The organism is Amycolatopsis sp. NBRC 101858, from assembly GCF_030269325.1.
GTDB lineage: Bacteria > Actinomycetota > Actinomycetes > Mycobacteriales > Pseudonocardiaceae > Amycolatopsis > Amycolatopsis ponsaeliensis.
In genome coordinates this window covers 1-56,450 of record NZ_BSTD01000009.1, presented here as the reverse complement: position 1 = coordinate 56,450, position 56,450 = coordinate 1, and the positions used below count along the sequence as shown (strand labels likewise).

The following is a 56,450-nucleotide window of genomic DNA, read 5'->3' as shown; positions in this document are numbered from 1 at the left end:
TCGACGATGCCGCCGGAGATCGTCTTCGCGACCTCCACCGAGAGGAACGCGCCGACGAGGTTCAGCACGGCGGACACGGCGACCGCGACCCGCGGTTTCAGGGCCCCGGTGGCGATGGACGTGGCCATGGCGTTGGCCGTGTCGTGGAAGCCGTTGGTGAAGTCGAAGGCCAATGCCGCGACGATCACCACCAGCACGATGAGCGAGAAGTCCATGGCGGCCCTCTTCCGATGCCGGAGACGGTTCGATAGCAACGCTACTGATCAACAGGACGCCCTCCGATCCCTGTCGTGTGACGGCTCCCTGAACTTCCGATGAACCGAGGTGAGGACAGCCCTACCCCGGACCCGGTGGTCTGGCCCAGTGCCCTCGCCCGGTTCGCCTGCGACCGTCGATGCCGGACGAAAGGGGCAACGATGAACAAGCTGGGGTGGGCGGTCGTCGCGACGGTGGCGTCGGCCGTGGTGTTCTTCTTCGGCACTGGCTTGGATCCGGTGCCCGAGCTCGCGTGGCTGGCCCCGCTGCCGATCCTGCTGCTCGCTCCCCGCGTCCCCGCCGCGGCCGCGCTCGGCTGCGCGTTCGCCGCCTACCTCGCGGGCAGCGCCGGCAGCTGGAGCTACTTCTGGCACTCGCTGGCCGTCCCGCGCCCCGCGGCGATCGCGATCCTCGGCGGCAGCGCGCTGCTGTTCGCGTTGTCCGCCGGGCTGTTCCGGCTGCTGGTCCGCCGCAACCACGGCTTTCTGGCCGCACTCGCCGCACCGGCGCTGTGGACCGTCGCGCTTTACGGCGTCTCCCTCCTCAACCCGACCGGGCTCATGGGCACCTTGATGACGACCCAGGCCGACCGGCCGGACGTGCTGCGGATCGCTGCGGTCACCGGTGGCTGGGGCGTGGAGTTCCTGGTGCTGTTCGTGCCGGCCGCCGTCGCCGCGGCGCTCGCCCCCGGCGTCCGCGCCCGGTCCCGCCTGACCGGGCTGGTCGCCGTGGCCGCCGCGCTGGGCGCGCTCGTCTTCTGGAGCGTGCCGGCGGCCTCCGGGCCGTCGACGCGGATCGCCCTGGTCGCGCCGGACAAGAGCCGCTGGGCGGTCGACGTCGCCACCCCGGACGGCCAGGCGCTCATCCAGTCCTATGTGGACCAGATCCGCCGGCTGCCGGACGGCGTCCAGGCGGTCGTGCTCCAGGAAGCCGCGTTCGCGGTGGACCAGACCAGCCGGCCCCGGCTCGTCGACGCCTTCGCGGACATCGCCCGGGTCCGCGGCCTCGACGTCGTCACCGGCGTCCTCGACACCACCCCCGAAGGCCGGTTCAACGCCGCGCTCGCCGTGCCGCCGTCCGGCGCCCCGGTCGAATACCGCAAGTGGCACAACGGGGATTCGAAGAACATCGCGGACGGGACCGAACTCGCACGCCTCGCCGGGATCGGGCTCATGGTGTGCATGGACGTCAACTTCGCCGACCCGAGCGGCGACTACGGCGAAGCCGGCACGGGCCTGGTCCTCATCCCGGCGTCCGACGAGAACGTCGACGGCTGGGTGCACAGCCGCACCGCCCTGATCCGCGGCGTCGAGAACGGCTTCTCGGTGGCCTGGAGCGCGGCGCACGGCACGCCGATGCTCGCGGACGCCTCTGGCCACGTCCTGGCCGACGCCCACACCGGCGGCAGCCCGTTCACGGTGGTCGTCGCCGATGTCCCGACCGGACCCGGAAAGACCTTCTACGCGCGCTTCGGCGACTGGTTCGCCTGGCTCTGCGGCCTGGTCGCGGTGGCCGGGATCGTCGTCGGGGCGCGCAAGCCGTCGTTGTCACCCATCACAACGAACACCGGCCAACTCTGAGCGTTTTCCCAGCTCGCCTCCAGCCGTCTGTGACGCAGCATGATCTGCATCACGTACTGACGGGTAACTGGAGGCAACGGAATGCGGGTCACCAACGGCGGTGTCAAGCGAACCCTGGCCGTGCTCGCCGCGGCGCTCACCTTCGGCGCGGTCGCGCCGGCGGTCGCGGAAGCGGCACCGAGCAGCGGCTGGAACGACTGGAGCTGCCGTCCGTCGGCCGCGCACCCGGAGCCTGTCGTGCTCGTGCACGGCCTCGGCGCGAACGACACCGTCAACTGGTTCTTCCACGCGCCGAAGATCGCCGCCCAGGGCTACTGCGTCTTCTCGCTGACCTACGGCACCGGCATCCTCGGCCCCGGCGTCGGCGGGCTCGCGTCGATGCGCGACAGCGCCGCGCAGCTCGGCCGGTTCGTCGACCGGGTGCGCGCCACGACCGGCGCGGCGCAGGCCGACATCGTCGGCCACTCCGAGGGCAGCACGATGCCCGCGTACTACCTGAAGTACGGCGGCGGCGCGGCGAAGATCGCGCACTTCGTCGGCTTCGGCGCGAACTACCGCGGCACCACGCTCGGCGGCCTCGACAAGCTGGCGAAAGCACTCCTGACGACCGTTCCGGGCCTGGGCCTGATCCTGAAGACGGCGTGCGGCGCGTGCACGGAATACCTGGCGCCGTCGGCGTTCCTGGACGACCTCGCCCGCGGCGGCGTGCACGTGGCCGGGCCGGCCTACACGAGCATCGTGAGCAGGTACGACGAGGTCGTGACGCCGTACACGAGCGGCATCCTCAACGAGCCGGGCACGACGGACATCGTGCTGCAGGACTTCTGCCCGTCGGACGCGTCGGGCCACCTGAGCCAGGCGATCGACCCGAACGTCACCGGCCTGATCCTGCACGCGCTCGACGCGTCCTACTCGCCGAAGTGCACGCCGTTCACGCTCCCGTTGTGAGCGGGTTCTGCCCGAGGAACCGGCGTCCGTTCTCGGCGGACTCCCGCACCGCGGCGAACCCGTAATCCACCATCGCGGACTCGTAGGCGGCCACGGCCTCGAGCAGCGGAGCCCCGGCCAGCGCGGACGCCAGCGCCGCACCGTCGCGCAACGCGGTGTTGGCGCCCGCGCCGCCGGCCGGGCTCATCGCGTGGATCGCGTCGCCGACGAGCGTCACCCGCGACGGTTCCCACGGCTCGATCGGCACGCTCGTCCGGATCGGCTGCGGGAACGTCGCCGGGACGTCCCAGTGCCCGACCATCGCCCCGGCCAGCGGGTGCCAGCTCTCGACCAGCCCGAGGGCCACCTTCTGCAGGTCACCCGGCGTCATCGCGGCGAGGTCCGCCTCGGTGTGGCCGACGACCTCCCAGCGAGCGCCGACCGAACACGTCATGTACGGCTCGGTGTCGCGCAGCCGCAGGTCCGGCACCAGGCGGGCGCACGCGTCGGCCACCGGTTCCGGGTAGTCGACCGGCGCGAACCCGGCCATCGTCCGGTCCGGGCCGACCATCATCGAGAACACCGCGAACATCTCCGGTTCGAACAGCGCCCGGGTCGCCGGGGTGAGCGGGATGCGGCCGTAAAGGTGCACGAGCCCGGCGTCGACGACCTGGGCGTGCGGCAGGTACTGCTGCCGCACCAGGGAGTTGATCCCGTCCGCTCCCACCAGGAGGCTGCCGCGCGCGGAGGTCCCGTCGGCGAAATGCGCTGTCACGCCGTCTTCGTCGGTTTCGTGGTGCGTGAATCGCTTGCCGTACGAGACTTCCTGGCCGTGCAGCAGGATCTGCCGCAGGGTGAAGCGGTTGATGTTGAGGTGGGTTCCTTCGTCTTCCAGCCGCGTGACCAGCCGAAGCCGGTCGTCGTAGACGTCGGTGTGCGGCAACGCCCGGCCCGCGGTGGCACGGAAGAGTTCGTGCAGCTCCGGTTGCAGCACCGCACGCAACGCCGCGTCGCCGACGCCACTGATGTGCAGCCGGTAGCCCTGCTTGCGGGCACCGGCCGACTCGTCGCGTTCGTAGACCTGGCACGGGATCCCGGCTCGGCGCAGGCCCTGCGCCAAGCTCAAGCCACCCAGGCCGGCACCGATGATGATCACAGACACAGCTGTCCCTTCGTCGCTTCCGAGGAAGGGACGCACAGGTAAGCCTGCCAGCGCCGCCCGGACTAACCCATACCGGACTGTGTCTTCGCGCGTCCTCGCTTTCGACGTTAGCGCACCCGATCGCCGGCGCGCCAGACCATTTTCGTCAGCGGCACCCCCGGCCGGTACGCCAGGTGCGTCACCGACGGCGCGTCGAGCACGTGGATGTCAGCCCGCGCACCCGGCCGCAGGAAGCCCACGTCCTCACGGCGCAACGCCTTCGCGCCACCGGCCGTGGCCGACCAGACCGCTTCCTCGATCGTCATGCGCATCTGCAGCACCGCCGTCGCGACGCAGAACGCCATCGACGTCGTGTACGAGCTGCCCGGGTTGGCGTTGCTGGCCAGCGCCACGGTCGCGCCCGCGTCGAGCAGCCGTCGCGCCGGGGCCAGGGCCTGGCGGGTCGACAAGTCGCACGCGGGCAGCAACGTCGCCACGGTGTCCGAAGTGGCCAAAGCCTCGACGTCGGAGTCCGCGAGGTAGGTGCAGTGGTCGACGCTCGCCGCGCCGAGCTCCACCGCCAGCCGCACGCCCGGCCCCTCGCCGAGCTGGTTGCCGTGCACGCGCAGGCCGAGCCCGCGCTCGGCGGCGGCCTTCAGCACCCGCGACGACTGGGCCTCGTCGAACGCGCCGGTCTCGCAGAACACGTCCGCCCAGCGGACGCTCCCCGCGACGGCGTCGAGCATCTCGCCGCACACCAGGTCCACATAGGACTCCGCGTCGGCGCCCGGCGGCACGAGGTGCGCGCCGAGGAACGTGACCTCGTCGGCCACTTCCCCGGCGATCCGGGCGCTCCGGGCCTCGTCGGCGACCGTGAGGCCGTAGCCGGTCTTGGTCTCCAGGCAGGTCGTCCCCTGCTGCGCCGCTTCGTCGACGTGGCGACGCAGGTTCGCGGCCAGCTGCTCGTCGGAGGCCTCCCGCGTCGCGCCGACCGTGGTCGCGATTCCGCCTGCCGTGTAGGGCTTTCCGGCCATCCTCGCTTCGAACTCGGCGGTGCGGTCGCCCGCGAAGACGAGGTGCGTGTGGCTGTCGACCCAGCCGGGCAGCACCGCGCGGCCGCCGACATCGACGTGCTCGTCGGCGTCCGGCGCGTTCGCCACCGGCCCGGCCCACACGACCTGAGTGCCGTCGAACACCAAGGCCGCGTCGGTCAGCCGGCCCAGCTCGGGGTCGTTCGTGGTGAGCTCGCCGATGCCCGTGATCAGGACTGCCACAGTGCCTCGATCTCCTTCGCCAGCAGGGTTTCCGGTCGTTCGATGAGCACGTGCGCGCCGTCCCGCACGACCTCGCGGCCCGCGACGACGACGTGCCGGACGTCGGCCGCGCCCGCCGCGAACAGAACCCCGGACGGCTCGATCCCGGCCGTCCGGACCGAGTCCAGGCCGACCGTGACGAAGTCCGCGCCCCGCCCCACGGCCAGCGCACCGGCCTCGGGCCAGCCGACGGCGGTGTGGTCGGTGCCCGCCTCGAGGAGTTCTTCGGCGGTGAACCGGCCGCGTTCCTCGCTGGCCAGCCGGTCGTCCAGCTCCAGCGCCCGCGTCTCCTCGAAGGCGTCGACGACGGCGTTGGAGTCACTGCCGATGCCCAGCCGGACACCGGCGTCCCGCAGCGCGCGGGCGGGGCCGATGCCGTCGCCGAGGTCGCGTTCGGTGGTCGGGCAGAAGCACGCGCGCGCCCCGCTCAGCCGCTCGATGTCCGACGTCGTCAGGTGGGTGGCGTGCACGGCGACGAGCCGCTCGGTCAGCACCCCGCGGTCGTCCAGCAGCTCGGTCGGCGTGCGACCGTAGGCGGCCAGGCACTGCTCGTTCTCGGCACGCTGTTCGGAGAGGTGGATGTGCACGACGCGCGCACTGTCCACAAGAGACAATTCGTCCGCCGGGACCGCCCGGACCGAGTGGATCGCCGCACCGACCCGGAACAGCTCGTCTTCCTCCAGGTCGCCGACGCGCGAGGCCCACGCCGACGCCGAACCGTCGGAGAACCGCCGCTGGACCTCGTCCGGCTCGACGCCGATGCCGCCCGCGAGGTAGCACGTGTCCAGCAGGGTCAGCCGGATCCCGGCGTCCGCCGCGGCCTGGCGCAGCGCCTCCCCCATCGCGTTCGGGTCGGCGTACGGCTTCCCGCCGGGTGCGTGGTGCAGGTAGTGGAACTCGCCGACGCTCGTGTACCCGCCGAGGACCATTTCGGCGTAGACCCCGCGCGCCAGCCGGTAGTACGTGTCGGGGTCCAGCCGCGCCGCCAGCGCGTACATCCGCTCGCGCCACGTCCAGAACGTGCCCCGCTCGTGGTGCGTCCGGCCGCGCAGGGCCCGGTGGAAGGCGTGCGAATGCCCGTTCGCGAAGCCCGGCAGGGTCAGTCCACTCAGGACTTCGCCGGCCCGCGGCGCGCCCGCCGTGACCGAAGTGATCCGGCCGTCCGCGACGTCGATCCGCACCCTGTCGGCGATCCCGCCGGGCAGCCACGCCTGTTCGCACCAATACGTCATCGGGTCAGCTCTTCCAGCACCGTGGCCAAGGCGCGTGCGCCGGCTTCGACGTCGTCCGCCTCGGCGAACTCCTCCGGCGAGTGGCTGATCCCGGTCGGGTTGCGCACGTAGAGCATCCCGGCCGGGACGAACCCGGCGAGGATCGCCGCGTCGTGCCCGGCGCCGGTCGGCAGCTCCGGCGGCCCGCCGAGCCAGCCGCCGAGGTCGCGGCGCAGGGCGTCGTCGAACACGACGTCGTCCGAATAGGACTCCCGGGTCACCTGGACCCGGCAGCCCTCCTCCGCCGCGGCGGCCGCCGCGGCCCGGCTGATCTCGCCGACCAGCCCGGGTGTGCCCGAGCCCGGCACCCGCGCGTCCAGCCACAGGTCCACAGTGGACGCTATGACGTTGGTGCCGCCGGGCGTCGGCACGAGCCTGCCGACGGTCGCCCGCGCGTCCGGCACGCCCGAAGCGAGCCGCCGGACGGCGGTGACGGTCGCGGCGGCGGGCAGCATCGGGTCGGCGCGGTCGGCCAGCAGCGTCGCGCCGGCGTGGTTCCCCTGCCCCTCGAAGGAGAACCGCCACCGGCCGTGCGCGATCACCGTGTTGCCGACGGCGACCGGCGCACCGAGGTCGATGAGCCCGCGCCCCTGCTCGACGTGCAGCTCGACGAACTTGCCGATCCGGTCGAGCCGCTCCGCGTCCGGCCCGATCCGGGCCGGGTCGAAGCCGGCCTTCGCGGCCGCTTCCGCGAACGTGATGCCGTCGGCGTCCCGCAGGCCGCGCGCCTTGTCGGCGTCGATGGTGCCGGTGAGCAGCCGCGAGCCGAGGCACGGGACGCCGAACCGGCCGCCTTCCTCCTCGGCGAACACCACGACGGCGAGCGGCTTGCGCGGCCGGAAACCCCGGACTCGCAAGGCTTCCACGGCGGCCAACGCGCTCGCGACCCCGAGCGGGCCGTCGAACGCACCACCGCCGGGCACCGAGTCGAGGTGGCTGCCGGTGACGACGGCGTTGCGCCCCGGCGGCCCCCACCAGGCCCAGATGTTGCCGTTGCGGTCGGTCTCGACGTCGAGTTCGAGGCCCAGCGCGCGCTCGACGAACCACGCGCGCAGGTCCTGTTCGGGCCCGTCGAAGGCGTGCCGCGAATAGCCGCCGCGCTTCGGGTCGCGCCCGACGTCGCCGATCTCCGCGAGCAGCCCGGAGGCCGTCACCCGTCCGCCCGCATGGGAACGCGCACGCCGCGCTCGTCCGCGACTTCGGCAGCGCGGTCGTAGCCGGCGTCGACGTGCCGGATGACGCCCATGCCCGGGTCGTTGGTGAGGACGCGCTCCAGCTTCTGCGCGGCCAGCGGCGTCCCGTCGGCGACACTCACCTGCCCGGCGTGGATCGACCGGCCCATGCCGACGCCGCCGCCGTGGTGGATCGACACCCAGCTCGCCCCGGACGACGTGTTGACCAGCGCGTTCAGCAACGGCCAGTCGGCGATCGCGTCGGAACCGTCGGCCATGCCCTCGGTCTCGCGGTACGGCGAGGCGACGCTGCCGGAGTCGAGGTGGTCGCGGCCGATGACGACCGGCGCCTTCAGCTCGCCGCTGGCCACCATCTCGTTGAACCGCAGGCCGGCCAGGTGCCGCTCGCCGTAGCCGAGCCAGCAGATCCGGGCCGGCAGCCCCTGGAAGGCCACGCGTTCCCCCGCGAGCCGGATCCAGCGGGCGAGGGATTCGTTCTCCGGGAACAGTTCCAGCATCGCGCGGTCCGTCGCGGCGATGTCCTCCGGGTCGCCCGAGAGCGCGGCCCAGCGGAACGGGCCGTTGCCTTCGCAGAACAGCGGGCGGATGTAGGCGGGCACGAAGCCGGGGAAGTCGAAGGCGCGCTCGCAGCCGCCGAGCTTCGCCTCGCCGCGCAGCGAGTTGCCGTAGTCGAACACCTCGGCGCCCTTGTCGAGGAAGCCGAGCATGGCGTCGACGTGGTCGGCCATCGACTCGCGCGAGCGGTCGGTGAACTCGTCGGGCTTCTTGGCCGCGTAGTCGTGCCAGTCCTCGACGCTGACGCCCTTGGGCAGGTACGACAGCGGGTCGTGCGCGGACGTCTGGTCGGTGACGATGTCGACCTCGACGTCACGGCGCAGCAGCTCCGGCAGCACCTCGGCGGCGTTGCCGACGACGGCGACCGACAGCGGCCGCTTCTCCTGCTTCGCCTTGGTGACGCGGGCGATCGCGTCGTCGAGGTTGTCGGCGACCTCGTCGAGGTAGCGCGTCTCGACGCGGCGGTGCGCGCGCTGCGGGTCGCACTCGATGACGAGCGCGACACCGTCGTTCATGGTGACGGCGAGCGGCTGCGCGCCGCCCATGCCACCGAGGCCGGCGGTGACCGTCAAGGTCCCGCGCAGCGATCCGCCGAACTTCTTCTTCGCGACGGCGGCGAACGTCTCGTACGTGCCCTGGAGGATGCCCTGGGTGCCGATGTAGATCCACGAACCCGCGGTCATCTGGCCGTACATCGTCAGGCCCTGCTGCTCGAGACGGCGGAACTCGGGCCAGGTGGCCCAGTCGCCGACCAGGTTCGAGTTCGCGATGAGCACGCGCGGCGCCCACTCGTGCGTGCGGAACACCCCGACCGGCTTGCCGGACTGGACGAGCAGCGTCTCGTCGACGTCCAAAGTGGTCAGTTCGCGGGTGATCGCGTCGAAGCTGGCCCAGTTGCGGGCGGCCTTGCCGGTGCCGCCGTAGACGACCAGGTCCTCGGGCCGCTCGGCGACGTCGGGGTCGAGGTTGTTGTGGAACATCCGCAGCGCGGCTTCGGTCTGCCACGACTTGGCGGTGAGCTGGGTGCCGCGGGCGGCACGGACTACGCGGGACATCAGACCTCCAGACGGGCGGCGTCGAGGACGGCGCCGGAGCGGACGAGTTCTTCGGCGGCCGCGATCTCGGGCGCCAGGTGCCGGTCGGGGCCGGGGCCCTCGACCTTGGTGCGGAGCAGGTCCCGGACGCGGCCGGTGACCGGGGACGGCTCGAGCGGCGCCCGGAAGTCGAGCGCGCGGGCGGCCGTCAGCAGCTCGATGGCCAGCACGGTGGTCAGGCCGTCGACGGCCTTGCGCAGCTTCCGCGCGGCCGACCAGCCCATGGACACGTGGTCCTCCTGCATGGCACTGCTCGGGATGGAGTCGACCGACGCGGGCACGGCGAGCCGCTTGAGCTCGCTGACGATCGCGGCCTGCGTGTACTGAGCGATCATGTGGCCCGAGTCGACGCCCGGGTCGTGCGCGAGGAACGGCGGCAGGCCGTGCGAGCGCGCTTTGTCGAGCATCCGGTCGGTGCGGCGCTCGGCGATGCTGGCGACGTCGGCGACCGGGATGGCCAGGAAGTCCAGCACGTACGCGACGGGCGCGCCGTGGAAGTTGCCGTTGGACTCGACGCGGCCGTCGGCCAGCACGACGGGATTGTCCACAGCGGACATCAGCTCGCGGTCGCCGACGAGCTCGGCGTGGGTGAGGCTGTCGCGCGCGGCGCCGTGGACCTGCGGGGTGCAGCGCAGCGAGTAGGCGTCCTGGACGCGGTTGCAGTCCGGGCCGCGGTGACTCTCGACGATCTTCGAGCCCTGCAGTGCCGCCCACATCCGCGCGGCGGACGTCGCCTGGCCGGGGTGCGGGCGCAGCGCCTGCAGGTCGGCGGCGAAGGCGCGGTCGGTGCCGAGCAGCGCCTCGACGCTCATCGCGGCGGTGAGGTCGGCGATGTCGAAGAGCCGGTGCAGGTCGGCGGCGGCGAGCAGGAGCATGCCGAGCATGCCGTCGGTGCCGTTGGTGAGGGCGAGGCCCTCCTTCTCGGCGAGGACGACCGGCTCGATGCCGGCGTGCTTGAGCGCTTCGCCCGCTGGTTTGGTGACGCCGTTGTGGACGACTTCGCCTTCGCCCATCATCGCGAGCGCGACGGCGGCCAGGGGTGCGAGGTCGCCGGAGCAGCCGAGTGAGCCGTACTCGTGGACGATCGGGGTGATCCCGGCGTTGAGCAGGGCCGCAAGCGTTTGCGCGGTGCCCGGCCGGACGCCGGTGTAGCCGCTGGCGAGGGTCCGCAGGCGCAGCAGCATCAGACCGCGGACGACCTCCGTCTCGACGGCGGGCCCGGCCCCGGCGGCGTGCGAGCGGATCAGGCTGCGCTGCAGCGCGGTCCGGCTCTCGACGGGGATGTGACGGGTGGCGAGGGCGCCGAAGCCGGTCGAGACGCCGTAGGTGGGCGTGACGGCGTGGGCGAGGTCCTCGATGTGCTGGCGGGTGGCGGCGAGGTTCTTCTCGGCGGCATCCGTGAGCCCGACCGGCGCGTGGCCGCGGACGACGTCGACGACCTGGGCGGCGGTCAGGGGTTCCGGGCCCAGGAGCACTTTTTCCGGCATGGGCTCATTGGACATCGTCCTTACCGCTGGTGGGATGCCTCAACGGGTGGTTCTGTCTGGTATCCCAGACTAGGCTCCCGGCATGGGCGACAGCAGCGAGGTGCCGGCGCTGCGCCGCGGCCTGGCGGTGCTGCGCCTGCTGGCGACGCGTCCCGGCCCGGTGACCGCGTCGGCGATCGCGCGCGAAGCGGGTCTCCCCCGCTCGACGACGTACCACCTGCTCAGCGAGCTGGAAGCGGCCGGTTTCGTCGTGCACCTGCCCGCGGAACGCCGGTACGGCCTGGGCATCGCGGCGTTCGAACTCGGCTCGGCCTACCTCCGCCACGACCCGCTCGAGCGCTTGGCCGGGCCGTTGCTGCGCAAGCTCGTCGACCGCGCCGGCCACACCGGGCACCTGGGCGTGCTGCACGGCAACGAGTCGCTGTACCTGATCAAGGAGCGCCCGGCCCGGCCGGAGACGCTGGTGACCGAGGTCGGCGTCCGGCTGCCGGCCCAGCTGACGGCGTCCGGCCGCGCGATCCTGCGGCACCTGCCGGCCCCGCACGTCCGGGCGCTGTTCCCGTCGGCGTCGGCGTTCGTGCTCCGCACCGGCCGCGGCCCCCGCACGCTCGCCGAGCTGCGCCGCACGTTGACGGCGGAGCGCAGGCTCGGCTGGTCGATCGAGGACGGCCACGTGACGGAGGGGTTCGCTTCAGTGGCGTCCCCGGTCTTCGACCACGGCGCCCGCCCCTTGGCGGCGATCAGCGTGACGCTGCGCCACCACTGCACGGCAGAGCCGTGCCCGGAGACCTGGCCGGACCTGGCGGCCGAGGTGGCGGCAACGGCCGCCGAGCTGACCAGCCGCATCGGCGGCCACCCGGGCTGACCCTCAAGATCCTGCCGCGTCCCGGATACCGGCACCCATCGCCCGCATCAGGTCCGGGGCTCGCAGTGCCTGGGCGTCGTTGGCCAGCCGGCCCAGCACATCGTCGTCCTCGGCCATCCGCAGCAGCACCCGCACTCCTGCCGCGTCGAGCAGTCCGGGCAGTTCCGATCCCAAGAGCCAGGCGCCGGCGAGTGCCGGATCGAAATCGTATCGGCCGAGCAGGTCCGAGTGCTCTTCGTACAGAAGTTCGAGGTACGACCCCGACGAGTACCAGGAGATCATCGTGGCAAGGTCGATCGCGTCGCGGGAGTTGGACGCGTGGCGTTCCCACCAGGTCAGCAGCTTGAGCAAGGCCAGTGCAGGCACTGCGGGGACCCGGACGGTGAGCCCACCGGGCAGCAGAACGGTTTCGGCCGACGCCACCGCCTCGCTCAGGCCTCGGACGTTCATCCGATGGTCGTCGGGCCAAAGGATGGTGCGGTCTTCCCGTTCGATGCCGCCGTAGGGCAGCACGTCGACTTCGACTCCCTCGACGAGGAACGAGTGCACGCTACGACCACGCCTTTCGAGCCTGCCGACGAGCCGTTCGAAGTCATCCCAGGTGCACACCTCGACGGCGATGTCGACGTCTCGCGTGGCCCGCTCGGGCGGCCGTCCGACCAGTCCGAGCGACAGGATCGTGCGCGCCGTCGCGCCGACCACCAAGTAGTCCACTCCGGCCGCGCGAGCCGCGACCTCCACCTGGGTCAGTGCCCGGGTGGCGAGGAGGATTTCAGGATTTTCCGAGGCGGATAAGTCGATCATCACTGGTCCGGATCCGGTCTCCGTGTTCACGCTGGCGGGGGTCGCCCGAGGCCAGCAGGTCGGCATAGATCAGCGGGGACGGCACGATCCAGGAATCGGGTTCGGCTACGTGCCAGAACCGCTTCCGGATGTGGACATTTCCCCTGTCCTCGGCTCTGGCCATGCGATGCCTCGCGATGAACCGGGCCGGAAGCTGTTCGGCGTAGAGCGTCAGCGTGGCCGGACGCAGGTGCGGGTCGATGAGGCCGGCTCCGGCCTCTCCTCCGACCTGGATTCCCTGCGAGCGCATCTCGGCTTCCGATGCCGGCCACCACGAAAGGTCGTCCACCGAGAATTCGCCAAGGGCGAGCGCTGCGTGCAGGGTGATGGAATATGCCTCCGCCCAGCGGTCGAGAAGTTCGCCGCCGCGCGCCATCCGACGCCCCTTCGCCCCTGAGTAGAGGTAGCCGGCCCTGCCGAGCTCGTCGATCACCGCCTTGACGGTCCCCAGCGAAACTCCGCTTGCCCCAGCAAGGACCCGATAGGGCTGGGCTGCCATTTCGGGCCAGCTGAGCAGGACGAACACGACACGCAGACCTGCCCGCCCGAAGGCGCCGGCGCCGCTCGGCGAGGTTCTCGAACGCGGAACCACCGGATTGCGCCGCCCACGGATGTCGATGAGGACATCTCCCCAGGCGAGGCGGGCATTGCCCGCGGTATCCACGTAATCGATCCCCTGGGCCCGAAGCCTCTCGGCGACCGGCTCGGTGACATGGGTCGTGACCAGCAACGGGGGGAGCCGCGCGGGCAGGGTGATGCTGGTGGCCGACTCAGGGGTCAGCCGGGCCCTGATCTCGACGCCATAGGTCCGGGCAGCTCCGGATCCCGTCGTGAGACGGAAAACGGCGTCGAGCCGATGCGCCTCCGCGGGCTCGACCTGATCCGCGGCGAGCACGTCACCGTGCAGCCCGAGCTCGCTCAATCGCTCGAGTGCGGCACTCGCCAAGGTCTCCTCGTTCAATGGGAGAGCATGTTCATTTGAATTGAACATGCTCTCATTCTGAACGCTCTTCTCTCGAACGTCAAACCTGATGCCGCATGGGGCCCGGCGACCCCACCACCCGGCCCCCTGCGGCTGGTGCGATCGGGGCAACTGTCACCGAACGGCTCGATTCCACTCCGCTGGGTTATTACCGTGGCTGAACAGCGGTCTTGAGGGGCACCGGCGATGGATGACGCACGGTCGACGAGGGTGGGGTTCGGCGCGGTCCTCGCCGTCGCCGAGTTCCGGGCCATGTGGGCCGCCGAGCTGCTGTCCGTCTGCGGGGACCAGCTCGCCCGCGTCGCGCTCGCTGTCCTCGTCTACCAGCGCACCAGCTCGGCCGCCCTGACCGGCCTCACCTACGCCCTAACGTACGTGCCCTCGCTGCTCGGCGGGATCCTGCTCGCCGGGGCCGGCGACCGGTGGCCGCGCCGGGACGTCATGGTCGTGGCCGACCTCGCCCGCGCCGCGCTGGTCGGCGTCATCGCGATCCCCGGCGTCCCGTTGTGGGTGCTCTGCGTGCTGGTCGCGGTGATGACGGCGCTCGGCGGGCCGTTCAAGGCGGCCCAGCAGGCACTGCTGCCCTCGGTGCTCGAAGGCGAGCGCTACCTGGTCGGGATGGCCCTGCGGAACGTGACGATCCAGGGTGCGCAGCTGGCCGGGTTCGCCGGCGGCGGGCTGCTGATCGCCGCCCTCGCGCCGTCCGCGGCCTTGGCACTGGACGCCGTGACGTTCGTACTCTCGGCGATGTTCCTGGTCGCGGGCGTGCGGCGACGCGCGGCCGTCGCGCAGGCGATCCGGCCGGCCTGGCTGTCGACGACCTCGGCGGGGATCCGGCTGATCTGGCGCGACCCGGCGTTGCGGACGCTGGTGGCGCTGAACTGGCTGGCCGGGTTCTACGTCGTGCCGGAGGCGCTGGCCGCGCCGTACGCGGCCGGGATCGGCGCGGGCGCGGCGCTGGTGGGGCTGCTGATGGCGGCGGACCCGGCGGGCAGCGTGCTCGGCGGCGTCGTGTTCGGCAAGTGGGTCCCGGAGCATGTGCAGGTCCGCGTGCTCGGGTGGCTGGGGGTCGCCGCGGGGCTGCCGCTGGTCCTGTTCGTCTTCCGGCCGGGGCTGGTGCCGTCGGTGGTGCTGCTGGCGGCGTCCGGGCTGCTGGCCACGGGCTACAACATCCAGGGCACGGTGTCGTTCATGCGCCGGGTGCCGGACGAGCACCGCGCGCAGTGCGCCGGCGTGAACTCGGCGGGGCTGATCACCGTGCAGGGCGTCGGCGCGGCCGCGGCGGGTGCGCTGGCCGACGTGCTGGGCCCGGCGCACACCATCGCCGCGGCCGGGGCGGCGGGTGCCGCGGTGGCCGTGCCGATCGCGAGGGCGTGGCGCCGGGTCGGACTGGCGGAATCATGACCTCAGTTGTCGCGTCCGCGCATGGCGCGCCTCCCTTCGGCAACGAGGGCCGGACCGGTTCCGTCACCGGCCGGACACCATGAGTATGCAGACCGGCACCGGACCCCCGCGCGGCGTACCCCGCTTTCGTGACGTCCTCGTGGCACGGCGCTGGGCCCTGTGGCGCCAGGGTCCGCGGGTGGTCGTCTACTGCCTGCTGAGCGAAGCGGCGGCGATCGTCCTGACCCTGCGCCCGTTCCCGGTCGCCGTCGACCGCCGGACGCTGGCGATCCTGGTGGCGCTGCTGGTCCTGGGCGTCGTCCAGTCGGAGACGGGCCGCCGGGTGGAGCGCATCCGCCGCCGGGTGTCGGGGACACCGCACATCAACATGACGTCGGTGTGGACGTTCGCCGGCGTCCTGCTGCTGCCGCCGGTGCTGCTGGCGGTGCTGGTCTGCGGCCTGTACGCGCACCTGGCGGCCCGCAGCTGGTACCGCCTGCAGCGGGTGCCGGTGTCGAGGACGGTCAGCAACGCGGCCATCATCCTGCTCTCGTGCTACGCGGCCCAGGCGGTCATGCGGGTGTCGGGCTCGCCGGACGTGCGTTCGGCGTTCACGCACGGCTGGGCCGGGACGTTCGCGATCGCGGCGGCGGGAGCGACGTTCTTCGTGGTCAACGCGCTGCTGGTGCTCCCGGCTCGCCGCGAGATCGGCCGGACCCCGGAGGCGTTGTTCGGCACGTGGTCGGACAACGGCCTGGAGGCGGCGACGCTCTGCCTGGGCGCGCTGAACGCGGTGGCGTTGGCGATGCTGCCGGGCCTGGTGGTGCTGGTGCTCCCGCCGTTGCTGCTGTTGCACCGGACGGTGCTGGTGAAGCAGCTGGAGGTGGCGGCCCACCGCGACGAGAAGACGGGTCTGTACAACACGAGCGGCTGGCACGCACTGGCGGAGCGAACCCTGGCGGCCGCGGCCCGCCAGCACACGACGTTCGGCTTGCTGATGCTGGACCTGGACCACTTCAAGCAGGTCAACGACACGTACGGCCACCTGGCGGGCGACGCGGTGCTGCGCGCGGTGGCCGAGGCGATCATCGCGGCGGTCCGCGGCCGCGGCGACGCGGTGGGGCGTTTCGGCGGCGAAGAGTTCGTGGTGCTCTTGCCCGGCATCGCCCACCCCGACATCGGCGCGGTGGCCGAGCGCATCCGCCGCGCGATCGCGACCCTGAAGGTCCCGGCGGGCCAACTGTCGATCACGGGCCTGTCGACCTCGATCGGCATGTCGGTCTACCCGAAGGCGGGAACGTCCCTACAGCGCCTGCTCGACGCGGCGGACACTGCGCTCTACCACGCAAAAGCAACCGGCCGGAACAAGGTGGTCCACGTAGCGGACCTGGCCTGATCAGGCGATCTTGTGCCGCCGCCCGGCATCAAGGCCCAGCATGGCAAGAAGCTCGGCACATTCCCGCACATCGGAGGAGTGCCCGGCAACGGTGATGACGGCCCGATCATTCTGCTCAGCGAGCCGAACGGCCTCTTCGGCCCGAATAACGCCCATCCGGCTGTCTTCATCGTTGGCGGTCGAGCTGCCGTTGGAACGGGCCCAGGTCATCTGGCCACCTACTTCCGACTCCGCGGGTGCAGAGCCATGGTCGGGCCCCCAGCATGACACTCACAAAAATTTCACCCACAAGTGGGCCCCATCACAAGGTGTTGGACACGGGGTGTGGAGGGGTTCGGCGGGGGATCCGCCCGAGTGGGGTAGGTGGGAGGAGTCGCAGGTAGACGGACAGTTGATCGCGGGAGGGGTGGGGTGAGTTCCGCGTGACGCGGGCCGGGGTGAGGGTGGGTGGTCGGCTTGTGTGCCCGGGCGGTCGGCTTGCGTACCTGGACGGTCGGCTTGCGTGCCTGGACGGTCGGCTTGCGTACCTGGACGGTCGGCTCGCATGTCCGGATATCTGGCTCACGCACCTGGTGGGTTCCGTTGCCCCTCCGGCACCCCGAAGCCCTGATTGTGACTACGGCCGACAGCACCGCGTCAAGGCGGGAAAGATGCCTTGACCCGGCACTGCCGGCCGCGTTCTGGCTTCGGATCGGGGTGCGGGGAGGTCTGGGTCCTCGTCGGTGCGGGTTTGCGTTTTGGCTCGCCTGCGGAGCCGCGCGTCGGCGCCTGCAGCGCGCGCGGCGCGGCGGCTCGGGCTGCGGCGAAGGCGCCAGCCGAAGCCGGGAAGGGGGGCAAGGGGCGAAGCCCCAAAGGAGGGGGTCCGGGGGCGAAGCCCCGGAGAAAGAGGCGAAGCCGCACCAAGGGGGCGGGGTCCCGGGGCGAAGCCCGGGGCGGGGGTCCAGGGGGCGAAGCCCGCCTGGCGGGGGTCTGGGGGTTCGACCCCCAGAAGACACGAGCGAAACGAAGAGAAGGCCCAAGCCCCGAAGGGGCGAAGGCCTTCTCGTAGTGGAGGTGCCGGGAATTGAACCCGGGTCCTCTGGCGTATCAGCAGGGCTTCTCCGTGCGCAGTCCGCTACGTCTCTGCTTGGCCCCCTCGGTCACGCGAACAAGCCGAGGTGACGAGCCCAGCCACTGTTTGCTTCACGACAGTTCCCCGTGGCCGGGACTGCCGCTGAGCCTCCTAGCTGATGCCGGTACCCGGGCCGGAGGCGAACCCGGGCCGACAGAGACGCACTCGCTCAGGCGGCGAGGGCGTACTCGCGCTGACTGGAGTCGGCGCTTATTTGGTTGCGATGACGCTTAACGGTGGTCTCTCGCCTGCACCGGCACGCTTCTCCTGAATCAACGTCCAAAGTCGAAACCGTTCACCCCCTTGGTGGGAACACAACCTGTACATCATAACGCGTCGGGCCATCTCTTTACTCCAGGTGGGTAGGGCCAGCCCTACTGCGGGGATGCCCGCGCGCACCATGTCGCGGGCGGCCGGGAACGACGACGCTGGACTCCAGCAGAAGGGAGCCCGGTGATGGGTAGCGCGAGGCAAGGTCCGCCGTTCGGTGGTTCGGTGGTGTTCCTGCTGATGAACCTGCCGATGGGTGTGGTGGCGTTCGCGCTGCTGACGACGTTCGCCGCGGCCGGGGTGGGGACCGCGGTGGTGTGGGTGGGTGTGGGCCTGCTCGCGCTTCTCGTGCTGGCGGTGCGGGGGGCCGCCCGGATGGAGCGTGCGCGGGTCTACGCGCTGCTGGACCGGTACATCGATCTTCCTTATCTGCCGTTGCCCGTCGGCAAGCAGAGCCTGCGGTGGAAGGGGCGGCTGAAGGACCCGTCGACGTGGCGGGACCTCACCTACTTCTTCCTGCTCTTCCCGCTGGGCATCGTCGAGTTCGTACTGGTGACGACGTTCTGGTCGACGAGCCTGGCGCTGGCGGGGCTGCCGATCTACTTCCGGTGGCTACCGGACGGCGCGTACTACTTCCCGTCGTACGACGTGCGGTGGCTGGCCGTGGATTCGACGGTGGAAGCGCTACCGTGGGCAGCGCTGGGGGTGTTGTTCATCGCGTTGTCGGTGGCGCTGACCAAGGCGCTGGCGGGGATGCACGCCCGGGTGGCGAACGCGCTGCTGGGGACGACCGTGGCCCAGCGTCGTCGGATGGAGCGCTGGTGGGAAGACGCGGAAGAAAAGAACCTGGTGGCGGGATGACCGAGGCGCAGCAGCTGGAGCACCCGCGGCCGAACCCGGCTCGCACGATCGTCTACATGATCACGAGCTTCTTCTTCCGGATCCTGCAGTTCGTGCTGATCGTGACGGGGATCGCGGTGGGGGTCGGCACGGCGGTGGTGTGGGTCGGGTTCCCGATCCTGCTGGCGACGACGAGCTTCATCCGCTGGTCGGCGGACCGCGAGCGGGCGTGGATGGGGAAGATGCTGCGGGTGCCGCTGCCGCCGGTGGAGCGGCGCTCGCTGGAGGGCCTGCCGCTGCTGCGGCGCTGGATGGTGCGGCTGAGCGATCCGACGACGTGGCGTGACCTGGCGTACCTGATGGTGGCGTTCCCGCTGGCGTGCGCGGAGCTCGGGATCGCCATCGCGTCGATCGTGCTGCTGCCGATGGCGATCTGGGTGACGCCGTGGCTGGGCTGGCTGCACGGTGAGCTGGGCCTGGCGCTGCTCGGCCCGAACCGCGCGGAGCGGCTGGAGCAGAAGGCCGAGCACCTGCAGGCTTCGCGGGCGCGGGGTGTCGACGCGGCCGAAGCCGAGCGGCGCCGCATCGAGCGTGACCTGCACGACGGCGCGCAGCAGCGGCTGGTCGCGGTCGCGATGAGCCTCGGGCGGGCGAAGTCGAAGTTCGACCAGGACCCGAACCTGGTGCGGGACCTGATCGACGAGGCGCACTCGGACGCGAAGCTCGCCGTGTCGGAGCTGCGGGACCTGGCGCGCGGCATCTACCCGGCGGTGCTCGGTGACCGCGGGCTGGACGCGGCGTTGTCGGCGCAGGCGGCGAAGTCGCCGATCCCGGTGGACGTGACGGTGACCGTGGACCCGCGCCCGCCGGCCGCGGTGGAGACGACGGCCTACTTCATCGTCGGCGAGACGCTGACGAACATCGCGAAGCACTCCGGGGCGTCCGAAGCGGAAGTGAAGGTGTGGCGGACCGACGACCACGTCGTCGTCGAGATCACCGACAACGGTCACGGCGGCGCCGAGGTGCGTCCCGGCGGCGGGCTGGCCGGCCTGGCCGACCGCGCCGCGACGATCGACGGCGTGATCACGGTCGTCAGCCCGGTCGGCGGGCCGACGGTCATCCGGGCTGACCTCCCTTGCCAGTGGTGAATAGGCTGGACCCCGTTCATCCACGAGCTTGGGGGCCGGATGCGGGTAGTCATCGCCGAAGACGCCGTGCTGCTGCGGGCCGGGGTGACCCGCCTGCTCGCCGACGAGGGCATCGAGACGGCCGCGGCCGTCGACAACGGGGACGACCTGCTCGGCGCGATCAAGGAACATCGCCCTGACCTGGCGATCGTCGACGTCCGGATGCCCCCGACGTTCACCGACGAGGGCCTGCGCGCGGCCCTGGCGGCACGCAAGGAGATCCCGGGCCTGCCGGTGCTGGTGCTCTCGCAGTACGTCGAGGAGTCGTACGCGGTGGAGCTGCTCTCCGGCGGCGCGGGCGGAGTGGGCTACCTGCTGAAGGAGCGGGTGGCGGACGTCGACGAGTTCCTGGACGCGGTCCGCCGGGTTGCCAACGGCGGCACGGCGATCGACCCGGACGTGATCGCCCAGCTGATGGCCCGCGGCCGCCGCAACCCCCTGGACGCGCTGACCGCCCGCGAGTCCGAGGTGCTGGGACTGATGGCCCAGGGCCTGTCGAACACGGCGATCGCGAACTCCCTGGTGGTCTCCCACGGCGCGGTGGAGAAGCACATCGGCAACATCTTCTCGAAGCTCGGGTTGGAAGCCAGCGCGGAGGAACACCGTCGCGTTCGTGCGGTCCTGACCTACCTCGGTCGCTGAGCGGACGGACGGTGACCAAAAGTCCCGTAAAGTGGACATAGGGTCACCCGTTCCGCGGGCGGCACCCTCCACCCCGCTCACCTACCATGAGCGGACCCAGCGGAGAGGAGCACGCAGATGTCCGACGAGTCCCGCTGCGTCCGCTTCTTCGGCGGCCCGCTCGACGGCCGCGTCCAGGAGCTCGGGGACGCCGAGCCCGTGCCCGGCACCGTCATCCGGCACATCCACCTGCACGGCGGCCCGAAGATCGAGACCCGCTACGAGCTCGGCCTCACCGAGCACGGCTGGGAATACCGCGTCACGGCGACGCAGCACGAACCCGAGCCCGACGGCCTGAGGTAGGGAGAACCCCCGCATCGAGCGGGGGTGAACAGGACCCCGAAGACGCCGGTCAGCACCGCTGTTCCCGCAGGTCGAACGCGCCAGGCTTAGCGCATGCAGACAAGCCAGGGAGTCGCACGAGGCGGCCGGGACAGGTTTCTCGACGTCGTCCGGGCGGGGGCCATCCTCGCCGTCATCGCCCAGCACTGGGTCATGCCGGTGCTCTCCTACTCCGGCGGCACCCTCGCCACCGGCAACGCGCTCGCGACGCCCGGCTGGTGGGTCGTCACCTGGCTGTCGCAGGTCATGCCCCTGGTGTTCTTCGCCGGCGGCGCGGCCAACCTGATCTCCTTCCGGCGCGCGAAGTCGACGCGGATCTGGCTCGGCGCGCGGCTCAAGCGGCTGATGCTGCCGGTGCTGCCGCTCATGGCCGTCTGGCTCGTCATGCCGGACTTCCTGCGCGGCCTCGGCATCCCGCCGCAGCCACTGCAGGTCGCCAGTGCGATCGCCGCGCAGCTGCTGTGGTTCCTCGCGGTCTACGTCCTGGTCGTGCTCCTCACGCCGCTGATGGTCGCCGCGCACCGGCGCTGGAGCCTGAAGGTGCCGCTGGTCATGGGGGTCGCCGGCGTCCTCGTCGACGTCGCGCGCTTCAACGACCTCGGCTACATCGGTTACGCCAACGCGATCTTCGTCTGGGTCGCCGTCCACCAGCTCGGCTTCCACTACGTCGAAGGCCGCCTCGGCTCGCTCACCCGACGCGCCGCCCTGACGCTGTCGGCCGCCGGCTTCGGCATCACCGCGATGATGGTCGCCTTCGGCCCGTACCCGGCCAGCATGATCGGCATGCCGGGCGCGCCCGTGTCGAACATGAGCCCGCCGACCGTGCTGCTCGCCTTCCTCGCCGTCGGCCAGATCGGCCTGCTGCTCGCCTTCCGCCCGCAGCTCAACGCGCTCGCGGAACGGCCCGGCATCGGGAACGCGCTGAGCTGGCTCGGCGCGCGGTTCATGAGCGTCTACCTCTGGCACATGCCGGCGCTGATCGTGGTGGCGGGCGTGACGGTCTACGGCCTCGGCTACGAGACGCCCGCGCCGGGCACGCTGCTCTGGCTCGTCATGGCACCCGCGTGGTTCGCGGTGTGCGGAATGGTGCTGCTGGGCCTGCTGCGGCTCTTCGCGCACTTCGAGATGCAGAGCGACACCGCCGAAGTCACCGCGAGGGTGCCGCAGCTGGTCGTCGCCGGGCTGATGATCTCCGGCGGCCTGCTCGGCCTGGCCGCCCACGGGTTCGCGCCGCTCTCGGACGGGATCGCGCACGGCCCGGTGCCGTGGATCGTCCTCGCGACGGCCGGGTTCCTCCTGGCGGGCAAGCAGGTTCCGGTGGTCGACCTGCTGGGCCGCGCCGTGGCCGTCACGGAACGGGCCGCCGTCAGGCGGTGAGCAGCCGCAGCGGGGTGTCGTGCAGGACGGCCCGCAGGAACGGCTCCCCCAGGCGATCGTCGGCCGCCCAGCCGGCGATCGCCTGCAGCTGTGTCGCGTACGAGTACGGGATGTTCGGGAAGTCCGTGCCGAGCACGACGCGGTCGGCGACCTCGGCCAGCCGCGCCGTCCAGTCCGGCGGCAGCGGCGACATCTTCTCCGCGAACGGGACCCCGACCATCGTGGTGTCCAGGTGCACGCGCGGGTACTTCGCCAGCAGGTCGAACGCCGTCCCGAACTCGGGCATCGCCGCGTGCGCGAGCACCGCCGTCAGGTTCGGGTGCCGCGCCAGGACCTCTTCGAAGACCGACAACCCGGTGAAGTCACCCCGCAACGGACCGTGTCCACAGTGGACGACGACGGGGACGCCGGCGTCGGCCAGCGCGCCCCACACCGGCTTCAGCAGGTCGTCACGCGGGTCGTACGCGCCCACCTGCACGTGCGCCTTGAACACCTTGGCGCCGGCGCGCAGCGCACCGTCCACAGCGGACCCGGCGCCGGGTTCGGGGTAGAACGTCCCGGTCGGCACCGCTTCCGAAACTTTCGAAGCGAACTCGAGCGCCCATTCGGTCAGCCACTGCGCCATCCCCGGCTTGTGCGGGTAGACGAGCGGCGCGAAGCGCTGGACACCCAGCGAGCGCAGGGTTTCCAGCCGCTCCTGTTCGGACGTCCGGTAGTGCACCGGCCACTCGGTGCCGTAATGGGTCGAGGCCCGGTCGAAGTACGCCCAGACCTTGTCCATCACCGGTTTCGGCAGGAAGTGGACGTGCAGATCGACCAGGCCCGGCAGGCCCAGCGACGCCGTCCAAGTCGCGACGTCGGCATCGGAAGCCGGGCCCGCCGTCACTCCGTGAACCGGCCCTTCAGGGCACGGCCCATGGCCTTCCTGATGTCCCGCTCCGCGTCGCGCTTGGCGAGCGTCTGGCGCTTGTCGTAGGCCTTCTTGCCCTGCGCCAGCGCGATTTCGACCTTGACCTTGCCGTCCTTGAAGTACATCGACAGCGGCACCAGGGAGAGCCCGCTCTCCTTGGTCTTGCCGATGAGCTTCTCGATCTCACGCCGGTGCAGCAGCAGCTTCCGGGTCCGCCGGGGCATGTGGTTGGTCCACGTGCCCTGCGTGTACTCCGGGATGTGCACGTTGCGCAGCCACACTTCGCCGTCGTCGACCGTCGCGAACGCGTCCGCCAGCGACGCCTTGCCCTCGCGCAGGCTCTTCACCTCGGTGCCGACCAGCACGAGACCGCACTCGTAGGTGTCGAGGATGGAGTAATCGTGCCGCGCCTTGCGGTTCGACACGATCACCTTCTGGCCACGTTCCTTGGGCATACGACCACTCTACGTGATTCTCGAAACGACGAGCAGCTGGTTAAAACTAGTGCCGGACGTACAGCCGCAGCGTGACGTAACCGGTGATGGCGGAGATCACCACGGACACCGCCAGCAGGATCGGCGCCACCGGGAACAGCAGCTCCAGCGTGGTGATCTTCGGGAACACGTCCCCGGTGAACACCGAGTCGAGGAAGCCGGCCTTGGTGATGATCAGCATGATGATCCCGAGGACCGCACCGACCACGCCGGCGACCACCGCCTCCAAGAGGAACGGCAGCTGCGTGTACCACCGCGTCGCGCCGACGAGCCGCATGATGCCGACCTCGGTGCGCCGGGTGAACGCGGACACCTGGATCGTGTTGGCGATCAGCAGCAGCGCCGCGATGGCCATGATGAGCGCGGCACCGAAGGCCATGTTGCGGACACCGTTGAAGGCGTTGAAGACGCGGTCGAGGAACTTCTTCTGGTCGTCGACCTTCCGCACGCCCGGCTTGGTGCCGTACTCCTGCACGATCGACTCGCTGCGGTCCGGGTCCTTCAGCTTCACGTGCAGCGACGCGGGCAGCGACTCCGGCCCGGTCAGCTGGATGAGCTCCGGCTGGCTCTCGAAGATCTTCTTGAACCGGTCGAAGGCCTGGTCGCGGTTCTCGAACACGACCGACTCGACACCGTCGTTGCTCTGCAAGGACGAGCGCAGTGACTGGCACAGCGACTGCGTGCAGTTCTTGTCGGTCGCGCTGATGTCGTCGGTGAGGTAGACCGACACCTCGACGTCGGCGAGGAAGTTGGACTTCATCTTGTCGATCGTGCGCACGGCCAGGAGGCCGCCGCCGAGCATGGCGAGCGACACGGCCGTGGTCAGCATCATCGCGATGGTCATCGTGATGTTCCGGCGCAGGCCGGTGATTACCTCACTGAAGACGAAACTGGCACGCATGTCGGGGTCTGGTCCTTGAGGTCGGGGGCGTTGGCGGGGCGGGGAATGCCGGAGTCAGCGGCCGATGCCGTAGACGCCGCGGGCGTCGTCACGGATCACCCGGCCGAGCTGCAGCTCGACGACGCGGCGACGCATGGAGTCCACGATGCCGTGGTCGTGGGTCGCCATCAGGACGGTCGTGCCGGTGCGGTTGATCCGCTCCAGCAGCAGCATGATGTCCTGGCTGGTGTCGGGGTCCAGGTTCCCGGTCGGCTCGTCGGCGAGCAGCACCAGCGGCCGGTTCACGAACGCGCGCGCGATCGCGACGCGCTGCTGCTCACCACCGGAGAGCTCGTTGGGCAGCCGGTCCGCCTTGCCGTCGAGGCCGACGAGCTCCAGCACCTCGGGCACGACCTTCTTGATGGTCGGGGCGGGCTTGCCGATGACCTCGAGGGCGAACGCGACGTTCTCCGCGACGGTCTTGTTGGCCAGCAGGCGGAAGTCCTGGAAGACGCAGCCGATGGTCTGCCGCAGCCGGGGGACGCGGCGGCGGGCCAGCTTGGCGACGTCGAAGTTGGACACCATCACACGGCCCTTGCTCGGCGTCTCTTCGCGCAGCAGCAGCCGGAGGAAGGTCGACTTCCCCGATCCCGAGGGACCGATGAGGAAGACGAACTCACCTTTTTCGATGTTGACGGACACCCGCTCGAGCGCGGGCCGCGTCGAGGTCTTGTAGACCTTGGAAACCTCTTCGAGCCGGATCACGATTCGGCATACTACCCACCGGTCTCGTGAAGCCCCGGTTGCCCGGTCCACCCGGGTGGAGCAGCGGGTGTTTGCGCACGGTGAGCGGTCGCGCGGACACCCGCTGCGCCGATCAGGCGCCCGTCTGCTTCCGCCAGCGGATGCCGGCGTCGAGGAAACCGTCGATCTCGCCGTCGAGGACCGCGGTCGGGTTGCCGACCTCGAACTCGGTCCGCAGGTCCTTGACCATCTGGTACGGGTGCAGCACGTAGGAGCGCATCTGGTTGCCCCAGCTGGAGCCGCCGTCCTTGAGCGCGTCCATCTCGGCGCGCTCCTCTTCCTTCTTCCGCAGCATCAGCCGGGCCTGGAGGACCTTGAGCGCGGCGGCCTTGTTCTGCAGTTGCGACTTCTCGTTCTGGCAGGAGACGACGATGCCGGTCGGCAGGTGCGTGATGCGCACCGCGGAGTCGGTCGTGTTGACGCTCTGGCCACCGGGGCCCGACGAGCGGTAGACGTCGACGCGGATGTCCTTCTCCGCGATGTCGACGTGGTCGACCTCTTCGACCTCGGGCAGCACCTCGACGTGCGCGAACGACGTCTGGCGGCGGCTCTGGTTGTCGAACGGCGAGATCCGGACGAGCCGGTGGGTGCCCTGCTCGACCGAGAGGGTGCCGTAGACGTAGGGGGCGCTCACCTTGAACGTCGCCGACTTGATGCCCGCCTCTTCGGCGTAGGAGATGTCGTAGACGTCGGTCGGGTAGCCGTGGCGCTCGGCCCAGCGCAGGTACATGCGGAGCAGCATCTCGGCGAAGTCGGCCGCGTCGACGCCGCCGGCCTCGGAACGGATGGTGACGACGGCGTTGCGGTCGTCGTACTCGCCCGAGAGCAGCGTGCGGACCTCGAGGCCGTCGATGGCCTTCCCCAGGTCGGCCAGCTCGCCCTCGGCCTCGGCCATGCTGCTGGAGTCACCCTCGGCCTCGGAGAGCTCGTACAGCACGGCCAGGTCGTCGAGCCGCTGGCGCAGCTCGCTGACCCGGCGCAGCTCGCCCTGCCGGTGGGACAGCTGGCTCGTCACCTTCTGCGCCGCCTCCGGGTCGTCCCAGAGGTTGGGGCTCGAAGCCTGCTGTTCCAGGTCGGCCACCTGGGCACGCAGCGCATCCAGGTCCATCACCGACTCGATTTGCGTCAGCTTGCCGGTCAGGTCCCTCAGTGCCGCGTCGAACTCATCACTCACGTTTGTCAAGGTTACGGCAAAACCCACGACCGGTTGCGAGGACCGGTCGTGGGCGCGCGAACCTCAGGCCGCGGGGATGGCGTCGAGCAGCTTCAGCGCGGCCTTGGCCTGAGCCTGGGCGAACTCGGCGACGGCCTTCTCGTACGGCCCGTCGGCCGCCTTGGTGGCCGCCTTCGCGTCGTCGAGCTGCTGGCCGTAGCTCGTCCGGGCCGAGTCGAGCAGCACCTGGCGCTGCTTCGCGGTCAGCGACGCCGCGTGCACGAGCCGCAGGATGAGCGGACTGCGCAAGTGGTCGGGACCGGCCTCGGACGTCAGCCAGGCCTTGAAGGCCTTCTTGCCGGCGGCGGTGATCAGGTACTGCTGGCTGGAGCGCGGGCCCTGCTTGCCGAGCCGGACGAGACCTTCTTTGGACAGCGCCGGGAGCTCCCGGTACACCTGGCTGCGGGTGACGCTGAAGAAGGCGCCGAATCGCTCACCCGCTCCCGCGACGAGCTGCCCGCCGGTGGCGGGACCGTCGTGGAGCAGACCGAGCAGGGCGGCGGCTGTTGCATTCAATTCGGACACGTCCCCTAGATTCCCACTTATCGGCCGCTGTGTCCACAGTGGTCAGCAGATCTGTCCATTGTGGCTAGTGAGATCCCCTCGTTCGGCCCAATGCGACCAGGTCCACTGTGGACCCCGGACACGCTGTGCAACCACCGGGGCGGCACTTTGGTCCAACCAGCCGCACGCGAGCCGCTCCGACACGGCCAGGCAGGTGAGCCCGGCGGGCGATTCTCCTCGCTTGGCGGACTCCGGACACGCACCGCTACCGCAGGGAAACAGCGTTCACATCGTGGGATCCGCAGTGATTCGACAGTTTCGCGGAAAAGTCGGCGGTGAAACTCGTGCGAACATGACAAAAGAGGCACGTTCTCGAATTTCCGAGAACGTGCCTCTTGGTGGTAGCGGGGACAGGATTTGAACCTGCGACCTCTGGGTTATGAGCCCAGCGAGCTACCGAGCTGCTCCACCCCGCGCCGTTGTGGTACTTGAATAGATTACACGGGGTGGCCACCGGGTTTTCACCGGGGTACCCGAACCGGCTGACCAGGCGTTACGCCACTCCCAGCCACTGGCGTGCTCCACTGAGGACCATTTGCAGGCCGTCCTCGAACCGGGCATCCGCGTCGCCCAGCACCGCCTGACCGGCCGACTGGGCGTACCGCTCGTCGAACTCACCCGGCATCGGCCGGACGGCCTGCTCCTCGATCACGAAGCCGACGACGAAGCAGTAGACGGTGAAGATCCCGCGACTCGCCCGCGCCTCGTCCAGCCCGGCCTCGATGCTCCGGCGCAGCGGGTGCTCGCCGACCAGGCTCATGTCGCCGAGGTAGGTCCCGGCGAAGACCTTCCCGCCGTCGCGATAGGACAGCATCATCCGGCGCAGCGCCCGCGCGGCGTACGCGGCGGCCTCCCACTCCCCCAGCGAGTCCGGCGGCCGCCGGTCCTCGACCGAATCGGCGTACATCTGCGTCGCCATCTCGTCGAGCAGCTCCTGCTTGTTCTTCATGTGCCAGTAGAGCGCCGGCGCCTTGACCCCGAGGTCGGCGGCGATCAGCCGCAGCGTGAGCCCGTTGAGGCCGGCCTCGTTGAGCAGCTTCAACCCCGAACGCGCGATGTCCTGCCTGGTCAGGGCCATGTTCTCGGTTCTCCTCGCGGTGCCGGCTTGACAATTTAACGATGTTAAGGGCATCCTCGGATCGGGTCAATTTAACGTTGTTAAGGAGCTGGGGATGAACGAGCTGAACGCCGAGGTGGTCGTCGCGGGGGCGGGCCCGACCGGGCTGATGCTGGCGAACGAGCTGGCGCTGGCCGGGGTGGACGTCGTGGTTCTCGAACGCCTGCCCGTCCGCACCGGGCTGTCGAAGGCGCTGAACCTGCAGCCGCGAACGGCGGAGGTGCTGGACCTGCGGGGCCTGCTGGGCCGGGCGGAGCAGCGGTCGTTCGCGACTGTCGCGGACGGACACTTCGCGGTGATCCCGGTGAGCTACACCGGCTGGGACACGCGGCACCCGTACCAGGTGGGCATCCCGCAGGCGCAGGTCGAAGCGGCACTGGAGGAGCGGCTGGCCGAGCAGGGCGTGAAGGTGCTGCGCGGGCACGAGCTGACGAGCTTCGAGCAGGACGCCGCCGGCGTGACGGTCACGGCGGGCGGCCTGCGGGTGCGCGCGGCGTACCTGGTGGGCTGCGACGGCGGCCGCAGCGCGGTGCGCAAGGCGCTGAACCTGCCGTTCGAAGGGATCGAAGGCCGCGGCCACGGCGTCTCGGCGGACGTGCTGTTCCGGACGACGCCGCCGGGCGCGCCGACGCAGTGGCGGTCGATGGGGAACATGGTGACGTCGCTGAGTCCGGGCAAGTTCGTCGGCCTGATCCCGCTGGGCGAGCCGAACCTGTACCGCCTGAGCTACGGCGACCGCCTGAACCGCCCGGCCGACCTCCGCGCCGAGGTCCCGGAGGAGGAAGTCCGGGCGGCGGTCCGCGAACGTTTCGGTGAGGAAGCGGAGATCGAAGAGATCCGCTGGATCTCCCGGTTCTCCGACGACAGCCGCCTGGCGGCGAAGTACCGAGTGGGCCGGGTGCTCCTGGCGGGCGACGCGGCCCACACCCACTTCCCGGCCGGCGGCCAGGGCCTGAACCTGGGCGTCCAGGACGCGATGAACCTGGGCTGGAAGCTGGCCGCGGAACTGCGCGGCCGCGCCCCGGCCGGTCTCCTGGACACGTACGAAGCGGAGCGTCGCCCGGTGGCGAACGGGGTGCTGCAGAACGTGGCCGCCCAGAACGCCCTTATCCCGCTGACACCGGACCAGCTGGCGCTGCGAGCCCTGTTCCGCGACCTGACGGCGCTCCCGGAGGTCCAGCACAAGCTGTCGGGAATGGTCTCGGGCTTGGACATCCACTACGGAGCAACGGAAACCCACCCGGCGGCAGGCGCCCGCCTACCGGACTTCACGCTGGGGGAAGGCTTCGCGAGCGACTTGTTCCACAGTGGAAAGTTCGTCCTGCTGACGAAAACCCCGGCAACGGCCCCGCACCCGGAGGTAGTCGTAGCGGAGGTACCAGAACTCCCCTGGCCCGACCTGACGCAGGTGCTGGTCCGCCCGGACGGTTACGTGGCCTCGACGACGGGGTCCGTGACCGGCTGGCTCGCTTGACGCACGAAAAAGCGCGGTTGGCCAACTTCGCCAACCGCGCTTCCTCTTCCGTAGCGGGGACAGGATTTGAACCTGCGACCTCTGGGTTATGAGCCCAGCGAGCTACCGAGCTGCTCCACCCCGCGTCGTAGTACCTACCTTACGCCCTCGTTTCCGAGGGGTGCAAAGCAGGTACCCCGTAGGTAACGGACGTCACCCTCCCGGCTGCGAACTCGGCGGCGGAGTGCTGGTCCCCGGCGCCGCGGTCTTGGCCGCTTCGTATTCCTTCGCCGCAGCGTCCAGCGCCGCCAAGGCCGCACCCTGGTCGGTGAAGTTGCCCGACTGCTGAGCCGCCCGCAGCTTGGCGAGCGCGGACTGGATGTCCGTCACGGCCTTGTCCAGTGCCGCGTTGCCGCCACCGGTGTTGGGTGGCGTCGTGGTCGGCTGGTTCGGCGTCGTGGTCGGCGGTGTCGTCGTGGGCTGGCCCGCCTGGGGTGGCGTGGTCGTCGCCTCGCCGGTGCCGGCGCCGAAGATCTGGTCGAGGGCTTCCTGCAGCGTCGCGCCGTAGCCGACCTTCGGTCCGTACGACACGAGCACCCGGGCCAGCTGCGGATAGCTGTTCTGGTTGCGCTGCCGGATGTACACGGGCTCCACGTACAGGAAGCCCTGTGCGACCGGCAGCGTGATCAGGTTGCCGTAGATCGGGATGACGTTGGGGTTGTTGAAGAGCGTCCGGTCCTGCGCCACCCGTGGATCACTCTGGAACCGGTTCTGGACTTGGACCGGACCGTCGACCTGCGTGGCTCCGGTGGCCGCGCTGGGTAGCTGGAGGACGCGGATCTTCCCGTAGTCGTTGGCATCCGAGGAGACCGACATCCAGGACGCGAGGTACTGCCGCTGCAGACCGGTGAGCGAACTGGTCAGCTGGAACGTCGGTTTGCTCTGGCCCGGGGTGTCGGCGAGGACGTAGTAGCCGGGCTGGTTGGCGGCACCGGCCGCGGCCGGGTTGGAGCCGCCTTCGGCCGTCGGGTCCTGCGGGACGCTCCAGAACGCCTGCTGCGAGTAGAACTCCTGCGGGTTGCTGACGTGGTAGCGCGACAGCAGCTCACGCTGGATCTTGAAGAGGTCCTCGGGGTAGCGGAAGTGGGCCCGCAGGTCCGGGGAGATCTCGGAGCTCGGCTTCACCAGCCCGGGGAAGACCTTCTCCCACGCGTTGAGGACCGGTTCCTTGTCGTCGATCGAGTACAGGTTGACCGTGCCGTTGAAGGCGTCGACGGTGGCCTTGACCGAGTTGCGGATGTAGTTGATCGAGCTGTTGGCCTGGCGCGCGACGCCGTTGAGCGAGTCGTTGGTGGCCGCGCCGAGCTGCGTCTGCTGCGAGTACGGGAAGTTGTTGATCGTGGTGTAGCCGTCGATGATCCACTGGATCTTGCCGTCGACGACCGCCGGGTACGGGTCGCCGTCCAGGGTCAGCCACGGGGCGACCTTGCTGACGCGCTCGCGCGGGTCGCGGTTGTACATGATCTTGGAGTTGTCCGCGATGGCGTCGGAGAACAGGATGTTCCGTTCGCCGTACTCGGCCGCGAAGGCGAGGCGGTTGAACCAGTTGTCGATCGAGACGCCGCCGCTGCCCTTGTAGGTGTAGCGGTCGGTGGCGGTGTCGTACTCGCCGGGCGCGTTGCCGGAGGTGCCGCCGACGATGGCGTAGTCGGAGTCCGCGGCGGACAGTTCCCCGTAGTAGATCCGGGGTTCCTTGACCTCGATGCCCGGCTGGCCGGGGCCGGGCGAACCGGCGCCGCCGGGGTTCTGCGTGTCGCTGGTGGTGGCGATCGGGTAGCCGCCGTCGGAGTTGGCGTCCTTGACCGCGCGGTCGATCGTGTTGGCGGGCGCGGCCACGAAGCCGTTGCCGTGGGTGTAGACGAGGTGCTTGTTGATCCAGCTGGTCTGGTTGCCGGTGAGGCCCTCGGTCTTGATCTCCTTGGCCGCGACGATGTAGTCCTGCGTCACGCCGTTGACCGTGTAGCGATCGATGTCGAGCTTGGCCGGGAACCCGTAGAAGTTCTCACGCCCGACGCGCTGGGTGAAGGTGTCGGAAAGGATGTTCGGGTCCAGCAGCCGGATGTTCGACATCGTCCCGGTGTCGGCCTTGAGCTGGTCCGGCGTGGCCGACGAGCTGCCCGTGTAGGGCTGGTACTGGACGTCGGTGAGGCCGAAGGCGCGGCGCGTGGCGTCCATGTTGCGCTGGATGGACGTCGCTTCCTTCTCGTTCGCGTTGGGCTTCACCGAGAACTGGTCGAGGATCGCCGGCCACGCGACGCCGACGAGGATGCTCGACAGGATCAGCAGCACGAGGGCGATCGCCGGCAGCTGCAGGTTGCGCAGGAAGGCACCGGCGAAGAACGCGACCGCGCAGATCACCGAGATGCACAGCAGGATCAGCTTGGCCGGCAGCACCGCGTTCAGGTCGGTGTAGGTGGCACCGATGAACAGCGGCGCGCCGCGGTCGGACAACAGCAGGTTGTACCGGTCGAAGAAGTACTCGGCCGCCTTCAGCAGCACGAAGATGCCGACGGTGATGGCGAGCTGCGCGCGGGTCGGGCCGGCCAGCTGGCCGCCCTTGCCGGCCAGCCGGATGCCGCCGAAGACGTAGTGCGAGATGAGCGCGCCGAAGAAGGAGATGACGACGGTGATGAACAGCCAGCCGAGCAGCCAGTTGTAGAAGGGCAGGTCGAAGGCGTAGAAGCCGACGTCGTTGCCGAACTCGGGATCGGTCTGGCCGAACGAGGTGCCGTTGAGGAACAGCTGCACGACCTGCCAGTCGCCCTGGGCGGACAGCCCGGCGATGAGGCCGGTGAGCACCGGGATGCCGATGCCGAAGAGGCGGATGCGCGCGACGATCGCGGACCGGTAGCGGGCCAGCGGGTCGTCGGCGCCGGAGATCGGCACGAACACCGGGCGGGTCCGGTAGGCGATCATCAGGCTGATCGCGAGCGCGCCGCCGACGAGCAGCCCGACCGCGAAGAACAGGATGACGCGGGTGACCACCTGGGTCGTGAACACCGAACGCGCGCCGACCTCTCCGAACCAGAGCCAGTCGACGTACGTGTCGAGCAAGCGGGCTCCGAGCAGGAGCGCCAGCACGATCACCGCGGCGATGATGAGGAGGATCCGGCTCCGCCGGGACAGCTTCGGCAGGCTCACCGGGGGCCGAGTCGCCACGGTGCACGCTCCTGTCATTCGTCAGCACTTGAACAGGGGCGCACGCGCCCCCTGATCCCCTAACTCTACGGATGCCCGGGGAAGTTCCCGGGACCCGCCCAAACCGGACTCGCGGCGTGGCTCTGACACGATGTGCGCATGGAATCGCAGCCGGCCGGAGTGGCCGCTCTCGCCCGCGAGATCGAGGAGTTCATGGCCGCGGGCGGCTGGGACCAGCCGCCGCAGCTGTTCGCCCTGGTGCCGACGGCGGCACTGCTGGACGAGCAGCCGGAGCTGGCCGGCCAGCTCGACCGGGCGAACCCGCTGACGCCGGTGGCGCAGGAAGCCCTGCCCGACGGCGACCTCGCCGACGCGCTGGCCCGGATCGCGTGGCCCGATCTGGTGATCGGGTGCGCGCTCGCCCAGGAGATCATCGTGCTGCCGCCGGGTTCGGAGTCGGAACTGCCGGACGTCGCGGAGGCCGACGCCGACAGCCTGCGCCGCGCGGCCGCCGACCACCCGCGGCGGACCGAGGCCCGCCTGGTGGCCGCGGTCCTGCGCGAAGGCGAAGGCGCGTGCGTCATGCGGCTGCGCGGGATCGGCGGCGAAGAGCCGGTCGACGAGATCGTCGAGAGCCCCGACCTCGCCCCGAACCTCCTCGAGGCCCTCAAGGCGACGCTCCTCCCCTAGCAGGACGCCGTCGGGCGGCCCGCCTTCAGGTTGGCCAGCTGCGTGAGCGCGTCGTCCAGTGTGGACACCTTGATGAGGTTGAGCCCGTCGGGCGCGGTGGTCTTGGCCTCGGCGCAGTTGTGCTCGGGCACGAGGAAGTCGGTGGCGCCGGCCTCGCGCGCGCCGACGACCTTGAACGAGATCCCGCCGATCGGATCGACCTCGCCGGTCTCGGTGATCTCGCCGGTACCGGCGATGTGCCGGCCGCCCGCGATGTCGTCGCCCTTGAGCCGGTCGATGATCGCCAGGGTGAACATCAGCCCGGCGGACGGCCCGCCGACGTCCTGCAGGGAGATGTTGACGTTGAAGGGCACCTCGGCGCGGTCGGCCGCGGTGAGGCCGATGAAGCCCTCCTTGCGGTCGGGGCGCGCGGCGAGCGTGAGCGGCACCGTGCGCTCCGGTTGCCCGTCCGACTGGAAGGTGATCTGCACGGTCTGGCCGGGCAGGGTGCCGGCCAGCGCGGCCCGGACGTCGGCGGCTTCGACGATCTTCTTGCCGTTGACCGTGATCAGCTTGTCGCCGGGGGCGAGCACGTGGTCGGCCGGGCTGCCGGAGACGATCTGCTTCGCCAGCACCTTGATCGGGTAGCCGAGCTTGCGCAGGGCGGCGACCTGGGCGTTCGACTGCGAGTCCTGCAGCTGCTGGATGTTCTCCTGCTTGACCTGTTCGTTCGTCTCGCCCGGCTTGAAGTACTCCTCGCGCGGCGCGAGCGCGTAGCGGCCGCTGGCCCAGAAGCCGAGACCCTGGAAGAGCGTGACGCCGTCGTGCAGCGAGACGGTCGTCATCCGCAGCTCGCCGGTCGTCGGGTGGGTCTCGTGCCCGCTGACCTGGATGACCGGGTTGCCCGCGGCGTCGCGACCCAGCGTGTCGTAGGTCGGGCCGGGGCTGATCGCCACGAACGGCACCGGCACGACCAGACCGAGCACCACGAAGACGAGGAACAGCGAGCCGCTGACCACGAGCGTCCAGCCTCGGCGGGTCATCCGCCGGGCGTCTCCGCCGGCCTCGGCACCGGGGTCCGGGCTGCTCTTCGCGGGCGCGGTCTGCTCGGAGGACTTGGTCACGCCCGACAGCGTACGGTGACCGTGTTCGCTTCTCGGTGAAGGCCACGCACATGGCGCGCTTGAGGCTTCCCGACCCGCGTACGGTGGACGCATGAGCAAACCCCCGTTCGGCTTCGGACCTTCCGATCCCGACAAACGAGGTGAGAACGACCCCTCGGAAGGCGGACAGCAGTCCGGCGCCGAGGCCTTCAACCAGCTCGGGCAGATGCTGAGCCAGCTGGGCCAGATGCTCAGCCAGGCCGGTACTTCCAGCGGGCCGGTGAACTACGACCTCGCCAAGCAGATCGCCCTGCAGACCCTGGGCAGCGCCGGCAACACCGGCGAGAGCCGCCTCGGCTTCTCCGGCGGCGACGACTCGAACGCCGCCGTCCGCGACGCCGCCCACCTCGCCGAGCTGTGGCTCGACGCGGCCACCCAGTTCCCGGCCGGCGCGACGTCGGCGGTCGCCTGGTCGCCGCGGACCTGGGTCGAGAAGACGCTGCCGACCTGGCAGCGGCTGTGCGACCCGGTCGCCCGGCAGGTGTCGGGTGCCTGGATGGAGGCGCTGCCCGCGGAGGCCAAGGAAGCCGCCGGCCCGCTGCTGCAGATGATGGGGCAGATGGGCGGGATGGCCTTCGGGTCCCAGCTCGGCCAGGCGCTCGCGCAGCTGGCGTCGGAGATGCTGACGGCGTCCGAGATCGGCCTGCCGCTCGCGCCCGCCGGGACGTCCGCGCTGCTGCCGGCGAACATCGAGAAGTTCGCCGAGGGCCTGGAGCTGCCGAACAGCGAGATCCTGGTGTTCCTGGCCGCGCGCGAGGCCGCGCACCAGCGGCTGTTCACGCACGTGCCGTGGCTGCGGCAGCGCCTGCTGGCGACGGTCGAGGAGTTCGCGCACGGCATCTCGGTGGACACGTCGGCCCTGGAGTCGCTGGCCGGCCGGATCGACCCGGCCAACCCGGCGAGCATCGAGGAAGCGATGTCGTCCGGGCTTCTGGAGCCCCAGACGACGGAGGAGCAAAAGGGCGCCCTGAGGCGGCTCGAGACACTGCTCGCCCTGGTGGAGGGCTGGGTGGACGTGGTGGTGGCCGACGCGGTCGGCGACCGCCTGCCGGGAGCGGACGCCCTGCGCGAGACCCTGCGCCGCCGCCGCGCGACGGGCGGCCCGGCGGAGCAGACGTTCGCCACCCTGGTCGGCCTGGAGCTGCGCCCCCGACGCATGAGGGACGCGTCGAACCTGTGGAGCCTGGTGGGCGAGCGCCACGGCCTGGAGAAGCGCGACGGCCTGTGGTCCCACCCGGACCTGATGCCGACGGCGGAGGACCTGGACGAGCCGATCGACTTCGCGGACCGCGTCGGCGAGACGGGTTCCCTGGACGACCTGGACCCGATCGCCGAGCTGGAGCGCACGGAACGTTCAGAGCGCGAGCAGCGCACGGAGTCCACCCCCGACGACACCGAGGACGGCGACAAGAACTAAGCAGTCCCCAGACCGGGCGCCCGCATCCGCAGGCGCCCGGTTCTTGCTTACGCCGTGTTGACCCCCCAATCACGCGAGCCGACCCTCCAATCACGCGAACCGACCCTCCAGGCACACGAGCCGACTGCCCAGGTACGCGAGCCGTCCGCCTGAGTACGCGAGTAGTCCGCCTGAGTACGCGAGTCGTCCATCCAGGTACGCGAGTCGTCCGCCTGGGCACGCGAGCCGTCCATCCAGGTACGCGAACCGACCCTCCAGGCACGCGAACCGACCGCCCAAGTACGCGAACCGACCCTCCGGATACGTGCCCGTCCGCCAAGCCGGTCGCGAACCCACCGCCCGACCATCACCGCACCAAAGCAACCGGGGTGACCCACCACCGCAGGTCACCCCGGCCACCATCACCCGCTCAGCACTCGGTGTCGATCCCCCACCCGGCGGCGGCCGCCAGCCCCTCGAGGTATCCCATCGCCCGCTCGGTCTTCGGATACTTCCGCACCAGGGCCCAGAACGCCGCGTCGTGCCCGGGCTCGCGCAGGTGCGCCAGCTCGTGCACCAGCACGTAGTCCAGAACCCAGGGTGGGACCTTCCGCAGCCGGTCGCTGACCCGGATGGTCGCGTCGACCGGCGTGCAGGACGCCCACCGCGTGCGCATCGGCGGCACCCAGCGGACGCTCGCCGGCACCGCGGTGCCGTTCAGGTACTTGCCCGACAGCAGCGCGCAGCGCGCCAGCAGGACGTCGTCCGACGTCTTCGGGGGCGCCGGCCGTCGTGGCTCCGAGCGCTCGAGCTTGCGCTCCATCTCGGCGACCCAGTGTTTCTCCTCCGCCCTGGTCATCCGCGCGGGGATGAGCACGACCAGCGTGTCGTCCTTCCAGTACGCGGTGACCGTCCGGTGCCGGCGCTGGCTGCGCCGCACTTCGACCTTGTGTCCGGGTGTGTCCGACGAGGGGTTCGTGTCCCCCCGGCCTCTCAGTGAGGGCATCTGTGCTTCGACCACCCGACAACGGTAAGGCCCGGCACCGACAACTCCGAGCGCGTTGAGGTCACAGAGCCGAGTTGTCCACAGGCCCTTTCACTTGTGGACAACTCGGCCGATCCGGCGCCTTCACGGGCTTGACCGTCGCCGCCGGGTGCCATCCTGCGGACATGATCCTCTCCACCGCGGACATGCCTCCGGTGCTCCTGCCGGCCCATCCCGCCCTGCTCCCGGGCATCACGGTGCTCGATCGCGGCCCGCGCGAGATCCAGCTCGGGCTCGACCCGCGCCACGGCGTGATCGTCGAAGGCCTGCCACCCGAGCTCGTCGCGCGGCTGCGGAAACTCGACGGCAGCAAGCCCGTCGAGCGGCTCTTGCTCGCCGAGAGCGAACACCGCGACCAGCTGCGCACACTCCTCCGGCAGCTGGCCGCGCTCGGCCTGGTCACCGACGCGGGGCGCCCGGAAGGCCCGGGCCTCCGCGGCGAAACCGGCCTCTGGTCGCTGCGGGCGCGCCACCACCAGACCGCGCTGAGCGATCGGCGGCGCGCCACCGCGATCACCGTGCACGGCGACGGCCGGGTGGCGGTCGCGGTCGCCGTGCTGCTGGCCAACGCCGGGATCGGGCACGTCGAGCCGGAGCTGCCCGGCACGGTGACCGAGCACGACCTGGGCACCGGCTTCACCGAAGCCGACCTGGGCCGATCCCGGCGGCAGGCCCTCGGCGACCTGCTCCGCCGCGTCGACCCCGAAGTCCGCGTCACCCGCCTGCACGACCGGTACCCGGAGCTGGCGCTGCTCACCGACGCCGTCGTCCCGGCGCCGGAGGTCGTCGCCGAGCTGATGGCGGACGGCGTCCCGCACATGGCCGTCCGCGTCCGCGACGGGACGGGCATCGTCGGGCCGCTGGTCGTCCCGGGCCGCAGTTCGTGCCTGCGCTGCGCCGACCTGCACCGGACCGACCTCGACCCGTGCTGGCCGCGCGTCGCCGGGCAGCTGACCGGCCGGCACCAGCGGCCCGACCTCGGCGCGGTCCACGCCTGCGCGTCGCTGGCCGTCGCGCAGGCCATGCGGCTGCTCTCCCCCGCCGAACCGGCGCCGCCGGCGTGGAACGCGACCCTCGAGATCGACGCCTTCGACGGCCGCATCCGCCACCGCGGCTGGCCTCCGCACCCGCGGTGCGGTTGCGGCGCCCCGGTGCTGCAACAGGAGACGTAGGCCACTAACACGTCGCGAGCAGGCTGCGCGACGCCGAGGTCGCAAGGCAGAATCGCGGGGGTGACCGACTTCCGCGACCCAGGCGATCGTGACTCCGCGATGCCGCGCAAGGGTGCCGCCCGTACCGCCAAGCTCGCCAGTCTGCCGCTCGGGATCGCCGGCCGAGCGGTCGGCGGGTGGGGCAAGCGGCTGGCGGGGCAAAGCGCGGAGCAGGTCAGCGCGACGCTCTCGGCGAAGGCCGCCGAGCAGCTGTTCGAGGTGCTCGGCACGCTCAAGGGCGGGGCCATGAAGTTCGGCCAGGCGCTGAGCGTGTTCGAGGCGGCGGTGCCGGACGACATGGCGAAGCCGTACCGCGAGGCGCTGACGAAGCTGCAGGCCGCGGCACCGCCGATGGCCGCCCGGCAGACCCACCGCGTGCTCGCCGAGCAGCTGGGCCGCACCTGGAGCAGCCGGTTCGCCTCGTTCGACGACGAGCCGGCGGCGGCCGCGAGCATCGGCCAGGTCCACCGCGCGGTCTGGCACGACGGCCGCGAGGTCGCCGTGAAGGTCCAGTACCCGGGCGCCGACGAAGCGTTGCGCAGCGACCTGCGGCAGCTCCAGCGGTTCAGCAGGCTGTTCCAGGCGTTCGTGCCCGGGACGGAGGTCAAGCCGCTGCTGGCCGAGCTCGCCGAGCGGATGAACGAGGAGCTCGACTACCAGGCCGAGGCCCAGCACCAGCGCGCCTTCGCGAAGGCGTTCGAGGGCGATCCCGGCATCCTGGTGCCGCGCGTGGTGGCCAGCGCGCCGAAGGTCGTCGTGACGGAGTGGGTGACCGGCACACCGTTGTCGAAGGTCATCGCGGACGGCGACCGCGAGACCCGGAACCTGGCGGGCCGGCTGCTGGCGGAGTTCCACTACTCGTCCCCCGAGCGCGTCCACCTGCTGCACTCGGACCCGCACCCGGGCAACTTCATGATCACCGGCGACGACCGGCTGTGCGTCATCGACTTCGGCGGCGTGGCCCGGCTGCCCGACGGCATCCCCCGTCACCTGGGCGAGATGACGCGGCTGGCCCTCGACGGCGAGTCCGCCGGGCTGATGCGCCTGCTGCGCGAGAACCGGTTCATCCGCACCGACAGCGACCTGACCGCGGACGAGGTGCTGGCGTACCTGGCGCCGTTCACCGAGCCGCTGGCGGAGCCGACGTTCCACTTCACGCGCAAGTGGATGCAGAAGCAGGCCTGGCGGGTCGGCGACAGCCGCGGCAACGACTTCCGGGTCGGGCGGTCGCTCAACCTGCCGCCCGAGTACCTGATGATCCACCGGGTGACGGCCGGGTCGACAGGCATCCTCTGCCAGCTCGACGCGGAGATCCCGGCACGCGGCATCGTGGAGCGCTGGCAGCCGGGTTTCGCCGCCTGAGTTGTCCACAGGGCCGTCCTCGAAGGGGCGGATTCCGGCGAGTTGTCCACAGCTGCGGGGAGCGGGGTTCCACCCGGTTGGCCGAGCCGTCATGCTCGGTTCATGGCTGCTACTCAACGCACTGACCCGCTGTCCCTCAGTAATCCCGGCTCGTGCGAGGTGATGAACCTCGAACAGCTACGCAGGGCCGGGGTGTCCGACCGAAGAACCCGGCGGCTCTGCGGCCCCGGCGGGCCGTGGCGCCGCCTGCACCCCGGTGTCGTCCTGCTGCGCAACAACGCCCCGACGCGGCAGCAGCTGCTGCACGCCGCGCTGGTGCGCTACGGCCCGCGGGTGGTGATCACGGGTGCCGACGCACTGCGGGCCCACGGCGTGAAGTGCCCGGCGGACGACGAGATCCGGCTGCTGGTGCCCGACCACTGCCGGGTGGCGGCGTGCGACGGCGTCAACGCGGCGCGCACGGCCCGGATGCCGGCACCGGTGGTGGTCGACGGACTGCCGTTCGCACCGCCGTCGCGGGCCGCACTCGACCTGGCGAGGTCCGAGCCCGACCCGGCGCGGATCCGCCATCTGCTGACGCTCCCGCTCTACTGGGGCCTGTGCGATCGGCAGGAGCTGCTGACGGAGCTCGACGGCGGGCCCCAGCGCGGCACGGCGGCGGTCCGGAAGGTGCTCCGCGAGCTGGACGAGGGCCCGATCCAGGCCCACGGCCTGGCCGTGCAGGCCCTGGACACGGCGCGCCTCCCACCGCCGAACTGGGACGTGACGATCTGCGACCGCCGGGGCCGCCGCATCGGCGAGGCGGACGCATGGTGGGACGAGATCGGCCTGGCCTGGCAGTACCGCTGCGGCCCCGGCACGGGCGGCTTCTCCCACCTGGCCCTGGCGGCGACGGGGATCGTCCTGGTCCGCTGCACGGTCCGCCAGCTACGCCAGGTCCCGCGCGAGGTGGCGCGGGAGCTGGCCCATGCCTTCGGCGAGGCGTCCCGCACGCCGCGCCCGAAGGTCCGCGCGGTCCCGATGACCCCGATCGGCGACGCGGCATGACCGCGGTCGTCGAACCCGCACTGTGCCGCGCAGCCGATCCGGAAGCACGAACCCCGCCCACGCGGCCCCCGCCGGAGGGCACGGCCACCGCACGGCACCTGCGCGTCCGTGTCCCACGCCGGCTGCACCATTCCGCCCGGAGCAGTCGCACACCCTTCAGCGGCGCGGATCGATCACCAGTACTCGTCGGGCAGCTTGCCCTCGATGTCGCGCACGTGCTGCCGCGCGCAGTCCGGGCACAGCCACCGCAGCCCGCCCCGCTCGCGGCTGGACACCCAGGCGAGCGCCGTGGCCGGGTCCTCGTCGGCGCCGCGGGTGCGCCCACACCGCGTGCACGCGACCGGCTCCGGTGCGCTCACGACAACCGTCCACAGTGGATCGCCTTGGCGCCGAACAGGAACAGGTCGTCCCGGCGGGCGAGGAAGTCCGGGCCGTCGGGATCGATCAAGGCGGCGACCGCGGCGCGATCATCGGCATCGAGCCGCTCCCCAGCCGACTCGGCAAGCCACCCGACCCGCTGCACAACGTACTCGCGCAGCAGGTCCGAACCAGGCATGGGGTGATCGATGAGCGCACCGAACGACTCGACGTCCTCGAGCCCGGCCTCGCGAAGGGCGCGCGGCCAGCCGTAGGGCAGGGCAACGCTACCCGGAAGCCCGGCCCGCATGGCGGCGAACCACTCGGCCCGCGCGGCGAGCAGCCGGTGCTCCAGCCCGGGCCGGCCCACCCCGACATCCCAAGGGAGGCACCGCATTTCGAGCCCACCCTCGCCGATGGCGAGCACCCCACCGGGCCGCAACAGCCCGGCAAGGGCACACAGGGCGGCCTGCTGATCACCAACGTGGTGCACGACGCCCGAAGCCCACACGAGATCGGCAGCGGATACCCGCTCGGCCAACCGCGGATCGGCGAGATCCCCATGCACACCGACAACCTCGACATCCCCACCGGCGGCCTCGGTAACAGCCCGCCGAGCCTCGGCGAGCAGTTCGGGAGTGGCATCGAGGAGCACGACGGTGCCCCCATCGGCCCGAGCGAGCTCACGCGCGAAGAGCACGCTCATCCCACCGGCCCCACACCCGACGTCGAGAACGGTCGGCCGCGCGGGCAAGCGGCCGACCAACCGCCGCGCAACGGGAGCGAGCGCACCGGAATCGAGCGAGTCGGCCATGCGCAGCTGAGCGAGCCGGTCCGCCCAGTCGATGTCGTCGTGGGTGTGTACGGACATCGCCCCATTCAACACCAGCGGCCCCGCCCGAACAGCACCAGAAGGAGGCCCCCGAGCCCAAACCCGCAGGTCCACCCGGCGACACTCGGGCGCCCCAGCCGACCAGAGCCGCCGAGCCCCCGGCGACGCTGCCACCCCAGCGAGCAGCCCCCGGTCCCGACGACCTCGGCGCGGCGGCCACCGGCACACTGCCGCAGCAGTGCACGACCCGGCTCTCGCGGGCGCGCGCCCATACGCCAGACCTGGGTTGCGGCCAGCGCCTGCCCAAGCGCCCCCAGCGCCGCTAGCACCACGCCACAGCGGGCCCTGACCTCGGCCGACGCCCGCCAACCAGGCCCGCCGCCAAGCAGCCTCGCCACGGCGACTCGAGCACCGGCGGGCACCCACCCACCAGGCCCGCTCAGCAACCTCGCCCCGACAGCCCTGGCCTAGGCCGGTGCCCACCAACCACGCCCAGCGGCGAGCAACCACGCCCGCGCAAGCTAGCCGCCGGGCAGCACAACGGCCCCCGCCGCCCATGGGGCGGCAGGGGCCTGCGCTCAGTTCTGGTCCAGCTCGTACCGCTCCGCCCGGCGAGCCGCCCATCGGGATACTCGCGTCCAGCGGCGGACGGCACGCGCGCTACCTCGGGCCCGCTGGGCGCGGACCCCCTCCTCCAGATCCCGTATTCGGGCCCTGGACAGTTCTTCGTAAAGCAACATCTCGCTGATCTCCTCGATCTCGGTCTTCGTCAACTGCAGTTGCGGACGGCACATCCGCGCTTCGTAGTCCTTCGCGGTAACCGGTTCGACGCTCATGCGGCGGCGCTCCGGTGGTCGCCGCGGGCCTTGGCCGCGGCCGGCTCGACGGTGGCGTTCTTGCGCGGGCGGCCACGGGGCCGCTTGCGCGCGATCACGACGCCGCGCTCGAAGATCTCGCCACCCCAGACGCCCCACGGCTCGCGGCGAGCCAGTGCGCCCGCCAGGCAGGCCTCGCGCACCGGGCAGTCGGCGCACTGCGCCTTCGCGCGCTCGAGCTCGGCCGGGGACTCGGCGAACCACAGGTCCGCGTCGCCCGAACGGCAGGGCAGAGCCGCGTCCGGCACGGCGATGGGGTCGAGCAGGTCGGCGAATATTGCCTCACCCGAGGTGTAGGCGATGGCCGAAGACATGGCAGTTCCTCCTTGTGTCGTACGGGTTTTCGGTTGGGAGATGGAGCTGGGCAATTCTGGTCCTCTTGGGTTGTGCAGCCAAAAACACGAAGGCCGCGGATCCGGGTTTTCCGGTTCCGCGGCCTTCGTGAGCCTCTAGTCCTGACTAGGTCAGGAACTTCGCTCCCGTATCGACAACGGAACACGGAACTGCTTGATGGTCGACAGATCAGCCTGCGGGTACGCGGCGAGCACGCCCTGCGTCCCGAAGACGACGTCACCGGTGGCCCAACGCCGCTCGACGCGACGCATGACCTGGGTCTCGTGGGCGCTCACGGGCAGACCAGTGCCCGGGCGCGGAGCAGCCGCAACTTCCGCGGCGCAGGACAGACGGGTGCCCGGATTCGTGAGCGTCATGGTGTTGATCATTTCACCGGCACCTCCTTCTGTACTCTGCACACACTGCCGCCGAGCGGCGCTGTCAGGTGGATCCCCAGCCGAGCCCTTCGGGCTCGGTACTGGCAGGTTATTGCCCCCCACCACACCGGGGCAACTTAATTAACAGGAAAATCCTCGAAGTTACGAAGATCGCCCCTGAGCAGCGGGTTCGCCGCGTCGATCATGGCTCGGACGCGGCCGACACCCCATCGCCGCGACACCGCCACACGAGTGACACGGGCGCCGCCGCACCGGTCCGGACCACCTCGAAAGGCCGGCCGGCACGAGCCGCCAGGCCCGGCCACACCGCCTCCGACGCGACCAAGACCGAGTCACTCCGAAGGCGGCCGAGCGGCCGGACCACGACGCCGGCGGCGATCGCGATCAGCTCGGATGAGGCGCCCTCGGCCCCGGCGCTGCCACTCCGCCGAAGCCCGCCCCGGCACTGACTACTCCACTGAAGCTCGGACGAGGCGTCGTGCTGCTACTCCGCCGAAGCCCGGACGAGACGCGGCGCCGCTTACTCCGCCGAAGCTCGGACGAGGAGCCGCGCTGCTACTCCGCCGAAGCCCGGACGACGCCGAGGATCTCCGTGCCGAACCGCTCGAGCTTGGTCGCACCGATCCCCGAGATCGACACCAGCGCCGCCTCGTCCACCGGGCGCTGCTCGGCGATGGCCATCAGCGTCGCGTCGGTGAACACCACGAACGCCGGCACCTTCAGCTCGCGGGCCCGGTCGCCGCGCCAGGACTTCAGGCGCTCCAGCAGCCCCTCGTCCACCGTCGACGGGCACCTCCCGCAGCGGCCCAGCTTGACCTCGAGGGTCTCCAGCAGCGGACCGCCGCACACGCGGCAGCGCGTCTTGATCGGCGCCGCCGGCTTCTGCTGGCTGCGCGCCGCGCGGGCGGCCGGGTGGTCCTCCGGGATCAGGCCGTACAGGAATCGGCTGCGCCGGCGGTTGCGGCGCGCTCCCGGCGTGCGGGCCAGCGCCCACGACAGCCAGAGGTGCTCGCGGGCCCGCGTCACGCCGACGTAGAACAGCCGCCGCTCCTCTTCGATCGCCGCCTCGTCGTCGCCGGCGTGGAGGATCGGCATCGTGCCTTCGGCGAGGCCGACGAGGAACACCGCGTCCCACTCCAGGCCCTTCGCCGCGTGCAGCGACGCCAGCGTCACGCCCTCGACCGTCGGCGGGTGCTGGGCCGCGGCGCGCTGGTCGAGCTCGGCGTTGAAGCGCGGCAGGTCCGCGTCCTCGACCGTCGAGGCCAGCTCCTCGGCCAGCTCGACGATCGCCAGGAGCGCGTCCCAGCGTTCCTTCGCGGCGCCACCGGCGGGCGGCGACTCGGTGAGGCCGACGCGGGCGAGCACCGATCGCACCGTCGTGACCAGGTCGGAGCTGCCGTCGCCGCTCGCGGCCCGCAGCGCCGACATCGCCTGCCGGACCTCGGTCCGGTTGAAGAACCGCTCGCCGCCGCGGACCAGGTACGGGATGCCGGCCTCGGTCAGCGCCGACTCGTACGCCTCCGACTGCGCGTTCACCCGGTAGAGCACCGCGATCTCGCTCGCCGCGACGCCGCCGTCCAGCAGCTCGCGCACCCGCCGGGCGACGGCCTCGGCCTCGACCGCCTCGTCGTCGAACTCGGCGAAGCGGGGCTCCGGGCCCGGCGCGCGCTGGCCGATCAGCTTCAGCCGCGAACCCGCCGGCCGCCCGCGCGCCGCGCCGATGACCCGGTTCGCCAGCGAGACGACCTCGGGCGTCGACCGGTAGTCGCGCTCGAGCCGGACGACGGTCGCGTCCGGGTAGCGCCGCGTGAACTCCAGCAGCGACTTCGGCGACGCGCCGCCGAAGGAGTAGATGGTCTGGTTGGCGTCGCCGACGACGGTCAGGTCGTCGCGGCCGCCGAGCCACGCGTCGAGCAGGCGCTGCTGCAGCGGCGTGACGTCCTGGTACTCGTCGACGACGAAGCAGCGGTAGCGGTCACGGAACTCCTCGGCGACGACGCCGTGCTCCTCGAGCACCGCCGTCGTGTGCAGCAGGAGGTCGTCGAAGTCGAGCACCTGCGCGGCGTTCTTCAGTTCTTCGTACGTGCGGTAGACCTGGGCGATCTGCGCGGCCGGCGCCGGGATGTCGCGCTGGGTGCGCGCGGTGACGGCCGGGTAGTCGTCCGGGCTGATCAGCGACGCCTTCGCCCACTCGATCTCGCTCGCCAGGTCGCGCAGGACCTCGGTCTCGGTCCCGAGCTTGGCCCGGGTCGCGGCCTGGCCGACGTAGCGGAACTTGTTCTCCAGCAGATCCCACGGCCGGTCGCCGACCACGCGCGGCCAGAAGTAGCGCAGCTGGCGGCGGGCGGCGGCGTGGAACGTCAGGGCCTGCGCGGCTTCGACGCCGAGGCCGCGCAGCCGCGTCCGCATCTCCCCCGCGGCCCGCGTCGTGAACGTGACGGCGAGCACCTGACCAGCGGAAACGTGCCCGGATCGGATGAGGTGAGCGATCCGGTGGGTGATCGTGCGGGTCTTGCCCGTGCCGGCTCCGGCGAGCACGCAGACCGGCCCCCTCGGGGCACTCGCGGCGGCGCGCTGCTCGGGGTCGAGACCATCGAGCAAACGGTTCAGGCTCTTGGGTGAAAGTACGCCGGTCACGTCCGGCATCCTCGCAGAGGGGGACGGGGAATCGGGGCAGGGGCACGCGGCCGTATCCTGGTCATATGGCGGGACAGCAGGACAAGGAAGCGGCCAAGCAGGCCAAGAAGGAGAAGCGCGCGGCGAGCAAGGCCCGCCGTGGCCAGCTCTTCGAGGCCTTCAAGATGCAGCGCAAGGAAGACCCGTGGCTCATCCCGTGGATGGTCGGGTCGATCGTCGTGGTCGCCGGCGTCCTGTTCGGGGTCGGGTTCTTCTTCGACGCGCAGTGGGTGCTGCTGCCCTTGGGCCTGGTGCTCGGCGCCCTGGTCGCCATGATCATCTTCGGCAGGCGCGTCCAGAAGACGGTCTACTCGAAGGCCGACGGCCAGCCCGGCGCCGCGGCGTGGGCGCTGGAGAACCTCCGCGGCAAGTGGAAGGTGACCCCGACCGTCGCGGCGACGACGCAGCTCGACGCCGTGCACCGCGTACTGGGCGGCCCGGGCGTGGTGCTCGTCGCCGAGGGCGCGCAGCACCGTGTCAAGACGCTCCTCGCGCAGGAGAAGAAGCGCGTCTCCCGCCTGGTCGGCGAGACGCCGATCTACGACGTGACGATCGGCCACGAAGAGGGCCAGATCCCGCTGAAGAAGCTCCAGGGCTTCCTGATGAAGCTGCCGCGCAACCTCAAGCCGGCCCAGGTCGACGCGCTGGAGGCGAAGCTGGCGGCGCTCGGCAACCGCGGCGCGGCGATGCCGAAGGGCCCGATGCCGGCCGGCGCGAAGATGCGCAACGTCCAGCGCACGATCCGCCGTCGCTGACCTGCACCCACGAAGAAGGCCCCGTCCGCACCGGACGGGGCCTTTCTCGTTCAGCGCATCCGGATGACGACCGTGCCGGTCAGCCGGTCGAGCCAGCTGCGGCCGTCGGCGTTGCGGACCGCCGCCGGGATGATCACGAACGTCAGCACCGCCCGGACCAGCGCGCGCGGCGGGCCGACCAGCGCGGCGCCGTCGAGCCGGGCGACGCGGACGCCGACGACGGCCATCCCGGGCGTGAACCCGAAGAAGCCGGCGGACACGACGGAGATGATCGCCCACACGCCGCCGGACCACAGGTTGAAGTTCTGCATCGCGACCGGGTCCTGCAGGCTGGGGTGCAGGAAGATCGCCGTGACCAGGGCCGCGATGACGAGGTCGACGACCAGCGCGAGCAGCCGCGCACCCCCGCTCGCCGCGGAGCCCACGCCGGATTCGGGCAAACCGAGCTTCTCGCCCGGCCAGCGCGACTCGTGCTGATCAGCGTCTTGCCGGCCCTCGCCGGTGCCGGGCAGCCATTCACCGGTCCATCTCGCCACCCATCCAGGGTATGCCGGTGGCGAGGGGTACGTTTCACCTGGTCCGATACCCGGTATCCACCCACCCGTTAACACCGGCGAAACATACGGGTGACGGTCGGGCAACACCGCGCTTTTAGCGTGAGCCGAAGAGAGCACTGCCGTACGAGCTCGAACGAGAAGGAGTCACCGAGGGTGCCCACTACTCCAGACGATATCCAGCGCCTCATCGCGGACGAGAACGTCGAGGTCGTCGACGTCAGGTTCTGCGACCTGCCCGGCGTGATGCAGCACTTCACGGTCCCCGCGAAGGCGTTCGACACCGACGCCATCGGTGAAGGTCTCGCGTTCGACGGCTCCTCGGTGCGCGGTTTCCAGTCGATCCACGAATCCGACATGCTGCTGCTGCCCGACCTGGACACGGCGTCGATCGACCCGTTCCGCAAGGCGAAGACGCTGTCGATCAACTTCTTCGTGCACGACCCCTTCACGCGTGAGGCCTACAGCCGCGACCCGCGCAACATCGCGCGCAAGGCCGAGCAGTACATCGCCGAGTACGGCGTCGCCGACAGCGTGTACTTCGGCCCCGAAGCCGAGTTCTACATCTTCGACTCGGTCCGCTTCGACTCCGCCGAGCACGCCTCGTTCCACGAGATCGACTCCGTCGAGGGCTGGTGGAACACCGGCGCCGACGAGGTCGGGGGCAACCAGGGTTACAAGACGAAGTTCAAGGGCGGCTACTTCCCGGTCCCGCCGGTCGACCACTTCGCCGACCTGCGCGACGACATCGTCCGCAACCTGACGAACTCCGGTTTCGAGATCGAGCGCGCGCACCACGAGGTGGGCACCGCGGGCCAGACCGAGATCAACTACAAGTTCAACACGCTGCTGCACGCCGCCGACGACCTGATGATGTTCAAGTACATCGTCAAGAACACGGTGTTCGCGGCGGGCAAGACGGCCACCTTCATGCCGAAGCCCCTGGCCGGCGACAACGGCTCGGGCATGCACTGCCACCAGTCGCTGTGGAAGGACGGCACGCCGCTGTTCCACGACGAGTCCGGCTACGCGGGCCTGTCCGACACGGCTCGCCACTACATCGGCGGCCTGCTCAAGCACGCCCCGAGCCTGCTGGCCTTCACGAACCCGACGGTGAACTCCTACCACCGCCTGGTCCCGGGCTTCGAGGCGCCGGTGTCGCTGGTCTACTCGCAGCGCAACCGCTCCGCCTGCGTCCGCATCCCGATCACGGGCAACAACCCGAAGGCGAAGCGCGCCGAGTTCCGCTGCCCGGACTCTTCGGGCAACCCGTACCTGGCGTTCGCGGCGATGATGATGGCCGGCCTCGACGGCATCAAGAACAAGATCGAGCCGCCGGACCCCATCGACAAGGACCTCTACGAGCTTCCGCCGGAGGAGGCCAAGAACGTCCAGACGGTCCCGGGCGACCTGGGCACGGTCCTCGACACGCTGGAAGCCGACCACGACTACCTGCTCGAGGGCGGCGTGTTCACGCCGGACGTGATCGAGACGTGGATCTCCTACAAGCGCGAGAACGAGATCGACCCGCTGCGCCTGCGCCCGCACCCGTACGAGTTCGCCCTGTACTACGACGTGTGACCGGCGCGGGGCTTTGACCAGGGGTTTCACTGGTCGAAGCCCTGGCCAGGCCGTCACCAGGCCGTGAAGGTCAGCAGGTGACGGCCCACCAGACACGGGACGGCGGTCGAGGAGAACACCCCGACCGCCGTCCCGTTCCTTGTATATGCGTCACCTCACGCGGCGTCCTTCCGGCGAAACACGGCCACGCACCGCCGTTCCTGTTCACGAACGGCCGGCAGCGACGACCAGCAGGTCGCAGAGTGCGGACGATCAGCCCGCAGGTGGAGGCGGCGAGGAGCGAAAAACCCTCGCCGCCGGCGTTTCTCATTCCGAGGTCGACAGCAGCTTCATGTCCGCTCCCGCGGCTTCGAACCTGCCGCGCGGGTCCGCCACCAGCTTGCGGATCTCCAGGTCCATCAGTCCCAGCGTGCAGGTGATCTCCGCGGCCAGCGTCCCGTCGGCCTTGTAGATGTTCGAGTCCATCGAGAACGTCTTGCCGCTGCCGAACTTGACGTCGCACGTCACGTCGACCTCGTCGCCCGCGCGCAGCTCGCGGCGGAACACCACGTGCGTCTCCAGCAGCACCGAAGCCACGCCCGGAAGCCCCTTGAGCACGCCCGCTTTCTCGAGCAGCTCCAGTCTCGAAACCTCGCCGTACGAGTGGTAGACGGCGTGGTTGAGGTGGCCCAGGGTGTCCAGCTCGTAGTGCCGGACCTTGATCCGGGTCCGGAACGGCTCGCGTTCAGTCACGAGCCCCACTGTAAGCGACCCGGTCAGTGCACCTGGACCGTGGAGTTGAACGCGCGGTCGCCGCTCCAGACGTTGCAGACCGCGGTGCTCGTCTTCCCCACCCGGACCCACGGGCCGTAGCGGTCGTAGTCCACGGACAGCCGTGAATCACACCGGGTGTAGGCCCGGTACTCCCCCGTCCCGTTGGTGCAGACCGCGGCCGCGCTCTTCCGCTCGGGGTGGGTCACGCTGCAGTCGTAGGCGTCGGCGGAGGCCGTACCCGTGCCGAGTGCGAACAAGGACGCGCCGAAGAGCGCGGAAATGCCGAGCAGGCCAAGCCGTTTCATCAGGTTCTCCCCTGGTCACGCGGTGCCGGACGGCGCCGCACGACCGAGTATGTGTTGATCTTGCGGCCGTCGGACAGGGTCACCAGCGGCCACTGACCGGTGCCGGACAGCTCAGGCCTCGTAGAACAGGTGCTCCACCACGGTGTGCGCCCGGCGGGTGATGCGGCGGTAGGTGTCCAGGAACTCGCCCGGGTCGTCGGCCGCCGTCTGGCCCAGGACCCGGGCCACCGCCGCCAGGTCGCGGCCCGATCCCGGGACCTCGTCGACCGCCTTGCCGCGCACCAGCATCCCCGCGTTGCGGACCCTCGTGGCCAGCAGCCACGCCTCACGCAACGAGTCCGCTTCGGACTGCGTGGCCAGCCCTGCCTCCGGCAAGCACGCCAGCGCGTCCAGCGTCGACGTCGTCCGCAGCCCCGGGATCGTGCGAGCGTGCTGGAGCTGCAGGAGCTGGACCGTCCACTCGACGTCGGCGAGGCCGCCGCGGCCGAGTTTCGTGTGGCGGGTCGGGTCGGCTCCGCGGGGCATCCGCTCGGTCTCCACGCGTGCCTTGATGCGGCGGATCTCGCGCGCCTTCGTCGCGTCCAGGCCGCCTTCGGGGTAGCGGATCGGGTCGATCATCGCGATGAAGCGCTCGCCGAGGTCGTCGTCGCCCGCGATGAACCGGGCGCGCAGCAGCGCCTGCGCCTCCCACACCTCGCCCCAGCGCGCGTAGTACGTGCGGTACGACTCCAGCGTCCGCACCAGCGGCCCGCTCCGCCCTTCCGGCCGCAGGTCGGCGTCGACCACAAGAGCCGGGTCCGAGCTCGGCGCGCCCAGCATCTTCCGGACGGTCTCCGCGACCGACGAAGCGAACTTCACCGCGTCGGCGTCCGAGACTCCTTCGGACGGCTCGCACACGAAGAGGACGTCGGCGTCGGAGCCGTAGCCGAGTTCGGCGCCGCCGAGCCGGCCCATCCCGATCACGGCGATGCGCGCCGGCGTGCGACCCAGCTCCGCCTGCCGCTGCCGGAACGCCGCGGCCAGCGCGCCCTGCAACACCGCCACCCACACGCTGGACAGCGCTTCGCACACCGCGGGCACGTCGAGCAGGCCGAGCAGGTCCGCGCAGGCCACGCGCAATATCTCGTGCCGCCGCAGCGAACGCGCGGCCGCGACGGCGGCGTTCAGCCCGGGCTGACGCCGGACGGCGGCCCGCAGCGACGTCGCCACCTCGGCGGGCGTCCGGCCCAGCAGCCGGGCCGGGTCGCCGAGCAGCCGCAGCACCTCCGGCGCACGCACGAGCAGGTCCGGCACCAGCCGGGACGTGCCGAGCAGCGCCGCCAGGTTTTCCACGACCGTGCCCTCGTCGCGCAGCACCCGCAGGTACCACGGCGTGTCCTCCAGGGCCTCGGACACCTTCCGGTACGACAGCAGCCCGCCGTCGGGGTCGGGTGTGTCGGCCAGGAGGTCGAGCAGCACCGGGAGCAGCGCCTGCTGGATCGCGGCGCGCCGCGAGACGCCGGAGGTGAGGGCCTTGATGTGCTGGAGCGCGCCGTCGGGAGCGGTGTAGCCGAGCGCGGCGAGCCGGCTCGCGGCTTGCTTGGTGGTCAGGCGCAGTGCCTCGGTCGGCACGTTCGCGACGGACTGCAGCAGCGGCCGGTAGAAGATCTTTTCGTGCAGGCGCCGGATGCCCTTGCCGTGCTTGCGGAACTCGGCCAGCAGCGCGTCGCCCTGGCTCTTGCCGCCGCTCGCCTTGATCCCGCTGGCCCGCGCCAGGATCCGCAGCTCGGCGGTGTCCGACGTCGCGGGGAACAGGTGCGTCCGGCGCAGCCGCCGCAGCTGCAGCCGGTGCTCGATCATCCGCAGGAACTCGTACGACGCGCCGAGCTCGGCGGCGTCCTGACGGCCGACGTAACCGCCTTCGCCGAGCGCGGCGAGTGCGTCCATCGTGGACGGCGAGCGCAGGTCGGCGTCGACGCGGCCGTGCACGAGCTGCAACAGCTGCACGGCGAACTCGACGTCCCGCAGCCCGCCGCGGCCCAGCTTGAGCTCGCGTTCGGCGTGTTCGGACGGCACGTGCCCCTCGACGCGACGGCGCATCTGCTGCACCTCGCCGACGAAGTTGTCCCGGTCGGCCGCCGACCACACCAGCGGCGCGACCATCTCGGCGTACTGCTGCCCCAGCTCGGCGTCGCCCGCCACCGGGCGTGCCTTGAGCAGTGCCTGGAACTCCCAGGTCTTGGCCCACTTCTGGTAGTAGCCCTGGTGACTTTCCAGCGTGCGGACGAGCGCGCCTGCCTTGCCTTCGGGGCGCAGCGCGGCGTCGACCTCGAAGCACGCCTTGCCGACGACCCGCATCATCGTGCTGGCCAGCCGCGTCGCGATGCCGAGGTTGTCGGCGCCGACGAAGATGACGTCGACGTCGCTGACGTAGTTGAGCTCCCGGCCACCGCACTTGCCCATCGCGATGATCGCCAGGTTGCCCTCGGCGGGCGCGCCGACCTCGGCTTCGGCGACGACGAGCCCGGCGGCGAGCGCGGCCTCGGCCAGCTCGGTCAGCTGGGCCGCGACCTCGGCGTAGTGCGGGTGCTCCAGCCCGGCTTCGACGAGGTGGCCCAGGTCCGCGGCGGCGATGCCGAGCAGCTGGCCGCGGTAGGCGATTTTGAGCGCGTGCTCGGCTTCCAGGCCGGTGATGATCGAACCGTCGTCACGCACGAGCGACGCACGCAGGTTTTCGCGGTAGCAGGCGGAGTCCGTGCACTTGTCGCCGGTGAGCGACTGCCACTGCTCCGGGTTCGCGGCGAGGAAGTCGGCGAGGGCGCTCGACGTCCCGAGCACGCTGAGGAGGCGGCCGCGGAACGTGCGGTTGGCGCGCAGCTGCTCGTCGAGCCGGCTCCACTCGCCTTCATCGGCCTCGCGGATCCAGTCGATCCCGCGCAGCGCGAGATCGGGGTCCGCGGTCCGGGACAACGCGGCGAGGATGTCGGCGGCGGCCTCGACCGGGCCGGCGTCGTCCCACCAGCCGGCCGCGCGCAACTGACCCTCGGCACGGGCGTCGGTGAAGCCGTACCTCGCCGCCGAAGCGGTCGTTCGCGCGCGGTCTGCCATCAGGTACCACCGTATCTGGGAGAACCCCGGCTCAGGCGGCGAGCTGACCCGGTTCACTCCCGGCGGGCGTCGGCTCGGGGACCTGGAAGCTGTGCGCCGTGACGGGGTGCCGGCGGGAAAGCAGCCAGATCCCCACGCCCACGCCGACTCCGACGACCCCGACGGCGATGGTGCCCGCGGTGCCGAGCGACGCGATCTTGCCGGACACCGCGCCGACGATCGCGGCGGCGGGCAGCGTGAACAGCCACGCGATGACCATCCGGCCCGCCATCCGCCAGCGTACGGGCGCCTCTCGGCGGCCGACGCCGGAGCCGACGATGCCGCCGGAGCACACGTGCGTCGTCGACAGCGGGAAGCCGAGCCGCGACGAGATGAGGATGACCAGCGCCGAGCTCGTCTGGGCCGCGAAGCCCTGCGGGCCTTCGATGTCCGTGAGGCCCTTGCCGAGGGTGTGGGTGATGCGCCAGCCGCCGAGGTAGGTGCCGAGCGCGAGGGCGCAGGCGGCGCTGATGATCACCCAGACGGGTGGCGACGCGCCCGCGGGCAGGCTGCCGGCGGTGACGAGCGTGAGCGTGATGACGCCCATCGTCTTCTGCGCGTCGTTGGTGCCGTGGGCGAGGGAGACGAGCGACGCCGAGACGACCTGGCCGACCTTGAACCCGCGCGTGGCCGGGCGGCCGCGGACGAGGAAGCGGTAGACGAAGTACGTCGCGAGCATCGCGACGACACCGGCGATCACCGGGCTCGCGGCGGCCGGGATCAGCACCTTCTCGACGATCTTTCCGAAGTGGACCGAGTCGGTGCCCGCCGAAACCCAGGTGGCGCCGATCAGGCCGCCGAACAGGGCGTGCGACGAGCTCGACGGCAGGCCCACGAACCACGTCACGAGGTTCCAGACGATCGCGCCGATCAGCCCGCCGAACACGATCGACGGGCCGATCTTCGTGTCGTCCACCAGGCCGCTGGAGATCGTCTTGGCGACCTCCACCGACAGGAATGCGCCGACGAGGTTCAGGACCGCCGAGATCGCGACGGCCACGCGGGGCCGGAGCGCCCCGGTCGCGATCGACGTCGCCATCGAGTTCGCGGTGTCGTGGAACCCGTTCGTGAAATCGAAAACCAAGGCCGTGACGACGACGAGCACGACCAGCAACGAGGGCTCCACCCCGACCTCCGAACCCTTGTGGGGACTCCTTCCGCAAGGTACCTGACGGGTGACGCCTGGCGTTAACAGGCTGTTGCTGATTGTGATCTCAGGCGTTAAGCCAGCGGTAACGTGCGTTGACTGTCGGCGGCGAACTCGAGCTCACCGGCGGCCAACCGGACGAACCGCTGCGCGAACGGACGCCAGGTTTCCTCGATGTCGGCGTGCACGGTGATCAGCGCGTCGTGGTCAAGTGAGCCCGGACGGGCGAATTCCGCCATCTCGGGCTCGTCGGCGGCCCAGCTTTCGACGACGGCGGGTGTCGTCTCGATGTGGAACTGGACACCGTAGACACAACGGTTGAACCGGAAGGCCTGGTTTTGGTACAGCGGCGCGGAAGCGAGCAGCTCGGCGCCGGGCGGGAGCCGGGTGATCGCGTCGTTGTGGAACTGCAGGACGTCCTGCATGAGCGGCAGCTCGGCGAAGAGCGGGTCGGTCCACGCGGCGTCCTTCTTCGCGACGAGGTGCGGACCGACCTCGGGCCCGTCCGGCCCGGCTTCGACGCGGCCGCCGGTCGCGACGGCCAGCAGCTGGGCGCCGAGGCAGATGCCCAGGGTCGGGATCCGCTTCACCGCCGATTTCGCCAGCAGGCGCCGGACGTCGGCGAGCCACGGGTGTTTCGCGTCGTCCTCCGCGGCCATGCCGCCGCCGAGGCAGACGACGCCCCGGTAGCCGTCGGGGTCGGCGGGCAGGTCGTCCTTCGGCGGCAGCCGGACGTCGAGCTCCGCGCCGGCGTCGGTGAGCCAGTCGCCGAGCGGGCCGAGCGGGTCCGAGGCGTCCGGCTGGATGATGAGCAGTCGTGTCACGCTTTTCAGGGTAGGTGGCTCAGCAGGCGCAGCGGATCCCGGTTGTTTGCCCGGCCGTTTCTCCGGCCGTTTCTCCCTCGACGGGGTAGCCGGCGGCGATCCAGGCGGTGATGCCACCGGAGAGCCGTTTCACCTTGAACCCGAGCTCGGCGAGCTTGAGGGCGCCTTTGGTGGCGGCGTTGCAGTTGATGCTCTCGCAGTAGCAGACGTAGACGAGCCGGTTGTCGAGGTGGGCGGTGCTCTCGGGCGTCATGTCCCGGTAGGGGAGGTTGATGGCGCCGGGGATGCGGGCTTGGGCGTAAGCCTCTTCGGCCCGCGTCTCGACGATCACGTAGCCGTCGGTCTGGCCGGCTTCGAGGTCCCGGACGAGATCGTCGGGATCGACCTCGAAGGCGAGTTCGGCGCCGAAGTAGTTCATGGCGGCTTCGGGAGCCGGCGCGGGGACGGTGAGTGTGCGTGCGGTCGTCATGCCTTGAATCCTGCTGGTCCCGGGCGTCCGGGCACAGGGCAGAATCGGGGTGGAAGCCCTTGCCGGCCGGGGATTTCCCCGTTCCGGCCCCGCGCACCTTGGAGAATCACGGTGGACCTCGACGACGTCGACTGGCACTTGCTGGAGCTCCTCCAGGAGGACGGCCGGCTCAGCTTTTCGGAGCTGGGCAGGCGGGTGTCGCTGTCGGGCTCGGCGGTGACGGAGCGAGTGCGCCGCCTCGAGGAGCGCGGAGTGATCACGGGCTACGCGGCTCGCGTCGATACGACGAAGCTGGGGCTGCCGATCGAAGCGATGGTGCGGGCCCGGGTGCGGAGCCTGGACACGCCGCGCTTCCGGACGGCGGTGTTGCCGCTGCCGCAGGTCGTTTCGGCGGACCACGTGACTGGTGACGAGTGCTGGATCCTGCGGGTGCTGTGCCGGAGCACCGCGGAGCTGGAGGAGCTGGTCGAGAAGGTGCAGCGGTACGGGGAGACGACGACGTCGCTGGTGTTGTCGAGCCCGCTGCGGAGCCGGCCGGTGCCTCGGCCGTAGTCGGGTTGGGCTTCGCGTGTGATTGAGGAGTCGACTCGCGTGATTGGAGAGTCAACACGCGTGATTGCACGGACGACACACGTACCCAGACGGACGACTCGCGTACCCAGACGGTCGGATCGCGTACCCAGACGGTCGGGCCGCGTGCCTGGAGGGTCGGATCGAGCGGATGCGGGCATAAGAAAAGGGCCCGGGCCGGGAGACTTTACGTCTCAACCGGGCCCAGGCCCTTCCCCAAGTAAGTTCGGCGGTGTCCTACTCTCCCACAACCCTTCGGCTGCAGTACCATCGGCG

The 56,450-nt window shown here is 70.8% G+C and carries 52 protein-coding genes, 2 tRNA genes and 1 other RNA gene (1 of these 55 running past the window's edge); 19 read left to right on the top strand and 36 right to left on the bottom strand.

The window, feature by feature from the left end; translation table 11 throughout:
* On the bottom strand, positions 1-215 hold the beginning of the coding sequence (locus tag QSK39_RS50695) for an inorganic phosphate transporter (protein WP_285485026.1). The gene continues 910 nt to the left of window position 1, outside the view; 215 of the gene's 1,125 nt are visible here — the first part of the coding sequence; the start codon lies at positions 213-215; its stop codon lies off the left edge, out of view.
* A gap of 201 nt (positions 216-416) precedes the next feature.
* Here QSK39_RS50695 and QSK39_RS50690 point away from each other — a divergent pair, with 201 nt between their 5' ends.
* A complete protein-coding gene (locus QSK39_RS50690) occupies positions 417-1,835 on the top strand; it encodes a carbon-nitrogen hydrolase family protein (protein WP_285485025.1) in 1,419 nt (472 codons plus the stop codon).
* Between the two features lie 81 nt (positions 1,836-1,916).
* On the top strand, positions 1,917-2,783 hold the full coding sequence (locus QSK39_RS50685; protein ID WP_285485024.1) for an esterase/lipase family protein: 867 nt from the start codon (positions 1,917-1,919) through the stop codon (positions 2,781-2,783).
* Here QSK39_RS50685 and QSK39_RS50680 read toward each other — a convergent pair.
* From QSK39_RS50680 to hutH, 6 genes are all read right to left on the bottom strand, one after another.
* Positions 2,767-3,924, bottom strand: coding sequence for an FAD-dependent oxidoreductase (locus tag QSK39_RS50680; RefSeq protein WP_285485023.1), 1,158 nt, complete (start codon positions 3,922-3,924; stop codon positions 2,767-2,769). The two genes, QSK39_RS50685 and QSK39_RS50680, sit on opposite strands and share 17 nt — an antisense overlap.
* A 107-nt stretch (positions 3,925-4,031) precedes the next feature.
* Positions 4,032-5,177, bottom strand: a complete 1,146-nt coding sequence (hutI, locus tag QSK39_RS50675; RefSeq protein ID WP_285485022.1) for an imidazolonepropionase — start codon at positions 5,175-5,177, stop codon at positions 4,032-4,034.
* Positions 5,165-6,448, bottom strand: coding sequence for a formimidoylglutamate deiminase (locus tag QSK39_RS50670; RefSeq protein ID WP_285485021.1), 1,284 nt, complete (start codon positions 6,446-6,448; stop codon positions 5,165-5,167). Before QSK39_RS50670 ends, hutI begins: the two co-directional genes overlap by 13 nt.
* On the bottom strand, positions 6,445-7,641 hold the full coding sequence (locus QSK39_RS50665; RefSeq protein WP_285485020.1) for an allantoate amidohydrolase: 1,197 nt from the start codon (positions 7,639-7,641) through the stop codon (positions 6,445-6,447). Before QSK39_RS50665 ends, QSK39_RS50670 begins: the two co-directional genes overlap by 4 nt.
* Positions 7,638-9,290, bottom strand: a complete 1,653-nt coding sequence (hutU, locus tag QSK39_RS50660; protein ID WP_285485019.1) for a urocanate hydratase — start codon at positions 9,288-9,290, stop codon at positions 7,638-7,640. The genes QSK39_RS50665 and hutU overlap by 4 nt, the downstream gene beginning before the upstream one ends.
* Positions 9,290-10,816, bottom strand: a complete 1,527-nt coding sequence (hutH, locus tag QSK39_RS50655) for a histidine ammonia-lyase (RefSeq protein WP_285485018.1) — start codon at positions 10,814-10,816, stop codon at positions 9,290-9,292. Before hutH ends, hutU begins: the two co-directional genes overlap by 1 nt.
* Positions 10,817-10,898: 82 nt before the next feature.
* Here hutH and QSK39_RS50650 point away from each other — a divergent pair, with 82 nt between their 5' ends.
* Positions 10,899-11,681: an IclR family transcriptional regulator gene (locus QSK39_RS50650; protein WP_285485017.1), complete on the top strand. Its 783-nt coding sequence runs from the start codon at positions 10,899-10,901 to the stop codon at positions 11,679-11,681.
* Positions 11,682-11,684: 3 nt separating this feature from the next.
* On the opposite strand, the gene QSK39_RS50645 is transcribed toward QSK39_RS50650, so the two are convergent.
* Both QSK39_RS50645 and QSK39_RS50640 read right to left on the bottom strand, forming a co-directional pair.
* Positions 11,685-12,515: a nucleotidyl transferase AbiEii/AbiGii toxin family protein gene (locus QSK39_RS50645; RefSeq protein WP_285485016.1), complete on the bottom strand. Its 831-nt coding sequence runs from the start codon at positions 12,513-12,515 to the stop codon at positions 11,685-11,687.
* Positions 12,454-13,485 (bottom strand): type IV toxin-antitoxin system AbiEi family antitoxin, encoded by a 1,032-nt coding sequence (locus QSK39_RS50640; protein WP_285485015.1) that lies wholly within the window; start codon positions 13,483-13,485, stop codon positions 12,454-12,456. The genes QSK39_RS50645 and QSK39_RS50640 overlap by 62 nt, the downstream gene beginning before the upstream one ends.
* A gap of 207 nt (positions 13,486-13,692) precedes the next feature.
* Between QSK39_RS50640 and QSK39_RS50635 the strand changes: the two genes are divergently transcribed.
* On the top strand, positions 13,693-14,910 hold the full coding sequence (locus tag QSK39_RS50635; RefSeq protein WP_285485014.1) for an MFS transporter: 1,218 nt from the start codon (positions 13,693-13,695) through the stop codon (positions 14,908-14,910).
* A gap of 85 nt (positions 14,911-14,995) precedes the next feature.
* On the top strand, positions 14,996-16,285 hold the full coding sequence (locus QSK39_RS50630) for a GGDEF domain-containing protein (protein WP_502873395.1): 1,290 nt from the start codon (positions 14,996-14,998) through the stop codon (positions 16,283-16,285).
* On the opposite strand, the gene QSK39_RS50625 is transcribed toward QSK39_RS50630, so the two are convergent.
* Both QSK39_RS50625 and ssrA read right to left on the bottom strand, forming a co-directional pair.
* Entirely contained in the window at positions 16,286-16,495 is a 210-nt protein-coding gene (locus tag QSK39_RS50625; protein ID WP_284749433.1) for a hypothetical protein, read from the bottom strand. It abuts the gene before it with no gap.
* Positions 16,496-17,330: 835 nt separating this feature from the next.
* Positions 17,331-17,699: a transfer-messenger RNA gene (ssrA, locus tag QSK39_RS50620) on the bottom strand.
* A gap of 153 nt (positions 17,700-17,852) precedes the next feature.
* On the opposite strand from ssrA, the gene QSK39_RS50615 reads away from it, so the two are divergent.
* The 5 genes from QSK39_RS50615 (at position 17,853) to QSK39_RS50595 (ending at position 22,093) form a co-directional block, all read left to right on the top strand.
* Positions 17,853-18,527 carry a sensor domain-containing protein gene (locus QSK39_RS50615; protein WP_285485012.1) on the top strand — a complete coding sequence of 225 codons (675 nt, stop codon included), beginning with the start codon at positions 17,853-17,855 and terminating at the stop codon, positions 18,525-18,527.
* On the top strand, positions 18,524-19,654 hold the full coding sequence (locus QSK39_RS50610; RefSeq protein WP_285485011.1) for a sensor histidine kinase: 1,131 nt from the start codon (positions 18,524-18,526) through the stop codon (positions 19,652-19,654). Before QSK39_RS50615 ends, QSK39_RS50610 begins: the two co-directional genes overlap by 4 nt.
* A 39-nt stretch (positions 19,655-19,693) precedes the next feature.
* Positions 19,694-20,335 carry a response regulator transcription factor gene (locus QSK39_RS50605; RefSeq protein ID WP_155544593.1) on the top strand — a complete coding sequence of 214 codons (642 nt, stop codon included), beginning with the start codon at positions 19,694-19,696 and terminating at the stop codon, positions 20,333-20,335.
* 117 nt (positions 20,336-20,452) lie between these two features.
* Positions 20,453-20,677, top strand: coding sequence for a DUF8847 domain-containing protein (locus QSK39_RS50600; protein ID WP_284749429.1), 225 nt, complete (start codon positions 20,453-20,455; stop codon positions 20,675-20,677).
* 93 nt (positions 20,678-20,770) lie between these two features.
* The gene (locus QSK39_RS50595; protein WP_285485010.1) at positions 20,771-22,093 is read left to right on the top strand and encodes an acyltransferase family protein; all 1,323 of its coding nucleotides are present in this window, start codon (positions 20,771-20,773) and stop codon (positions 22,091-22,093) included.
* Here the strand turns inward: QSK39_RS50595 and QSK39_RS50590 are convergent.
* The 8 genes from QSK39_RS50590 to QSK39_RS50555 form a co-directional block, all read right to left on the bottom strand.
* Positions 22,083-22,979, bottom strand: a complete 897-nt coding sequence (locus tag QSK39_RS50590) for an amidohydrolase family protein (RefSeq protein ID WP_285485009.1) — start codon at positions 22,977-22,979, stop codon at positions 22,083-22,085. The genes QSK39_RS50595 and QSK39_RS50590 overlap by 11 nt on opposite strands.
* On the bottom strand, positions 22,976-23,458 hold the full coding sequence (gene smpB, locus QSK39_RS50585) for an SsrA-binding protein SmpB (RefSeq protein ID WP_043776590.1): 483 nt from the start codon (positions 23,456-23,458) through the stop codon (positions 22,976-22,978). The genes QSK39_RS50590 and smpB overlap by 4 nt, the downstream gene beginning before the upstream one ends.
* 46 nt (positions 23,459-23,504) lie before the next feature.
* A complete protein-coding gene (gene ftsX, locus QSK39_RS50580) occupies positions 23,505-24,398 on the bottom strand; it encodes a permease-like cell division protein FtsX (RefSeq protein WP_285485008.1) in 894 nt (297 codons plus the stop codon).
* A 54-nt stretch (positions 24,399-24,452) separates the two neighbouring features.
* Entirely contained in the window at positions 24,453-25,142 is a 690-nt protein-coding gene (gene ftsE / locus QSK39_RS50575) for a cell division ATP-binding protein FtsE (protein ID WP_284749425.1), read from the bottom strand.
* Between the two features lie 112 nt (positions 25,143-25,254).
* Positions 25,255-26,355 (bottom strand): peptide chain release factor 2, encoded by a 1,101-nt coding sequence (gene prfB, locus QSK39_RS50570; protein WP_285485007.1) that lies wholly within the window; start codon positions 26,353-26,355, stop codon positions 25,255-25,257.
* A gap of 63 nt (positions 26,356-26,418) precedes the next feature.
* Positions 26,419-26,919, bottom strand: a complete 501-nt coding sequence (locus QSK39_RS50565; RefSeq protein WP_284749423.1) for a PadR family transcriptional regulator — start codon at positions 26,917-26,919, stop codon at positions 26,419-26,421.
* A 378-nt stretch (positions 26,920-27,297) separates the two neighbouring features.
* Positions 27,298-27,374, bottom strand: a tRNA-Met gene (locus QSK39_RS50560).
* A 77-nt stretch (positions 27,375-27,451) separates the two neighbouring features.
* Complete coding sequence (locus tag QSK39_RS50555; protein WP_285485006.1) at positions 27,452-28,036, bottom strand: TetR/AcrR family transcriptional regulator C-terminal domain-containing protein; 585 nt, start codon at positions 28,034-28,036, stop codon at positions 27,452-27,454.
* 94 nt (positions 28,037-28,130) lie between these two features.
* Between QSK39_RS50555 and QSK39_RS50550 the strand changes: the two genes are divergently transcribed.
* Entirely contained in the window at positions 28,131-29,549 is a 1,419-nt protein-coding gene (locus tag QSK39_RS50550; protein WP_285485005.1) for an FAD-dependent monooxygenase, read from the top strand.
* A gap of 51 nt (positions 29,550-29,600) precedes the next feature.
* On the opposite strand, the gene QSK39_RS50545 is transcribed toward QSK39_RS50550, so the two are convergent.
* Together QSK39_RS50545 and QSK39_RS50540 are read right to left on the bottom strand one after the other, a co-directional pair.
* Positions 29,601-29,674 (bottom strand) — tRNA-Met (locus QSK39_RS50545).
* Between the two features lie 67 nt (positions 29,675-29,741).
* Entirely contained in the window at positions 29,742-32,765 is a 3,024-nt protein-coding gene (locus QSK39_RS50540) for a UPF0182 family protein (RefSeq protein WP_285485004.1), read from the bottom strand.
* A gap of 120 nt (positions 32,766-32,885) precedes the next feature.
* Between QSK39_RS50540 and QSK39_RS50535 the strand changes: the two genes are divergently transcribed.
* The gene (locus tag QSK39_RS50535; protein WP_285485003.1) at positions 32,886-33,416 is read left to right on the top strand and encodes a PPA1309 family protein; all 531 of its coding nucleotides are present in this window, start codon (positions 32,886-32,888) and stop codon (positions 33,414-33,416) included.
* Here the strand turns inward: QSK39_RS50535 and QSK39_RS50530 are convergent.
* A complete protein-coding gene (locus QSK39_RS50530; protein WP_353051130.1) occupies positions 33,413-34,519 on the bottom strand; it encodes a YlbL family protein in 1,107 nt (368 codons plus the stop codon). The two genes, QSK39_RS50535 and QSK39_RS50530, sit on opposite strands and share 4 nt — an antisense overlap.
* 91 nt (positions 34,520-34,610) lie before the next feature.
* Between QSK39_RS50530 and QSK39_RS50525 the strand changes: the two genes are divergently transcribed.
* On the top strand, positions 34,611-35,975 hold the full coding sequence (locus tag QSK39_RS50525) for a zinc-dependent metalloprotease (RefSeq protein ID WP_285485002.1): 1,365 nt from the start codon (positions 34,611-34,613) through the stop codon (positions 35,973-35,975).
* A gap of 409 nt (positions 35,976-36,384) precedes the next feature.
* Here the strand turns inward: QSK39_RS50525 and QSK39_RS50520 are convergent, their stop codons facing one another.
* The gene (locus QSK39_RS50520) at positions 36,385-36,894 is read right to left on the bottom strand and encodes a M48 metallopeptidase family protein (RefSeq protein WP_285485001.1); all 510 of its coding nucleotides are present in this window, start codon (positions 36,892-36,894) and stop codon (positions 36,385-36,387) included.
* A gap of 230 nt (positions 36,895-37,124) precedes the next feature.
* Between QSK39_RS50520 and QSK39_RS50515 the strand changes: the two genes are divergently transcribed.
* The 3 genes from QSK39_RS50515 to QSK39_RS50505 all read left to right on the top strand — a co-directional run bounded on the left by QSK39_RS50515 (position 37,125) and on the right by QSK39_RS50505 (position 40,619).
* Positions 37,125-38,171 carry a hypothetical protein gene (locus QSK39_RS50515; protein WP_285485000.1) on the top strand — a complete coding sequence of 349 codons (1,047 nt, stop codon included), beginning with the start codon at positions 37,125-37,127 and terminating at the stop codon, positions 38,169-38,171.
* Between the two features lie 60 nt (positions 38,172-38,231).
* Positions 38,232-39,572 carry an ABC1 kinase family protein gene (locus QSK39_RS50510; protein WP_285484999.1) on the top strand — a complete coding sequence of 447 codons (1,341 nt, stop codon included), beginning with the start codon at positions 38,232-38,234 and terminating at the stop codon, positions 39,570-39,572.
* A gap of 162 nt (positions 39,573-39,734) precedes the next feature.
* Positions 39,735-40,619 (top strand): hypothetical protein, encoded by an 885-nt coding sequence (locus tag QSK39_RS50505; RefSeq protein WP_285484998.1) that lies wholly within the window; start codon positions 39,735-39,737, stop codon positions 40,617-40,619.
* A 173-nt stretch (positions 40,620-40,792) separates the two neighbouring features.
* Here QSK39_RS50505 and QSK39_RS50500 read toward each other — a convergent pair whose 3' ends face one another.
* The 6 genes from QSK39_RS50500 to QSK39_RS50475 all read right to left on the bottom strand — a co-directional run bounded on the left by QSK39_RS50500 (position 40,793) and on the right by QSK39_RS50475 (position 46,051).
* Positions 40,793-40,978 (bottom strand): hypothetical protein, encoded by a 186-nt coding sequence (locus tag QSK39_RS50500; RefSeq protein ID WP_284750529.1) that lies wholly within the window; start codon positions 40,976-40,978, stop codon positions 40,793-40,795.
* Positions 40,975-41,847 carry a class I SAM-dependent methyltransferase gene (locus tag QSK39_RS50495; RefSeq protein WP_285484997.1) on the bottom strand — a complete coding sequence of 291 codons (873 nt, stop codon included), beginning with the start codon at positions 41,845-41,847 and terminating at the stop codon, positions 40,975-40,977. The genes QSK39_RS50500 and QSK39_RS50495 overlap by 4 nt, the downstream gene beginning before the upstream one ends.
* 539 nt (positions 41,848-42,386) lie before the next feature.
* Entirely contained in the window at positions 42,387-42,644 is a 258-nt protein-coding gene (locus QSK39_RS50490; RefSeq protein WP_285484996.1) for a hypothetical protein, read from the bottom strand.
* Positions 42,641-42,997 (bottom strand): WhiB family transcriptional regulator, encoded by a 357-nt coding sequence (locus QSK39_RS50485; protein WP_285484995.1) that lies wholly within the window; start codon positions 42,995-42,997, stop codon positions 42,641-42,643. The genes QSK39_RS50490 and QSK39_RS50485 overlap by 4 nt, the downstream gene beginning before the upstream one ends.
* Before the next feature lie 150 nt (positions 42,998-43,147).
* The gene (locus QSK39_RS50480; RefSeq protein WP_285484994.1) at positions 43,148-43,405 is read right to left on the bottom strand and encodes a hypothetical protein; all 258 of its coding nucleotides are present in this window, start codon (positions 43,403-43,405) and stop codon (positions 43,148-43,150) included.
* 564 nt (positions 43,406-43,969) lie between these two features.
* Positions 43,970-46,051, bottom strand: a complete 2,082-nt coding sequence (locus QSK39_RS50475) for an ATP-dependent DNA helicase UvrD2 (protein ID WP_285484993.1) — start codon at positions 46,049-46,051, stop codon at positions 43,970-43,972.
* A 65-nt stretch (positions 46,052-46,116) separates the two neighbouring features.
* Between QSK39_RS50475 and QSK39_RS50470 the strand changes: the two genes are divergently transcribed.
* The gene (locus QSK39_RS50470; RefSeq protein ID WP_285484992.1) at positions 46,117-46,845 is read left to right on the top strand and encodes a DUF4191 domain-containing protein; all 729 of its coding nucleotides are present in this window, start codon (positions 46,117-46,119) and stop codon (positions 46,843-46,845) included.
* Positions 46,846-46,895: 50 nt separating this feature from the next.
* On the opposite strand, the gene QSK39_RS50465 is transcribed toward QSK39_RS50470, so the two are convergent.
* Positions 46,896-47,285, bottom strand: a complete 390-nt coding sequence (locus QSK39_RS50465) for an RDD family protein (RefSeq protein WP_285485288.1) — start codon at positions 47,283-47,285, stop codon at positions 46,896-46,898.
* A 270-nt stretch (positions 47,286-47,555) separates the two neighbouring features.
* Here QSK39_RS50465 and glnA point away from each other — a divergent pair, with 270 nt between their 5' ends.
* Complete coding sequence (glnA, locus tag QSK39_RS50460; protein ID WP_284750536.1) at positions 47,556-48,980, top strand: type I glutamate--ammonia ligase; 1,425 nt, start codon at positions 47,556-47,558, stop codon at positions 48,978-48,980.
* A 306-nt stretch (positions 48,981-49,286) separates the two neighbouring features.
* Here the strand turns inward: glnA and QSK39_RS50455 are convergent, their stop codons facing one another.
* The 6 genes from QSK39_RS50455 to QSK39_RS50430 all read right to left on the bottom strand — a co-directional run bounded on the left by QSK39_RS50455 (position 49,287) and on the right by QSK39_RS50430 (position 55,604).
* Positions 49,287-49,712 carry an acyl-CoA thioesterase gene (locus QSK39_RS50455; protein WP_285484991.1) on the bottom strand — a complete coding sequence of 142 codons (426 nt, stop codon included), beginning with the start codon at positions 49,710-49,712 and terminating at the stop codon, positions 49,287-49,289.
* 23 nt (positions 49,713-49,735) lie between these two features.
* Complete coding sequence (locus QSK39_RS50450; protein WP_285484990.1) at positions 49,736-50,038, bottom strand: hypothetical protein; 303 nt, start codon at positions 50,036-50,038, stop codon at positions 49,736-49,738.
* A 111-nt stretch (positions 50,039-50,149) separates the two neighbouring features.
* Positions 50,150-53,125 carry a bifunctional [glutamine synthetase] adenylyltransferase/[glutamine synthetase]-adenylyl-L-tyrosine phosphorylase gene (locus QSK39_RS50445; RefSeq protein ID WP_285484989.1) on the bottom strand — a complete coding sequence of 992 codons (2,976 nt, stop codon included), beginning with the start codon at positions 53,123-53,125 and terminating at the stop codon, positions 50,150-50,152.
* A gap of 31 nt (positions 53,126-53,156) precedes the next feature.
* Positions 53,157-54,290: an inorganic phosphate transporter gene (locus tag QSK39_RS50440; RefSeq protein ID WP_285484988.1), complete on the bottom strand. Its 1,134-nt coding sequence runs from the start codon at positions 54,288-54,290 to the stop codon at positions 53,157-53,159.
* A 95-nt stretch (positions 54,291-54,385) separates the two neighbouring features.
* Positions 54,386-55,135 (bottom strand): type 1 glutamine amidotransferase, encoded by a 750-nt coding sequence (locus QSK39_RS50435; RefSeq protein ID WP_285484987.1) that lies wholly within the window; start codon positions 55,133-55,135, stop codon positions 54,386-54,388.
* 19 nt (positions 55,136-55,154) lie between these two features.
* Complete coding sequence (locus QSK39_RS50430) at positions 55,155-55,604, bottom strand: rhodanese-like domain-containing protein (protein ID WP_285484986.1); 450 nt, start codon at positions 55,602-55,604, stop codon at positions 55,155-55,157.
* A 111-nt stretch (positions 55,605-55,715) separates the two neighbouring features.
* On the opposite strand from QSK39_RS50430, the gene QSK39_RS50425 reads away from it, so the two are divergent.
* Positions 55,716-56,156: an Lrp/AsnC family transcriptional regulator gene (locus tag QSK39_RS50425; RefSeq protein ID WP_285484985.1), complete on the top strand. Its 441-nt coding sequence runs from the start codon at positions 55,716-55,718 to the stop codon at positions 56,154-56,156.
* Positions 56,157-56,450: the final 294 nt, after the last annotated feature.

Excerpts from the sequence above, each read along its gene's own strand:
- QSK39_RS50690 (WP_285485025.1), top strand. The coding sequence starts at position 417 with ATGAACAAGCTGGGGTGGGCGGTCGTCGCGACGGTGGCGTCGGCCGTG.
- QSK39_RS50685 (WP_285485024.1), top strand. The coding sequence starts at position 1,917 with ATGCGGGTCACCAACGGCGGTGTCAAGCGAACCCTGGCCGTGCTCGCC.
- QSK39_RS50670 (WP_285485021.1), bottom strand. The coding sequence starts at position 6,448 with ATGACGTATTGGTGCGAACAGGCGTGGCTGCCCGGCGGGATCGCCGAC.
- hutU (WP_285485019.1), bottom strand. The coding sequence starts at position 9,290 with ATGTCCCGCGTAGTCCGTGCCGCCCGCGGCACCCAGCTCACCGCCAAG.
- hutH (WP_285485018.1), bottom strand. The coding sequence starts at position 10,816 with ATGCCGGAAAAAGTGCTCCTGGGCCCGGAACCCCTGACCGCCGCCCAG.
- QSK39_RS50650 (WP_285485017.1), top strand. The coding sequence starts at position 10,899 with ATGGGCGACAGCAGCGAGGTGCCGGCGCTGCGCCGCGGCCTGGCGGTG.
- QSK39_RS50635 (WP_285485014.1), top strand. The coding sequence starts at position 13,693 with ATGGATGACGCACGGTCGACGAGGGTGGGGTTCGGCGCGGTCCTCGCC.
- QSK39_RS50630 (WP_502873395.1), top strand. The coding sequence starts at position 14,996 with ATGCAGACCGGCACCGGACCCCCGCGCGGCGTACCCCGCTTTCGTGAC.
- QSK39_RS50625 (WP_284749433.1), bottom strand. The coding sequence starts at position 16,495 with ATGACCTGGGCCCGTTCCAACGGCAGCTCGACCGCCAACGATGAAGAC.
- QSK39_RS50615 (WP_285485012.1), top strand. The coding sequence starts at position 17,853 with ATGGGTAGCGCGAGGCAAGGTCCGCCGTTCGGTGGTTCGGTGGTGTTC.
- QSK39_RS50610 (WP_285485011.1), top strand. The coding sequence starts at position 18,524 with ATGACCGAGGCGCAGCAGCTGGAGCACCCGCGGCCGAACCCGGCTCGC.
- QSK39_RS50605 (WP_155544593.1), top strand. The coding sequence starts at position 19,694 with ATGCGGGTAGTCATCGCCGAAGACGCCGTGCTGCTGCGGGCCGGGGTG.
- QSK39_RS50600 (WP_284749429.1), top strand. The coding sequence starts at position 20,453 with ATGTCCGACGAGTCCCGCTGCGTCCGCTTCTTCGGCGGCCCGCTCGAC.
- QSK39_RS50595 (WP_285485010.1), top strand. The coding sequence starts at position 20,771 with ATGCAGACAAGCCAGGGAGTCGCACGAGGCGGCCGGGACAGGTTTCTC.
- smpB (WP_043776590.1), bottom strand. The coding sequence starts at position 23,458 with ATGCCCAAGGAACGTGGCCAGAAGGTGATCGTGTCGAACCGCAAGGCG.
- ftsX (WP_285485008.1), bottom strand. The coding sequence starts at position 24,398 with ATGCGTGCCAGTTTCGTCTTCAGTGAGGTAATCACCGGCCTGCGCCGG.
- QSK39_RS50555 (WP_285485006.1), bottom strand. The coding sequence starts at position 28,036 with ATGGCCCTGACCAGGCAGGACATCGCGCGTTCGGGGTTGAAGCTGCTC.
- QSK39_RS50550 (WP_285485005.1), top strand. The coding sequence starts at position 28,131 with ATGAACGAGCTGAACGCCGAGGTGGTCGTCGCGGGGGCGGGCCCGACC.
- QSK39_RS50540 (WP_285485004.1), bottom strand. The coding sequence starts at position 32,765 with ATGACAGGAGCGTGCACCGTGGCGACTCGGCCCCCGGTGAGCCTGCCG.
- QSK39_RS50535 (WP_285485003.1), top strand. The coding sequence starts at position 32,886 with ATGGAATCGCAGCCGGCCGGAGTGGCCGCTCTCGCCCGCGAGATCGAG.
- QSK39_RS50525 (WP_285485002.1), top strand. The coding sequence starts at position 34,611 with ATGAGCAAACCCCCGTTCGGCTTCGGACCTTCCGATCCCGACAAACGA.
- QSK39_RS50515 (WP_285485000.1), top strand. The coding sequence starts at position 37,125 with ATGATCCTCTCCACCGCGGACATGCCTCCGGTGCTCCTGCCGGCCCAT.
- QSK39_RS50505 (WP_285484998.1), top strand. The coding sequence starts at position 39,735 with ATGAACCTCGAACAGCTACGCAGGGCCGGGGTGTCCGACCGAAGAACC.
- QSK39_RS50495 (WP_285484997.1), bottom strand. The coding sequence starts at position 41,847 with ATGTCCGTACACACCCACGACGACATCGACTGGGCGGACCGGCTCGCT.
- QSK39_RS50490 (WP_285484996.1), bottom strand. The coding sequence starts at position 42,644 with ATGAGCGTCGAACCGGTTACCGCGAAGGACTACGAAGCGCGGATGTGC.
- QSK39_RS50485 (WP_285484995.1), bottom strand. The coding sequence starts at position 42,997 with ATGTCTTCGGCCATCGCCTACACCTCGGGTGAGGCAATATTCGCCGAC.
- QSK39_RS50480 (WP_285484994.1), bottom strand. The coding sequence starts at position 43,405 with ATGATCAACACCATGACGCTCACGAATCCGGGCACCCGTCTGTCCTGC.
- QSK39_RS50470 (WP_285484992.1), top strand. The coding sequence starts at position 46,117 with ATGGCGGGACAGCAGGACAAGGAAGCGGCCAAGCAGGCCAAGAAGGAG.
- QSK39_RS50450 (WP_285484990.1), bottom strand. The coding sequence starts at position 50,038 with ATGAAACGGCTTGGCCTGCTCGGCATTTCCGCGCTCTTCGGCGCGTCC.
- QSK39_RS50445 (WP_285484989.1), bottom strand. The coding sequence starts at position 53,125 with ATGGCAGACCGCGCGCGAACGACCGCTTCGGCGGCGAGGTACGGCTTC.
- QSK39_RS50430 (WP_285484986.1), bottom strand. The coding sequence starts at position 55,604 with ATGACGACCGCACGCACACTCACCGTCCCCGCGCCGGCTCCCGAAGCC.